51 protein-coding genes, 1 tRNA gene and 2 pseudogenes (2 of these 54 only partly in view) are annotated in these 55582 nt (G+C 70.7%); 29 read left to right on the top strand and 25 right to left on the bottom strand.

Going from position 1 to position 55582, the window contains the following annotated elements:
• Both ACIQU6_RS08905 and ACIQU6_RS08900 read right to left on the bottom strand, forming a co-directional pair.
• Nucleotides 1-536: part of a peptidoglycan-binding protein coding region (locus ACIQU6_RS08905; RefSeq protein WP_403480946.1), annotated on the bottom strand (this coding region is incomplete at its 3' end). 610 nt of the annotated region lie to the left of the window's left edge; the window shows 536 of its 1146 annotated nt.
• Between the two features lie 427 nt (nucleotides 537-963).
• Complete coding sequence (locus tag ACIQU6_RS08900) at nucleotides 964-1554, bottom strand: TetR/AcrR family transcriptional regulator (RefSeq protein ID WP_403480945.1); 591 nt, start codon at nucleotides 1552-1554, stop codon at nucleotides 964-966.
• Between the two features lie 85 nt (nucleotides 1555-1639).
• Here ACIQU6_RS08900 and ACIQU6_RS08895 point away from each other — a divergent pair, with 85 nt between their 5' ends.
• A complete protein-coding gene (locus ACIQU6_RS08895; protein ID WP_403480944.1) occupies nucleotides 1640-2395 on the top strand; it encodes a class I SAM-dependent methyltransferase in 756 nt (251 codons plus the stop codon).
• A 489-nt stretch (nucleotides 2396-2884) separates the two neighbouring features.
• On the opposite strand, the gene pip is transcribed toward ACIQU6_RS08895, so the two are convergent.
• Nucleotides 2885-3856, bottom strand: a complete 972-nt coding sequence (pip, locus tag ACIQU6_RS08890) for a prolyl aminopeptidase (RefSeq protein WP_403480943.1) — start codon at nucleotides 3854-3856, stop codon at nucleotides 2885-2887.
• 395 nt (nucleotides 3857-4251) lie between these two features.
• On the opposite strand from pip, the gene ACIQU6_RS08885 reads away from it, so the two are divergent.
• Nucleotides 4252-4830, top strand: coding sequence for a methyltransferase family protein (locus tag ACIQU6_RS08885; protein WP_403480942.1), 579 nt, complete (start codon nucleotides 4252-4254; stop codon nucleotides 4828-4830).
• Between the two features lie 71 nt (nucleotides 4831-4901).
• On the opposite strand, the gene ACIQU6_RS08880 is transcribed toward ACIQU6_RS08885, so the two are convergent.
• From ACIQU6_RS08880 to ACIQU6_RS08870, 3 genes are all read right to left on the bottom strand, one after another.
• Nucleotides 4902-5720, bottom strand: a complete 819-nt coding sequence (locus ACIQU6_RS08880; protein ID WP_403480941.1) for an SAM-dependent methyltransferase — start codon at nucleotides 5718-5720, stop codon at nucleotides 4902-4904.
• 155 nt (nucleotides 5721-5875) lie between these two features.
• Nucleotides 5876-6274 carry a GNAT family N-acetyltransferase gene (locus ACIQU6_RS08875; RefSeq protein ID WP_403480940.1) on the bottom strand — a complete coding sequence of 133 codons (399 nt, stop codon included), beginning with the start codon at nucleotides 6272-6274 and terminating at the stop codon, nucleotides 5876-5878.
• Between the two features lie 143 nt (nucleotides 6275-6417).
• Nucleotides 6418-7281, bottom strand: coding sequence for an LLM class flavin-dependent oxidoreductase (locus ACIQU6_RS08870; RefSeq protein WP_403480953.1), 864 nt, complete (start codon nucleotides 7279-7281; stop codon nucleotides 6418-6420).
• Between the two features lie 463 nt (nucleotides 7282-7744).
• On the opposite strand from ACIQU6_RS08870, the gene ACIQU6_RS08865 reads away from it, so the two are divergent.
• From ACIQU6_RS08865 to ACIQU6_RS08855, 3 genes are all read left to right on the top strand, one after another.
• Nucleotides 7745-8113: a hypothetical protein gene (locus tag ACIQU6_RS08865; RefSeq protein WP_403480939.1), complete on the top strand. Its 369-nt coding sequence runs from the start codon at nucleotides 7745-7747 to the stop codon at nucleotides 8111-8113.
• Nucleotides 8114-8450: 337 nt separating this feature from the next.
• Nucleotides 8451-9224: a maleylpyruvate isomerase N-terminal domain-containing protein gene (locus tag ACIQU6_RS08860; protein ID WP_403480938.1), complete on the top strand. Its 774-nt coding sequence runs from the start codon at nucleotides 8451-8453 to the stop codon at nucleotides 9222-9224.
• Nucleotides 9225-9442: 218 nt separating this feature from the next.
• The gene (locus tag ACIQU6_RS08855; RefSeq protein WP_403480937.1) at nucleotides 9443-9913 is read left to right on the top strand and encodes an SRPBCC family protein; all 471 of its coding nucleotides are present in this window, start codon (nucleotides 9443-9445) and stop codon (nucleotides 9911-9913) included.
• A gap of 78 nt (nucleotides 9914-9991) precedes the next feature.
• Here ACIQU6_RS08855 and ACIQU6_RS08850 read toward each other — a convergent pair whose 3' ends face one another.
• Nucleotides 9992-11329 (bottom strand): aspartate aminotransferase family protein, encoded by a 1338-nt coding sequence (locus tag ACIQU6_RS08850; RefSeq protein WP_403480936.1) that lies wholly within the window; start codon nucleotides 11327-11329, stop codon nucleotides 9992-9994.
• Between the two features lie 624 nt (nucleotides 11330-11953).
• Here ACIQU6_RS08850 and ACIQU6_RS08845 point away from each other — a divergent pair.
• The 8 genes from ACIQU6_RS08845 (at nucleotide 11954) to ACIQU6_RS08810 (ending at nucleotide 20402) form a co-directional block, all read left to right on the top strand.
• Nucleotides 11954-12871, top strand: coding sequence for a class I SAM-dependent methyltransferase (locus ACIQU6_RS08845; protein WP_403480935.1), 918 nt, complete (start codon nucleotides 11954-11956; stop codon nucleotides 12869-12871).
• Nucleotides 12872-12974: 103 nt separating this feature from the next.
• Nucleotides 12975-13904 carry an alpha/beta hydrolase gene (locus ACIQU6_RS08840; protein ID WP_403480934.1) on the top strand — a complete coding sequence of 310 codons (930 nt, stop codon included), beginning with the start codon at nucleotides 12975-12977 and terminating at the stop codon, nucleotides 13902-13904.
• A gap of 19 nt (nucleotides 13905-13923) precedes the next feature.
• The gene (locus ACIQU6_RS08835) at nucleotides 13924-14709 is read left to right on the top strand and encodes a class I SAM-dependent DNA methyltransferase (protein WP_403480933.1); all 786 of its coding nucleotides are present in this window, start codon (nucleotides 13924-13926) and stop codon (nucleotides 14707-14709) included.
• A 17-nt stretch (nucleotides 14710-14726) separates the two neighbouring features.
• A complete protein-coding gene (locus ACIQU6_RS08830; protein WP_403480932.1) occupies nucleotides 14727-15527 on the top strand; it encodes a class I SAM-dependent DNA methyltransferase in 801 nt (266 codons plus the stop codon).
• A gap of 4 nt (nucleotides 15528-15531) precedes the next feature.
• Entirely contained in the window at nucleotides 15532-17199 is a 1668-nt protein-coding gene (locus tag ACIQU6_RS08825; protein ID WP_403480931.1) for a carbamoyltransferase N-terminal domain-containing protein, read from the top strand.
• Entirely contained in the window at nucleotides 17196-17765 is a 570-nt protein-coding gene (locus ACIQU6_RS08820; protein ID WP_403480930.1) for a GNAT family N-acetyltransferase, read from the top strand. Before ACIQU6_RS08825 ends, ACIQU6_RS08820 begins: the two co-directional genes overlap by 4 nt.
• A complete protein-coding gene (locus ACIQU6_RS08815) occupies nucleotides 17728-18933 on the top strand; it encodes a hypothetical protein (protein WP_403480929.1) in 1206 nt (401 codons plus the stop codon). Before ACIQU6_RS08820 ends, ACIQU6_RS08815 begins: the two co-directional genes overlap by 38 nt.
• A complete protein-coding gene (locus ACIQU6_RS08810; protein WP_403480928.1) occupies nucleotides 18930-20402 on the top strand; it encodes a pyridoxal phosphate-dependent decarboxylase family protein in 1473 nt (490 codons plus the stop codon). The genes ACIQU6_RS08815 and ACIQU6_RS08810 overlap by 4 nt, the downstream gene beginning before the upstream one ends.
• A 284-nt stretch (nucleotides 20403-20686) precedes the next feature.
• Here the strand turns inward: ACIQU6_RS08810 and ACIQU6_RS08805 are convergent, their stop codons facing one another.
• The gene (locus ACIQU6_RS08805) at nucleotides 20687-21397 is read right to left on the bottom strand and encodes an alpha/beta fold hydrolase (RefSeq protein ID WP_403480927.1); all 711 of its coding nucleotides are present in this window, start codon (nucleotides 21395-21397) and stop codon (nucleotides 20687-20689) included.
• 411 nt (nucleotides 21398-21808) lie between these two features.
• Here ACIQU6_RS08805 and ACIQU6_RS08800 point away from each other — a divergent pair, with 411 nt between their 5' ends.
• Nucleotides 21809-22864 (top strand): chitinase, encoded by a 1056-nt coding sequence (locus ACIQU6_RS08800; protein ID WP_403480926.1) that lies wholly within the window; start codon nucleotides 21809-21811, stop codon nucleotides 22862-22864.
• 69 nt (nucleotides 22865-22933) lie between these two features.
• Here the strand turns inward: ACIQU6_RS08800 and ACIQU6_RS08795 are convergent, their stop codons facing one another.
• On the bottom strand, nucleotides 22934-23863 hold the full coding sequence (locus tag ACIQU6_RS08795; RefSeq protein WP_403480925.1) for a D-alanyl-D-alanine carboxypeptidase family protein: 930 nt from the start codon (nucleotides 23861-23863) through the stop codon (nucleotides 22934-22936).
• Between the two features lie 116 nt (nucleotides 23864-23979).
• On the bottom strand, nucleotides 23980-24348 hold the full coding sequence (locus ACIQU6_RS08790) for a VOC family protein (protein ID WP_403480924.1): 369 nt from the start codon (nucleotides 24346-24348) through the stop codon (nucleotides 23980-23982).
• A gap of 949 nt (nucleotides 24349-25297) precedes the next feature.
• On the opposite strand from ACIQU6_RS08790, the gene ACIQU6_RS08785 reads away from it, so the two are divergent.
• On the top strand, nucleotides 25298-28069 hold the full coding sequence (locus ACIQU6_RS08785) for an AAA family ATPase (protein ID WP_403480923.1): 2772 nt from the start codon (nucleotides 25298-25300) through the stop codon (nucleotides 28067-28069).
• A 709-nt stretch (nucleotides 28070-28778) separates the two neighbouring features.
• On the opposite strand, the gene ACIQU6_RS08780 is transcribed toward ACIQU6_RS08785, so the two are convergent.
• The 5 genes from ACIQU6_RS08780 to ACIQU6_RS08760 form a co-directional block, all read right to left on the bottom strand.
• Nucleotides 28779-29510, bottom strand: a complete 732-nt coding sequence (locus ACIQU6_RS08780) for a dienelactone hydrolase family protein (protein ID WP_403480922.1) — start codon at nucleotides 29508-29510, stop codon at nucleotides 28779-28781.
• Between the two features lie 220 nt (nucleotides 29511-29730).
• On the bottom strand, nucleotides 29731-31353 hold the full coding sequence (locus ACIQU6_RS08775) for a DEAD/DEAH box helicase (RefSeq protein ID WP_403480921.1): 1623 nt from the start codon (nucleotides 31351-31353) through the stop codon (nucleotides 29731-29733).
• A gap of 86 nt (nucleotides 31354-31439) precedes the next feature.
• Complete coding sequence (locus tag ACIQU6_RS08770) at nucleotides 31440-31643, bottom strand: cold-shock protein (RefSeq protein ID WP_403480920.1); 204 nt, start codon at nucleotides 31641-31643, stop codon at nucleotides 31440-31442.
• 417 nt (nucleotides 31644-32060) lie between these two features.
• Nucleotides 32061-32134: transfer RNA gene (locus ACIQU6_RS08765), tRNA-Met, on the bottom strand.
• Between the two features lie 15 nt (nucleotides 32135-32149).
• Nucleotides 32150-33022: a LysR family transcriptional regulator gene (locus tag ACIQU6_RS08760; RefSeq protein WP_403480919.1), complete on the bottom strand. Its 873-nt coding sequence runs from the start codon at nucleotides 33020-33022 to the stop codon at nucleotides 32150-32152.
• A gap of 67 nt (nucleotides 33023-33089) precedes the next feature.
• On the opposite strand from ACIQU6_RS08760, the gene ACIQU6_RS08755 reads away from it, so the two are divergent.
• The 4 genes from ACIQU6_RS08755 to ACIQU6_RS08740 all read left to right on the top strand — a co-directional run bounded on the left by ACIQU6_RS08755 (nucleotide 33090) and on the right by ACIQU6_RS08740 (nucleotide 36036).
• The gene (locus ACIQU6_RS08755; protein ID WP_403480918.1) at nucleotides 33090-33986 is read left to right on the top strand and encodes an NAD(P)H-binding protein; all 897 of its coding nucleotides are present in this window, start codon (nucleotides 33090-33092) and stop codon (nucleotides 33984-33986) included.
• Complete coding sequence (locus tag ACIQU6_RS08750) at nucleotides 33983-34672, top strand: SDR family NAD(P)-dependent oxidoreductase (protein ID WP_403480917.1); 690 nt, start codon at nucleotides 33983-33985, stop codon at nucleotides 34670-34672. The genes ACIQU6_RS08755 and ACIQU6_RS08750 overlap by 4 nt, the downstream gene beginning before the upstream one ends.
• 61 nt (nucleotides 34673-34733) lie before the next feature.
• Nucleotides 34734-35687 carry an alcohol dehydrogenase catalytic domain-containing protein gene (locus ACIQU6_RS08745; protein WP_403480916.1) on the top strand — a complete coding sequence of 318 codons (954 nt, stop codon included), beginning with the start codon at nucleotides 34734-34736 and terminating at the stop codon, nucleotides 35685-35687.
• A gap of 124 nt (nucleotides 35688-35811) precedes the next feature.
• Nucleotides 35812-36036, top strand: coding sequence for a hypothetical protein (locus ACIQU6_RS08740; protein WP_403480915.1), 225 nt, complete (start codon nucleotides 35812-35814; stop codon nucleotides 36034-36036).
• Nucleotides 36037-36111: 75 nt separating this feature from the next.
• Here ACIQU6_RS08740 and ACIQU6_RS08735 read toward each other — a convergent pair whose 3' ends face one another.
• On the bottom strand, nucleotides 36112-36798 hold the full coding sequence (locus ACIQU6_RS08735; RefSeq protein WP_403480914.1) for a hypothetical protein: 687 nt from the start codon (nucleotides 36796-36798) through the stop codon (nucleotides 36112-36114).
• Between the two features lie 399 nt (nucleotides 36799-37197).
• Between ACIQU6_RS08735 and ACIQU6_RS08730 the strand changes: the two genes are divergently transcribed.
• Nucleotides 37198-38571 carry a sporulation protein gene (locus tag ACIQU6_RS08730; RefSeq protein ID WP_403480913.1) on the top strand — a complete coding sequence of 458 codons (1374 nt, stop codon included), beginning with the start codon at nucleotides 37198-37200 and terminating at the stop codon, nucleotides 38569-38571.
• Between the two features lie 20 nt (nucleotides 38572-38591).
• Here the strand turns inward: ACIQU6_RS08730 and ACIQU6_RS08725 are convergent, their stop codons facing one another.
• The gene (locus ACIQU6_RS08725) at nucleotides 38592-39512 is read right to left on the bottom strand and encodes an aminoglycoside phosphotransferase family protein (protein ID WP_403480912.1); all 921 of its coding nucleotides are present in this window, start codon (nucleotides 39510-39512) and stop codon (nucleotides 38592-38594) included.
• Nucleotides 39513-39836: 324 nt separating this feature from the next.
• Here ACIQU6_RS08725 and ACIQU6_RS08720 point away from each other — a divergent pair, with 324 nt between their 5' ends.
• Nucleotides 39837-40934 (top strand): hypothetical protein, encoded by a 1098-nt coding sequence (locus ACIQU6_RS08720; RefSeq protein WP_403480911.1) that lies wholly within the window; start codon nucleotides 39837-39839, stop codon nucleotides 40932-40934.
• Between the two features lie 129 nt (nucleotides 40935-41063).
• On the opposite strand, the gene ACIQU6_RS08715 is transcribed toward ACIQU6_RS08720, so the two are convergent.
• Complete coding sequence (locus ACIQU6_RS08715) at nucleotides 41064-41435, bottom strand: VOC family protein (RefSeq protein ID WP_403480910.1); 372 nt, start codon at nucleotides 41433-41435, stop codon at nucleotides 41064-41066.
• A gap of 96 nt (nucleotides 41436-41531) precedes the next feature.
• On the opposite strand from ACIQU6_RS08715, the gene ACIQU6_RS08710 reads away from it, so the two are divergent.
• On the top strand, nucleotides 41532-41993 hold the full coding sequence (locus ACIQU6_RS08710; protein ID WP_403480909.1) for a MarR family winged helix-turn-helix transcriptional regulator: 462 nt from the start codon (nucleotides 41532-41534) through the stop codon (nucleotides 41991-41993).
• A 47-nt stretch (nucleotides 41994-42040) separates the two neighbouring features.
• A pseudogene (locus ACIQU6_RS08705) lies at nucleotides 42041-42401 on the top strand (hypothetical protein).
• A gap of 40 nt (nucleotides 42402-42441) precedes the next feature.
• Here the strand turns inward: ACIQU6_RS08705 and ACIQU6_RS08700 are convergent.
• On the bottom strand, nucleotides 42442-42735 hold the full coding sequence (locus ACIQU6_RS08700; protein ID WP_403480908.1) for a hypothetical protein: 294 nt from the start codon (nucleotides 42733-42735) through the stop codon (nucleotides 42442-42444).
• 10 nt (nucleotides 42736-42745) lie between these two features.
• Here ACIQU6_RS08700 and ACIQU6_RS08695 point away from each other — a divergent pair.
• A pseudogene (locus ACIQU6_RS08695) lies at nucleotides 42746-43096 on the top strand (helix-turn-helix transcriptional regulator); the annotation flags it as partial.
• A 50-nt stretch (nucleotides 43097-43146) separates the two neighbouring features.
• Here ACIQU6_RS08695 and ACIQU6_RS08690 read toward each other — a convergent pair.
• From ACIQU6_RS08690 to ACIQU6_RS08680, 3 genes are all read right to left on the bottom strand, one after another.
• Nucleotides 43147-43461: a hypothetical protein gene (locus ACIQU6_RS08690; protein ID WP_403480952.1), complete on the bottom strand. Its 315-nt coding sequence runs from the start codon at nucleotides 43459-43461 to the stop codon at nucleotides 43147-43149.
• Nucleotides 43462-43627: 166 nt separating this feature from the next.
• The gene (locus tag ACIQU6_RS08685; protein ID WP_403480907.1) at nucleotides 43628-46531 is read right to left on the bottom strand and encodes an FAD-binding and (Fe-S)-binding domain-containing protein; all 2904 of its coding nucleotides are present in this window, start codon (nucleotides 46529-46531) and stop codon (nucleotides 43628-43630) included.
• Nucleotides 46532-46604: 73 nt separating this feature from the next.
• On the bottom strand, nucleotides 46605-47798 hold the full coding sequence (locus tag ACIQU6_RS08680; RefSeq protein WP_403480906.1) for a pyridoxal-phosphate-dependent aminotransferase family protein: 1194 nt from the start codon (nucleotides 47796-47798) through the stop codon (nucleotides 46605-46607).
• A gap of 99 nt (nucleotides 47799-47897) precedes the next feature.
• Between ACIQU6_RS08680 and ACIQU6_RS08675 the strand changes: the two genes are divergently transcribed.
• From ACIQU6_RS08675 to ACIQU6_RS08665, 3 genes are all read left to right on the top strand, one after another.
• Complete coding sequence (locus tag ACIQU6_RS08675) at nucleotides 47898-48683, top strand: IclR family transcriptional regulator (RefSeq protein ID WP_403480905.1); 786 nt, start codon at nucleotides 47898-47900, stop codon at nucleotides 48681-48683.
• Between the two features lie 145 nt (nucleotides 48684-48828).
• A complete protein-coding gene (locus ACIQU6_RS08670) occupies nucleotides 48829-50433 on the top strand; it encodes an L-lactate permease (RefSeq protein WP_403480904.1) in 1605 nt (534 codons plus the stop codon).
• 109 nt (nucleotides 50434-50542) lie between these two features.
• Nucleotides 50543-51232 (top strand): HdeD family acid-resistance protein, encoded by a 690-nt coding sequence (locus tag ACIQU6_RS08665; protein WP_403480903.1) that lies wholly within the window; start codon nucleotides 50543-50545, stop codon nucleotides 51230-51232.
• A gap of 124 nt (nucleotides 51233-51356) precedes the next feature.
• Here ACIQU6_RS08665 and ACIQU6_RS08660 read toward each other — a convergent pair whose 3' ends face one another.
• A complete protein-coding gene (locus tag ACIQU6_RS08660; protein WP_403480902.1) occupies nucleotides 51357-52118 on the bottom strand; it encodes a pirin family protein in 762 nt (253 codons plus the stop codon).
• Nucleotides 52119-52304: 186 nt separating this feature from the next.
• Between ACIQU6_RS08660 and ACIQU6_RS08655 the strand changes: the two genes are divergently transcribed.
• Nucleotides 52305-53285, top strand: coding sequence for a pirin family protein (locus tag ACIQU6_RS08655; RefSeq protein WP_403480901.1), 981 nt, complete (start codon nucleotides 52305-52307; stop codon nucleotides 53283-53285).
• 590 nt (nucleotides 53286-53875) lie between these two features.
• Here ACIQU6_RS08655 and ACIQU6_RS08650 read toward each other — a convergent pair.
• Nucleotides 53876-54073 (bottom strand): hypothetical protein, encoded by a 198-nt coding sequence (locus tag ACIQU6_RS08650; protein ID WP_403480900.1) that lies wholly within the window; start codon nucleotides 54071-54073, stop codon nucleotides 53876-53878.
• Nucleotides 54074-54741: 668 nt separating this feature from the next.
• Here ACIQU6_RS08650 and ACIQU6_RS08645 point away from each other — a divergent pair.
• A complete protein-coding gene (locus ACIQU6_RS08645) occupies nucleotides 54742-55479 on the top strand; it encodes a flavodoxin family protein (protein ID WP_403480899.1) in 738 nt (245 codons plus the stop codon).
• Here ACIQU6_RS08645 and ACIQU6_RS08640 read toward each other — a convergent pair.
• On the bottom strand, nucleotides 55455-55582 hold the 3' end of the coding sequence (locus ACIQU6_RS08640) for a hypothetical protein (protein WP_403480898.1). The gene runs 355 nt beyond the window's last position; the window shows 128 of its 483 coding nt (coding positions 356-483); its start codon lies off the right edge, out of view; the stop codon is at nucleotides 55455-55457. The genes ACIQU6_RS08645 and ACIQU6_RS08640 overlap by 25 nt on opposite strands.

The raw sequence follows: 55582 nt of genomic DNA, 5'->3' as shown, positions 1-55582 counted from the left end.
CATGCCTGGGTGGTGGGGCGCTCCACCACCACCTCGTCGCCGACGTTCAGCCCGGTGGTGTTGCCGAGGGTGAGGGTGGTGGAGCCGACAGGCACGTACTCGTCGGTGACATTGTGCACGGTTCCGACCGTGGTGTAGCGGGACTTGTTCCCGAAGGTCACCAGCGTTCGTACTGACGGCCGGTCGGCCACCAGCGCCGTGGAGCCGGTGCCTGCGCCGCGCAGGACCACGCCGCTTGCAGGGATGCGTAGTTGCCCCGCGATGTGGTACCTGCCGGCCGCGAGCTGGACCGCGCCCCGGATCCCGGTGCCGTCCTGCGGCAGGGCCGCGACCTTGTCGATCGCCGCCTGTACCGCTGCGGTCTCGTCTGCCTGGCCCGGTGCCGGGACCGTCGCCTTCACAGGCGCCTTCGGCAAGGCCACCCCGCCGCCTCCGTAGCCCGCGGCGGAATAGTCAGGGATCCGATTGCCCTGCGCGTCCTGGCCGTAGGCCAGCCGTCCACCCTTCATGCTCAGCCAGTCGACGTGTGAGGACACGACAGGGGAGGCGGCGGATCCGACCGAGCCATGCGAGGTCCCCTGGGTGCAGAGCTGCGTTGCGGTCAACGCTGCCGCGGCACATACGGCGGCCGTCACTGCGTACGCCCTCCGGCGCTTCCGTATCCGACTTCCGACCGGTATCACGGGCATCTTCCCCTCTTTCCGTGGGCCCCGCGGTGGCACGGTGCCGCCGCGAGCGGAGCCCGTCTGACGTCTTACTCACGCATTCAACCGGGGCGATGGTTGCCAAAAGGTGGACGGAACTCGGTGAGAGCGTGTCCGGGGGCAGGGCTGATCTCCATGCCGAGCGGCGGGTGGAGGGCCGCGGACGGCGAGCGAGGGGCTCGGTCCCGGTGCGGTGACTCGTCGCCAGGCGTCCGCGCTGGCTGGCGATTTCGTGTCGGCGCGTATCGGGCTTCCGCGCCTACGGCGTGGACGTGGTCGTCCCCTGAAGCACGGTGTCGAGGATGAGGTCGATCTCCTGTGGGCCGGGTGGCTGACCGGTGAGCAGGTATGTCTGCAGTATCAGCGCGGGGCCGGTGCGGGCGGCCAGTGGGTGCAGGGCGTCGGGGGCGAACTCGCCGCCCTGCACGCCCTCGTGCAGGATCGCTTCGATGTGTTCGAGGCGCGGAGCGACGATCCGGTCGGCGAACAGGGCGCGCAGTTCCGGCTCGCGCAGCACGTCGACGATGAACTCGATGCCTGGTATGAGAGTCCGGCCTGCCAGTACGTCGCTGAAGGCGTTGAGGGCCTTGGCGAGGTTTTCCCGGGTCGAGCGCTCCGGGTCTGGTTCGGGGAGCGGGGGCAGGGCGTAGCGCAGGGTGTCCAGAACCAGAGGCTGTTTGCCTGGCCAGCGCCGGTAGAGCGCGGCCTTGCCGGTGCCGGCGCGGGTGGCGATGCCCTCCATGCTGAGTCCGCCGTAGCCGTTCGCGGCCAGCTCGTCCAGCGTAGCGACGTAGATCGCGTGCTCCAGTTCCGTACCTCGGCGACGGCCGGGGTTCGCGCTCTCTGCCATGGGGCCAACAGTAGACGCTGGCGTTCCTTCCTGCCTACACTCTTCTTAAGGAACGACCCCGTCTACTAGAAGAGGTGAGGGTTGGATGGCCGATCTGCATGACGTGCGCGACCAGCAAGGCGGCCGGGATCCGGTGTTGGACTTCGAAGCGGCGTACCAAGGGCGTGAGATCGCCTATGTGACGGACGCCCGCCAGTCGGACCTCATTCCGTGGCAACTGGACGCGCCTCAGCCGTTGATCATGGAGCTGGAGGCGGCCGGCGAAATCACCGGCCCGGTGTTGGAATGCGGCTGCGGGCTCGGGGACAACGCCCTGTTCCTGGCCGACCGCGGCTATGACGTGATCGCTTTCGACGCCGCGCCCTCCGCGATCGAGCGCAGCCGGGCCAAGGCCAGCGCCACCGGAAGCCCGGCGACCTTCACGGTCGCCGACGCGACGGACCTGCACGGCATCGCGACCCCCGGCGGCTTCCGCACGGTTGTCGACAGCGCCATGCTGCACTGTCTGGACGCCGATCAACGACGGGCGTATCTGGCCGGACTGCGTCGCGTGTGCGCGCCTGGTGCGAGGCTTCATGTCCTCTGCTTCCGCGGCGAGTTGGCCGAGCATCTGAAGATGCCGGCCAAGACGGACGAGCACAGCCTGCGCGAGGCTCTCCGTGACGACTGGACGATCCGGCGCATGGAGCCCCGCCGCTACACCACCGGCTTGACCTGGCAGGAATGGCAGAGCCTGGTGCCCGCCGTATCGGAGGCCGCGGAGTCGGACGATGCCGTGTCTGTTGACCAACACGGCAAGGTTCTCCTGCCGTTCTGGCAGATCACCGCTGAGCTGAGCTGAGCTGACCTGATCGGGAGCGGCCGATCAGTGGGGATTCCCTCGGCATGTCTGTCGGCCTGTCCGAGGGCTCCCCGATGTCGGTACGCGATCCACCGGCACACGATCCAGTCGTGCGCTTCGTGCGCTTCGTGCGCAGGGCCTGGCGACGCGGGGCGCCGCGCGCGTCCGGAGCGTTCAGACGGCGATGGACTGCGACGGCGACCGCGTCAACGCCCTCGTCGTGGCGGTACGCCCCAGGCAGTCAGCATGACGGTGGATGCCTGGACGCCTGGTTGCTTGAACACCTGGGGCTACCGTTCCGGTCAGCCACGCTGCGGCACCGATTGTCGGCATCCAACGAGCCTCATGGCTTTACGGAATGCCTCCAGAGCGGGTCGTTGCGGGTCGAAGTTTTGGGCGTGGCGCTGGAGGTCGAGAGCCGCTGGCGGGAGAGGGGAGGGCGGAGTGGGGTGAAGTGCAAGGAATTTGGCTGGAGTCGGGGCGAGCAGATTACCGGTGCTTGAACTCCTCGATGGCTGCCCGGCTTGTCCGCTGCATTGCCTCGCTTCCGGCGTGGCCGGAGTCCTCGACGATGTGGAGCCGCGCGTCCGGCCACACCTTTGCCAACTCCCACACCGTCTGGACCGGGCACCCCATGTCCTGCCGGCCGTGCACCAGCACTCCCGGAATTCCGGCCAGCTTGTGGGCGTTGCGCAGGAGTTGGTCCTCCTCCAGCCAGGCTCCGTTGCTGAAGAAGTGCGCACAGATGCGGACGAACGCGATCCGCGCATCGACCTCTCGGTTGCTGTACATGTTGGGCACGCCGTTGGGCTCGTTCGAGATGACGGCGTCCTCCCAGGCGAGCCAGTCGGCGGCGGCCATTTCCCGAATCGCCCGGTCAGGGTTGTCCATGAGCCGCGCGTAGGCTGCCAGCAGGTCACCGTCCCGCTCGTCCTCGGGTACGCCGTCACGGAACCGGTCCCACGCCTCGGGGTAGAAGCGTCCGGCGCCCCGGTAGAGCCAGTCGATCTCGCTGCGGCTCGCGGTCGTCACCGCCGCGAGGGAGATCTCAGTGACCCGCTCGGGATGCTGTTGCGCATAGGCCAGGATGAGCGTCGATCCCCAGGAGCCGCCGGCCAGCAACCACCGTTCGATACCGAGGTGTTCGCGCAGTCGCTCCATGTCGTCGATCAGATGCTGTGTGGTGTTCAGGGTCATGTCCGCCGTCGGATCGCTGGCGTGCGGGGTGCTGCGGCCGCAGTTGCGCTGGTCGAAACGGATGAGACGGTAGCGCTCGGGGTCCCAGGCACGTACCGGCCGCTGTGGCGCGCCCGACCCCGGGCCGCCATGGACACTCAGTGCGGGTTTCCCCTGGGGATTGCCGAGCTGTTCGTAGTAGATGCGGTTGCCGTCTCCGGTGTCGAGAAAGCCCTCGTCGTAGGGGTCGGTCGGAGGGTACAGATCAACCGAGTTCTCAACCATGTTTCCGACCGTGCTCCCGACTGTCTTTTTGACCATGGTCGTCGATCTTACGGAAGATCGTGGTTTGGGCGGGTGGATTTTTTCTCAACCAGGTGTGCTGATCGGGGTGTTGGATCAGACGGGGCTTGGGACGTGGGCCGGGTGCGGTGTCGGCGTCGGTGTCGAGATCGGAGAGGGGGGCTCGGTTGACGGAAGCGGGGTTCGGCTGGCCGTGCACGAGCTCGTGGGGATGCACAGGGAGCCCACGGTTGAGGTATGGGTGGGGCGGCGTGGCTCGATTCTCCACCCTGGCTCCACCCTTGAGTTGAGCCGCTCCACCTGGGTTGGGTGCGATGGTGACGTCGTGCGAATTCCTGGCAGGGTAAGGGAACTTGGGAAGGTCGGGGGGTGCTGCGATGTACCACGCTGTGAACACCGCACTCATCATCACCATCTGGCTCTGGGCGGCGGCCGAGGCCCTGCTCCAAATTCGGCAACGCGTCCGCAGTGAACGAACCGAGCGAACCGAGTGGATCAGCCTTCTGCTCTTCGCGGTCCTGATCGGCGGCGGGGTCGTGTTGGCGGCGCCGATCCGGCACGCGTTGCCCAGCATGTCGTACTCAACGCACGCTGTGGGTGTACATACGGCGGTGCTGCTCGTGGCGTGGGCCGCGTTGGGGTTCCGGTTGTGGGCCATCGTCACGCTGGGGCGTTTCTTCCGCGGCACCGTGCACATCCAGCAGGGCCATCAGGTCGTCACCGCGGGCCCGTACCGATGGGTGCGGCACCCCGCCTATACCGGGATCCTGATCGCCGGCCTGGACCTCGCGCTTCTGACGGACAACGCGGCGTCCGCGCTGGTGATCGTCGCGTGTTGTCTGCTCGCACTCGGATACCGGATACGCGTCGAGGAACGGATGCTGCTCGACGCGCTGGGCGAGGAGTACGGGGCATACGCCGCCCGGACCCGCAGACTGGTGCCCGGTGTGTGGTGAGGCCGCCGAATGGGTTCGGCGGTGGCATGGCCGACGCGGCGGCGGGCTTCTGCCGGGGCGGGCTGCCGCACCTACGGCTTGCGGGCCAGGCCCCCTACGATGAGCCGTTCCCAGACCGTCAGGTCGCGCTCGGCCGGCCCGATGCGGGTGAGTCCCTCCGTCGTGTCCGGCCGCCACAGGGAGCTGGGGACGATCCCCGGTTCCAGGACCTCCAGGTCGCCGAAGAGGTCGCGGATCTCCTGGTCGGTGCGCCACCGGCCGCGGCCGAAGGTGGCCTGCAGCACCGCCTCGGCCTCGGCGGTCTCCGGGTTGCCGCCGCTGCGGAAGTGGGAGATGAAGAAGTAGCTGTCGGACGGGACTTGCCGCTGCCAGTAGTCGACGATGGAGCGGGGGTCCTCGTCGTCGTTGATGTGGTGCAGGATGGCGCTGTGGATGACGGCCACGGGCCGGTCGAAGTCGATCAGGTCGATGGTGTCCGGGTGTTGACGGATGCTGTGCGGGTCGCGGACGTCGGCCTGGATGACGCGGGTGTGGGGGTTGTCCTCCAGAAGGGCGCGGCCGTGTGCCAGGACGATGGGATCGTTGTCGATGTAGACCACGCGGGCGTCGGGGATATGGCGTTGGGCGACCTGATGGACGTTGTCCGCCGTCGGCAGCCCGCTGCCCATGTCGATGAACTGCTCGATGCCCGCCAACGCGAGCTCCCGCACGGCGCGTACGAGGTTCTGCCGGTTGGCGTGCGCGATGGCCACCGAACCGGGCAGGTCGCGGGTGAACTTGTCTCCTATGACGCGGTCCACGTCGTAGTTGTCCTTGCCGCCGAGGAGATAGTCGTAGACCCGGGCGATGCTCGGCTTCGACTGGTCCACGCCGGAAAAGCCCTCGGCCATGACAACTACCTTCCTGCCAGCGGAGATTCTGGCCAACATCGTAGGGGAGGGAGAGCATCTTGGGCGATTCGTGTGGATGCCGGCGCCTCTCCGGGCTCCGCTCAGCCCTACGTCGTGGTGATCCTGCCGACGCTGGGAAGCGCCGGGCAATTCGTTCAGCGCAGGGCGATGAGTCCCGCGTTGGTTGGTGTGAAGCCGCAGGCGTCGACGTAGAAGGGGCGTAGGTGCTGCTCGAAGTCGACGTGGAGCCATTCGCAGTCCGCCGCGCGGGCGTTGCGGGCCGCGGTCGCCACGAGCTCGGTTCCGACGCGGGTCCTGCGCAGGCCCCTGGCGACCATGGTGTCGAGGACGAAGGCATGGGCGCCGCCGTCCCAGGCGACGTTGACGAATCCCACGAGCCTGCCGTCTTCTCGGGCGCAGACCCAACCGAGGCTGTGGCGACGCAGTTGTGTCTGCCAGTCGATCGGTATCGGGGCGTGGCTGAACGCCTCCCCATGGAGCGTGTTGACGGCCTCGTTGTCGAAATCGCCTCGCCATGCGTACGTGAGCGCCATGGCCGCATCGTAGGTCAGGTGGGGGTGCGCCAGCGGTTGCCCTCGCGCAGCTCGCCCGGTTCGTCCGACCTGCCCAAGCTGTCCGACCGTGCAACTCGCCCAGGAGGGAATGAACTTCGGATCGCCGGGAGGCGAACGACGCTTCAGAGCGCAGGCGGCCCCGCCTCGATACGGCGCAGCACTGGGGGCAGGCGGTCCAGGTCGGGGCCGGTTTGGATCTGGCGCTCGTCCCACCAGGTGGCGCCGGCGTCGCGCAGTGGACCGATCACGTCCCTGGCCTTGGCCGCGTCCGGGGGTGTGGCGCCGCCGAGCACGAACTCGAAGGGGCGCCCGGCCGCGACCGGGCGGAACGTGTGCACGTAGTCGACCAGTTCACGTACCTCCGCCACGTCGGGCGCGTGCCCATGCCGGGCCGTCTCGAACAGCGGCACCGCGCCGTCCCACCGTGCCGCACGCCGCATGGGTGCGCGCCGCGGCCAGAAACCGCCGATCCACACGGGGGGACCGGGCTGCTGCACGGTCGCAGGCAGCAGCGTCACGTTGCGGACCTCGTAGTGTCGACCGCGGTGGTTCACCGGATCGCCGGACCAGAAGCTCCGCAGTAGTTCCAGGCCCTCGTCCAACCGCTCGGCGAGGAGGCGCGGGTCGGCGGTGTCGCCGAAGCTGCGGTATTCGTCGTCGAGCGGACCGCCCAGGCCGGCGGCGAAGATCGCCCGGCCGCGGCTGAGGTGGTCCAACGTGGCTACCTGACGGGCGAGTTGCTGTGGGTGGTAGCGGGGGACGGGCGTCAGCAGTGTGCCGAGCCGGATCCGGGAGGTCGCCAGCGCGGCCGCGGTCAGCAGCATCCAGGGATCTCCGAAAGGGCGCCCTTGGTGCTGCCGGTGCAGCACGTGGTCCCAGACGAAGAGTCCGTCCCAGCCGGCTTGTTCGGCGGCGGCCGCAACGGTCGCGACGTTGCGGGGGTCGGCGAAGTCGCCGAAGTTGGGGATGTTGATGGAGAAGCGCATGCCAGCAAGGATGCGCATATGGTCGGGTAAGGGCAATGGGGCGCGGCTGCCGTCGGTTTGAGGGTGGTTGAAGGGGAACGGCGTGACCATGACCCCGCCAACGGCACGATCGTCCACGGGTGCCTCGGAATTCGGGGCGATGGGCTCAGGGGAGTAGCGGTAGGCGGGCAGGCAGGCGTGGTGGTTGGGGCGGTCGCGTGCGCGGATGGGCTGGTGGTCGCGCCGGGTGGCCCAAGCCCAGAGCACGGCAAGCCCGCCGAGGAGTCGCGCTGCCGCGGTGGTCATGGTGCATAGGGCACTACATCGGGCATGCCGGGAAGTGCCAGAAGTCTCGCCAGAAGGCCAGACTTGCGGCAGTAATGTCTGATTCCGCACTGGGGGAGGGGAGGCCGTTCGACGATGCTGAGGAGCCAGCCGGCCGGGCGATCGATGCTCAGCCGGCGCCACCAGGGAGGGGACCTTCATGCCAACCATGCTTCGTCGCGCCGCTGCCCTCGCGGCCGGCACCGCCGCGGCGGCTGTGCTCACGGTCGGTGTCGCCAGTGCCGCACCCGCCAGTACCTGGGCCGGATGCCCGGACGGCGCGGTCTGCGTCTACCCGCAGGACCAGGACCCGGCTGCCGCGCCGAGTCTGACCTTCTGGAGTTACGGCGCGCACAACCTCAGCAACCAGTACGGAAACCACTGGGTCCTCAACAACCAGTACGGCGGCGCCCACGCCAAGCTGTGCACGGGCTACAACGGCACCGGCAACTGCTACGGCGACATGGCCCCGCAGAACGGTTGGTGGGCCGACCTCACCCCGGTCAACTCGATCGTGCTGTACCAGTGAGCCACCCCTCTTCCCGGGCCCGCGCGGGCCCGGGAAGAGGCATGCCCGGGTGCTCGTGAGAGCGGGCCGCCGACGTGAGTGCGCTGGGTGCTACCCCGACTGCCGAGCCGGAACCGGAACCCCTTGCCCCGAACGTCGTACGCGTCATGGACAACCGCATTCGGGTGCGCGAGGCAACGGCAGAGGATGCGGCACTGCTGACGGGCATACACACCAGGCCCGCAGCGCCTCCTGCGCCGCGGGTGGGTTGGCCGTGGTGGAAGCATGCCTCGGCCGCCCGGCCCCTGTCGGAGGGGCGCTGGTTTGGTTGTTGCCCGGGGCGGGATACCCATGGCGCATGATTCCCTCTCACGTCGATGACGTACTGCCGGAGCTGGCGCCCTTCGTCCATGCCGTGCAGGCACGACGGCCCGACGACGGCACGTGGTGCGAGGCATGGACGGTGCGCGACATCCTGGCCCACCAGGCAGGCACCGCCGAGGAGATGGCCCGGGTGCTCCAGGCGTTCCTGGACGGAGCACCGGTGGAGACCAGGGGCTTCGGGCGGGAGGCTCCCTACCGGCGGATGCCCGACTCCGAGCTGTGGACGGCGTTCCTGGCCCGCTGTGAGCAGCTCACCGAGGTCGCCGCGGCCGCCGCGCGGGACCTGTCGCCGGACACGGAGGTGAGGTGGACCGGTCGGTCCGTGAAGGCTCCCTTCTTCGCGGAACACATGCGTGAGGAGCTGATCCTGCACCGTTGGGACCTGACGGGCGATGACCGGACGGCCGTGCAGGCGCTCAACGAGCCGTGGATGACGGAGCACAGCGTGGTGTCGGTCGGCCTGCCGTTGCTGGCCCGGGGGCGCGCCGGCTTGGACCTGGGCCCGGAGGGGCGTGTGGAGGGCCGGCTGCGCACCCCGGGCATGGACGACGTCGTGGTGGTCGCCGAGGCGGACGGCAACAGCGGCATGTACCTCGCCGCTCCCGAGGGGCCGGCCACGATCGAGAGCGATGCGGCCGTGCGCGTACTGCTGCTGTGGGGACGCCGTCCCGCGGACCCCTCACGCTGGCACAGCGCCGTCGGCCCACAGGCCCTGCGCAGGGTACGAACTCTGCTGAGTGGTTACTGAGGGCTGGCCGCTGCTCCGAGCCGCTGCCGTGACCGGGCGCCACAATGCGCCCGGCCCACCGGGAAGTTGGGGGACGGTGGCGTGCGTCACAGTCGCCCGGGGTGGTGTCACGGTTCCGGGGGCTGCGGCGTCTGCTTGGCGAACACGGGCGTACCGCCGGTGATCCGGGCGCGGTCGTTGTTCCGCGCCGGCCGGCCACGAGGAGGGACGGGAACGGCATGGAGACCTTGACCGTGCGACGGGTTGTCGCGGCGCCGATCGCAGAGGTGTTCAGTTGGTGCGCCACGACGACCAACTACGCGCGCACACCGTTCGTCCTCACCGCGAGGTTGGCGCGGCCGGGCCGGGGTGCCCCCTACGGGGTGGGCGCGGTACGGCTGCACACGTGGTTGATCGGTTGGTTCCGCGAGCGGATCACCGTCTACAACCCGCCGTACGACTTCGACTACGTCGTCGAACGCAGCTTTCCGCCGGCCCGGCACGAGCTGGGCCGGATGACCTTCACCGAAGTGCCCGGCGGCACCCTCGTCGTGTGGACCACCGCCTTTCAGGTCCCACTGCCCGTCGTCGGCGCCGCGCTGACCCGCACACTGGCCAAGCCGGTCGTCGCTCATGTCTTCGGCAGGATCCTCGATGCCGCGGACGCGGAGCTGGCGGCCGCTGCGGCCCCTGGCGTCAATGGTCGCTAGTGGTGGGGAAGTTGAGTCGAGACCTGATTGCTGAGTGAGGTATGCCTGAGCGGGGCGGAGCGCAGGGCGTCGAGGTGGTCACAGGGCGGCGCAGGCGTCGCCGAGTGCCTGGTTCAGGATGTTCAGGCCGAGCGACAGCTCCTCCTCGGTGGCGGTCAGCGGCGGTGCGATCCGGAAGACCCCGCCCATGCCCGGCAGTTGAACGATGTTCATGTGCAGGCCGAGTTCGAGGCAGCGCCGAGTGACCTGTGCACCCAGTTCGTCCCAGCTCTGCTTCGTCTCCCGGTCCACGACGAGTTCGATGCCGGCCAGCAGGCCCCGGCCGCGGATGTCGCCGACGACGGTGTGTCGGTCGGCGATGTCGGTGAGCCCCTGGCGGAGGAACGTGCCGAGCGACCGCGCCCGTTCGTCGAGTCCGTCGTCGATCAGGACGTCGAGGACGGCGTTGCCGACCGCTGCCACCAGCGGGTCGGCGACGTGCGTGGTGAAGAACAGGAACCCGCGGTCATGTGCCTCCTGTTCGATCTCGGCGCTGGTGATCACGGCGGCGAGGGGAAGGCCGGCGCCGAGCGTCTTGGACACCGTGAGGATGTCGGGGACGACGCCGTCACGCTCGAACGCGTACCAGGTGCCGGTGCGGCACAGGCCGGTCTGGGCCTCGTCGAAGATCAACAGCATGCCGCGTTGCCGGCACTTCTCCTTCAGCGCCGCGAAGTACCCTTCCGGTGGCTCGATGATCCCGCCCGAGCTGAGGATCGGTTCGACCAGGCACGCGGCCAGGCTGCCGGTCGACTGCGCGTCTATCAGGTCGAAGGCGAAGTCCAGTTGGCGGCGCCAGTCCAGGGCGCCGTCGGGCGTGGTGAAGTCGGGGCGGTACGCGTTGGGCACCGGGATGGCGAAGTTGCCGGGCGCGGTCGGGCCGTAGCCCTTGCGGCCCGTGCTGTAGGTGGCGGACGCGGCGGCCTGCGTCATGCCGTGCCAGGACCGTGCGAACGAGACGATCTCGTGTCGGCCGGTGACCAGCTTGGCCATCCGGAGGGCGGCCTCGTTGGACTCGGCGCCGGTCGTCAGCAGCAGTGCCTTGTCCAACGGGGCCGGCAGCGTGGCGGTCAGTCGGCGGGCGAGGTCGACCACCGGGCGGCTGAGCATGCCGCTGTAGAGGTGGTCGAGGGTGGCGATCTGACGCTGGACGGTCTCGACGATCTTCGGGTGCGAGTGGCCGAGGATCGCGCTCATCTGGCCGGAGGTGAAGTCGAGGATCTTCCGGCCGTCCGCGGTGTAGAGGAAACTCCCGGCGGCGCGGTCGATGATCTCGCGGGTGAACGCGCTGCCGTAGCGCACCAGATGACGGTCGGCATCGGCCCAGAAGGAATCGGCGGTTGCGGTGGACGCGGAGGCGGGGGTCGAAGTAGCCATGCCGCCGACGGTAAGCCGCGCCGGAGTGATACGTCACGCCTGTCTCACGCATCGTTTTGCGCATCGGGCGTGGTCGGTCGGCGATGAACCGGCGGGCATGCGGTGTCCCGCCAGCACGGTGCCCCGCCGTCACGGTGTGGTGCACCCGCGGGAGCGGAGGGGCGCCCGTGGGGCGGGGCTTCGACGGTCGGGTGGGCGGTTCGAGCGTGCCCGCCTGGTGGGTTGCCTGTCCCGCGCGTGCGGGAAGAGGTGACTTCGGCCAGTTCTGCGGATTCTCCCGTCTGCGACCGCAACGACTTCACGCCACGTCGCGCCGCTGTCGGAGGAATATGAGTCCCTGTCAACTGTCAGTCCGTGGAAGGGGGTTGCCTAGCTGGCTGAGAGTTTCGCCGTTCTTTGGCGTGGCGGCAAAAAGCCCCGTGCGGGCACGTAAAAGAAGCCAACGGCCCTCGGGACCGCATGGCGTCCCGTGGGACGGGAGAAGCATGCTGTTGCCCCTCGGGCCCGCCGAATGTGGCATCGGACTTTCATGGAAGGGACGGCATGGCCGCCAGTGCAACGCGTCGCCTTTATGAGACTTTCCCCTTTCCCTCGCCAGGGGTTGAGAGGCCGCTGATCGATGTCGTGGGGAGCGAGCTTCCCCTGGTCATCGAGGGTGGCCTGGCCGACGGCTGGTCGGTGCTAGACGCGGGATGCGGCACCGGGCACACCCTGATCGGGCTGGCGCGCGCATATCCCAACGTGCGCTTTGTGGGGCTCGAACCGTGCGATGCCTCACGCGAAATCGCGCAACGGCTGGCCCGGCGACATGGGGTCGGCAATGTGGAATTCATCGACGGCGCGATATCGGGCGCCGCGCTGGACGACCGTTTTGAATTCATCTACAGCTACGGCGTCGTCCATCACCTTCCGGACCCCCGGGCCGGGCTCCAGTGGCTCGGCGACCACCTGGCCGACGACGGGTTACTGCACGTATGGCTGTACAACGCCATCGGCGAGGCGCAACGCATGCGCGACCGCGAACTGGTCCGCCTGATGGGCGCCCACGAGGACGCCGCGGGACTCGACGTCGTCCGGGCGCTGGGGCTCTCCCTCTCGCTCGACGCCTACGGCATGCCCGGTGCCTGGGCCGGCACCGCGCTGGACCAGGCGGAGCAGGACGTCTTCGACGCGGACGCCTACCTCAATCCCGTGGTGCACACCCTGCGGTTCGGTGATCTGCCGCGACTGTTGGACGGAGCGGCCGACTGGGTGGCGGCCGATCGCATCTACGGGCCGCACGGCGCTCCCTACCTGGACCTGGCCGGCGCGGGCGGATTCCCGGCCCAAGGGCCCGAACTGCTGCGTCCCGAGGGCCTCTTCCGCGACCCCGAGCTGCGGGCCCGGATCGGTGAGCTCGACAACCTCGACCGGCTGCGGGCGGTGGAACTGCTCCAACAGCCCACCGGATTCCGCGCGTTGGCCGGCCGGGGTGACGCCCTGGAGCGCTGCACCCGGCGCATCGCCGGCAACCTCCTGACCCGCACCACACATCGGGACTAGCCCCAACTCGCCCGCCCAGCACCGCAGTTATGGGCGCATCCGGCCGACTCGACGTCGAAGCCGAGGGTGTCCGCTGCCGCTCACGAGAAAGGGCCCGCTCCCCGTGCTCGACCCCCGCATCAAAGAGCGCTTCCTCGACGTGCTCAACGCGACTCCGCTGCCGGAGCCGATAACCCCCGATGCCCTGCGCGCCGCGGTCGAGGGCATGGTCGCCTTCTGCGCCCCGCCGCCCGCCGTCGCCCGGGTGACCGACGGCACGGCCGCGCACGGCACGAGTGAGGTGCCGTACCGGCTCTACCACCCGCGGCCAGGCACCGCACTCCCGCTCGTCGTGTACTTCCACGGCGGCGGTTGGACGGCCGGCAGCATCGCCTCCACGGATCCGCCGCTGCGGGCCCTGGCGGTGGAGGCCGGGGTGGCGGTGCTCAACGTCGACTACCGGCTCGCGCCCGAACACCCCTTCCCGGCCGGCCTGGACGACGCCCGGGCCGTCACCGCCTGGGCCCACGAGAACGCCGCCGCGCTCGGGTGCGACCCCGCCCGGTTGGCGGTCGCCGGGGACAGCGCGGGCGGGGCCCTCGCCGCCGCCGTCGCCCTCGAAGCCCGCGGCTCGGCGGCGTCCCCCGCCCACCAGCTCCTGATCAATCCGGCGCTGGACCCCCGACGGAACGCCCCGTCGTACCGGGAGTTCGCCACCGGCTACCAGAACACCGCGGCGATGATGGAGGCGTGCTGGCGCACGTACCTGGGGCGGCCCGAAGGCCCGCTGGACGACGCGCCGTGGCGGGCCGCCCCCGCCCTCGCCCCGGACCTCGCCGGCCTGCCGCCGGCCACCGTCATCACCGTCGAGTACGACCCGCTGCGCGACGAGGGCGAGGCGTACGCGGCGCGGATGGCCGCCGCCGGCGTGCCGACCACCCTCGTGCGCTGCCCGGGGCTCGTCCACTGCGCACTCCACCTGGACGGCGTGGCCCCCCGCGCCGCCGCCCTACGACAGCACGCGGTACGGGCGTTGACCGCCGCGTTCGCCTGACCCACAGCAAAGGACCCGCATGGCAACCGATGCGCACGCCCCGATGTACCGGGCCATCGCCGAAATCTACGACCGACTGGACGACTGGATCATCGCGAACTGGCACGAGAAGCCGGTCCCCGAACGGGTCGCGTTCCTGCGCGAGCAGTGGGCGCGGCGCGACGGCGACGTACGGGACGTGTTGGACCTGTGCTGCGGCACCGGCAGCGTGCTGCACCACCTCGCCCGGGCCGGCTACACGGTCACCGGACTCGACCAGTCCCCGCAGATGCTCGCCCTCGCCCGACGGCGCCTCGGCAAGCACATCCCGCTCATCCAGGCGCAGTTGCCCCACCTCCCGCTGCCCGAGGCGTCCGTCGACGCGGTGAGTTCCACCGGTTCGGGGCTGAGCTACACCGCCGGCGAGGACGCGCTGACCAAGGTCTTCCGGGCCGTGCACCGCGTGCTGCGCCCCGGCGGCGTCTTCGTCTTCGACGTGCTGTCCCGCCACATGGTCACCGCACACGCGGGTCATCGCGTATGGGCCGCGGACCAGGGCGACTTCGCCTTCATCTGGGAGTTCACCAACTCCGACGAGCGCTACAGCGACGCCTTCTACACCCAGTTCCTGCGCCGCGGTGAGGGCGCGGGTGCCACCTACGCGCGGACGAGCGAGAAGCACCGCCTGTACGTCCTGGACCACCCGCTGGTGCGGCGCAGCGCCGAGCGGGCCGGTTTCGCCCGCGCCGAGGTGTTCGACAACTACACCCACGCCCCCGCCCACGAGACCACGCTCTACGACACCTGGGCTCTCACCCGCAACTGACGGAAGGACAGCCGCACATGATGCAGGGACAGCCACACCAGGACGCCGGCACGCCCGAGCCCTATGCCGCGACCGCCGACGTGTACGACCGGCTCGTCGACTACGCGATAGCCCAGTGGGGAGAGTCGCCCCGTACGCAGATGGCGGATTTCATCGAACGCCTCTGGGCCGCCCGCGGGCAGCGCGTGCGCCGGGTGCTGGAACTGTGCTGCGGCACCGGGCTGATGACCGAACAACTGGTCGGCCGCGGTTACGAGGTCACCGCCCTGGACCGCTCCGAGACCATGCTGGCACTGGCGAAGAACCGGGTCGGCCGGGCCGCCGACTTCCGGCAGTTGGAACTCCCCGCACGGCTGCCGACCGCCGCCGACGCCGTGGTGTGCACCGCGGCCGCCCTCAACTACCAGCCGGACGCATGGTCGTTGGGCGAGACCCTGCGCTCCGTGGCCGAGATACTGCCGCCCGGCGCGACGTTCGTCTTCGACATCGAGACCGCCGCACTGCTCAAGGGGCACTGGGGCAACCGCAGGTGGGCCGCCGACCAGGACGACCTGGCCTTCATCTGGAACTTCACCAGCGAACCGGGCACCTCCTACTGCGATCTGCACTACACCCAGTTCACCCGCCGCGGTGCGGCGGACACCTACGTCGGCACCCGCGAGGTGCACCGGCTGTACGCGTTCGACCACGACACCGTCCGCGCCCAGGCACGCGCCGCAGGCTTCGCCGGGGCGGAGGTGTTCGACAACTACACCGAGCGTCCCACCACCGACACCACCCACTACGAGACCTGGGTCCTGACCCGGGGCGAAGGCTAGGGACATGCTGATCTGCGGACTGAAACTCACCCACGACGGCGGACTGGCCCTCGTCGAAGACGGCAGGCTCCGCTTCTCCGTGGAGATGGAGAAGTTGGACAACAGCCGGCGGTTCCAACCGCTGGACCGACTGGAGCGGGCCGAGCACGTCCTCGCCAGGGAAGGGGTCGCCCTCGGCGACATCGACCGGTTCGTGGTGGACGGGTGGTTCGCCCCGCAGGGCCAGGACCAGCGGCGGCCGCTGCTGCACGTCTCCCACCAAGGGCGCCCCGTGGTCCTGCCGGTGGCCGCCTACCAGGACCTGCCCGGCGCCGACGTACTGGCCCGGCACGACTTCATCGGGCTCCCGCTCGGCTCCGCCAGGCACGCCTACAGCGGCTACCACCACAGCACCCAGCACCTGATGGGTTCCTACACCACCAGCCCCTTCGCCCGGCGCGGACAGGACGCCCTGGTCCTGGTGTGGGACGGCGGCATGCCCCCCGTCCTGTACCGCGTCGAACCCCAACCCCTCCGCGTCACGCGCCTGGGGGAGCTGTTCCCCTTGTACGGAAGCATCTTCGCGGACTTCTGTGCCGCCCTCCCACCGTTCCGCGGCTCCCACCAACCCACCGTGGGCGACCCGCAGTTGATGCCCCGCAACCTCGACGTGGCCGGCAAGGCCATGGCGTACGCCGCCCTCGGCACGGACGACCCGGGCCTCGACACCGTCCTCACCGAGCAACTCGACGCCATGGAACCGTCGTTCACGATGGGGGACGACCTCGCCCGCACGCTCAAGGACGGCGCCGGATCCGCCTGGCCCGACGCCACGGACGCGGACCTCATCGCCACCTTCCAGGGCTATGTGGGCCGCCGACTGCACGCCGCCCTCGCCGCCGCCGTGCGCGGCCGCGACCTGCCACCCCGCCTGTGCCTGGCCGGTGGCTGCGCACTGAACATCAAGTGGAACAACCTGCTGCGTTCCTCCGGCCTGTTCGAGGAGGTGTGGGTGCCGCCGTTCCCCAACGACTCCGGAGCCGCCCTGGGGGCCGCCGCCACGGAGTGGGCGCGGATCAGCGGCCGACCCGTGCTCGACTGGTCGGTCTACCAGGGCCCCCGCCTGCGGCCGGCGCTGGACGACCCGCCGGGTTGGACCTCGACCGCCTGCGACGTCAACGGACTTGCCCGCGAACTCCACGACACCGGCGCGCCCGTCGTCGTACTCACCGGCCGGGCCGAACTGGGCCCGCGCGCCCTGGGGCACCGCAGCATCTTCGCCCCGGCCACCGACGCCGGCATGAAGGAACACCTCAACCGCGTCAAGGACCGCGAGGACTACCGGCCGGTCGCCCCGGTATGCCTGGAACACCGGGCGCCGGAACTGTTCGCCCCCGGCACGCCCGACCCTCACATGCTCTTCGACCACGACACCCGGGTCGGCTGGGAGGCCAAGGTCCCCGCCGTCGTACACCTCGACGGCACCGCCCGCCTCCAGACCGTCAACGCGCGCCAATCGCCTTTCGTGCACGAGTTGTTGACCGCCTACGAGAAGCTCTCGGGCATCCCGCTGCTCTGCAACACCAGCGCCAACCACAAGGGCCGCGGCTTCTTCCCCGACGTCGCCTCGGCCGCGGCGTGGGGGCGCGTACCCGCCATCTGGTCCGAGGGCCGTCTCTACCGCCGCACATGACCGCCTTCCGGCCCGCCACGGTCCGCGACCTCCCCGATGTCGCCGCCACCCTCGCCGAGGCGTTCGCCGCCGACCCGCCGACCCAGTGGGTCTTCCCGGACGGACCGGCGGCCCTCACCCGCTTCTTCTCGGGCGTCGCCGGCCGCGTCCACGCGGCCGGCGGGATCGTCGAACTGTCCCCGGGCAGCGCCGCGATGCTCGCGCTGCCCCCGCACGCCCAACTCCCCGACGACCCCGCCCACGGCCGGGAGGGTGAGATGCGCAACCGGCTGGACGAACACCATCCGCACGCCCCGCACTACTACCTGCTGTTCTACGGCGTGCGCCGCGCCCACCAGGACTCCGGCCTGGGCGGACGGATGCTCTCCCGCCTCACCGCGCTGGCCGACCGCGACCGCGTCGGCACCTACGCCGAGGCCAGTACCTGGCGCGGTGCACGGCTGATGCTCCGTCACGGATTCCGCAACACCCGAACGCTGCACCTCCCCGACGGACCACCCATGTTCCCCGTATGGAGAAAGCCCATCGATGACGACCCCGACCGACCACGCGGAACGGGCAGTTGACGCCTGGCTCCAGCGCATCCGCAAGGGCCCACCCGGACCGTTCCCGCACCGCCCGGTCACCCGCGTCATACGGGCCCACGGCACCACGGCGCTGCCCGACGGACTGCAGTCGCGGCTCCTCGACGCCTGGGACTGGGCCCGCAGCCGCCCCCTCGAACCAGGCACCTTGGAATGGGCCACCGCGGCCTGGCTGACCTGCCTGACCAGCTCCCTGCGCAAGGCACCCTCCTACGGTGCGTACACCATGACCGCGCTGTTCGGCCAGTGGTCCCGCCTGGGCGACTTCCCCCGACGCGCCGCCCGACTGTCCGCACTGCTCACCGCGGACCTGGTCCGGCACGAACTGCGACGGGCCGCCCGCGAGGAACGCCTCGGCGAACGCCGCTTCCGCTCCACCGCAGCCACCCACCTCGCGCGCCACCTGGACGCCCACCACGGCTGGGCCGACGCCGACACCAGGCCCCGGCACACCGGCATCGCACAGGCCATGCACCGCTGCAACCGACTGCTGTCCGCGGGCGGCACCGGACTCCCGGCACCGCTGGAACTGCTGGTGGAGTCATCCCTCCCGGTGGCGACGGCACAGCCGGACGAGCCCCTGTTCCTGCGCAGCGTGCAGATCATGGAACTCCTCGCCGAGCAGGCCGCGTTCCACACCGCCGAGGCCCACCGACAGGCCCTGGCCACCACCCCCGACACCGCTGCCCTGACCGCATCGCTGCGCGCCACCACCGCCAACCTCGCCCGCGCCCAGCACGTCTTCCGCCTGGTCGCCATCATCGACCCCGCCCAGTTCGCCGCGATCCGCGCGGCCACCACGGGCACCGGCGCACTCCAGTCACCCGGCTTCGCGCGCCTGGAGCGACGCTGCCGCGGCGAGGCAGCCCTCCGCCCCGAACCCCTCGCCGCGGTCGACCTGGAGATCGCCCCGCCGCACGCCCCCGCTCTTTCCACCGCACTCGCCCGCGCCCTCGACCGCCTGGAGACGCACGACCAGGCCGCGGCCGAGGACGTACGCCTGGCCGTCGACGCGGTCAACGACCAGTGGGCGCGGTGGAAGCGCACCCACCTCGGCGTCGCGAAGAAGACCATCGGCGATGTGCCCGGCACCGGCGGCACCGACGGCATCCGCTACCTCGCCCGCCACCTGAAGGAGCCGCTGCTGTGAAGCCCACCGACGCGCAGTCCCCCCACACCCCCCACATGGACCACGACACCTTCCGTGCCCTGGGTCACCAGACCATCGACTGGATCGCCGACTACTGGCAACACCTGGAGGACCTCCCGGTCGCCCCACCCGTCGAACCAGGCAGCATCCGCGCCCAACTCCCGGCGACCCCGCCCGAGCACGGCGAGGACTTCCCGGCACTCCTCGCCGACCTCGAACGGATCGTGCTCCCGGGCCTGATGCACTGGCAACACCCCCGATTCTTCGGCTACTTCCCCGCCAACGCCTCCGGCCCCGCCGTCCTGGCCGAACTGCTCTCCGCCGGCCTGGGCGTCCAAGGCATGAACTGGAGCACCAGCCCCGCCTGCACCGAGGTCGAACAGCAGATGCTGGACTGGTTCGTGCACCTGCTCGGACTGCCCGACGGCTTCCGCGGCAAGGGCGTCATCCAGGACACCGCCTCCAGCGCCGTACTGGTCGCACTGGTCACCGCCCTGCACCGCGCCAGTGCGGGCCGCACCCGCGACAACGGCACCGGCGAACGCCGCTACCGCATCTACCTGACCCGCCAGACACACTCCGCGGCCGCCAAGGCTGCCGTCATCGCCGGGCTGGGGCTGCGCGCCGTCTGCGAGGTGGCCACCGACGCCAACGGCGCCATGGACCACGTCGACCTCGAATCCCGCATCCGGTCCGACCTGGTCGCCGGCCTCACCCCGCTCATGGTGGTCGCCACCCGCGGCACCACCTCCCACCTCTCCTTCGACCCCCTGACGGACATCGGCCCGATCTGCCGCGGCTACGGGGTCTGGCTCCACGTCGACGCCGCCTACGCCGGCGTGGCCGCGGTCTGCGACGAACTGCGCTGGGTCAACGACGGTGCGCACTACGCCGATTCGTACTGCACCAACCCGCACAAGTGGCTGCTGACCAACTTCGACTGCGACCTGCTGTGGGTGGCCGACCCCGACGCCCTCGTCGGCGCCCTGAGCGTGCTCCCCGAATACCTCCGCAACGCCGCCTCGGAATCGGGCCGGGTGACCGACTACCGACACTGGCAGATCCCCCTGGGCCGCCGCTTCCGCGCGCTGAAACTCTGGTCGGTGGTCCGCTGGTACGGAGTCGAAGGACTGCGCAGCCACATCCGCACCGGCGTACGCCACGCCCGACTCTTCGCCGAACTGCTCCGCACCGACGACCGCTTCACCCTGCTCACCCCACCCACCCTGGGCCTGGTGACCTTCCGTCTCAACGGCTCCGAAGCCGACAACCGCAACCTCCTCCACGCCGTCAACGCCAACGGCACCACCTTCCTCACCCACTCCGAACACAACGGCGTCTTCTTCCTCCGCCTCGCCACCGGAGGCACCCGCACCCAAGACCACCACATACACGAGGCGTGGCAAGCCGTCCGCCATGCGGTCCCACAACACCTCGCCGCGGAAGCCGCTGAGGCAGAGGCAAGTTGACGGGGAGTTGAGTCGGGCTCGGTTGAGATGAGGTGAGATCGCCTGGCCGAGGGTGGGGCCTTTTCCCTCAGCCCCAACGGAAGCCGCCGGGGCCCGGTCACGAACGGCCGTACGCCGCCTGACGAATCCCCACGCGACCAACCCGTCGGCCAGGCACATCACCACCACGTCCGCAAGTACGCGCAGTCCGCGTCATACGACGGGCCGCGGTAGTCCCGGTTCGTTCGAGCGAGCGCCCCGGGCCGGGGCCGGTTCTGGTCAAGCCCCGGCCCCCGGGCCCGAGTTCATCGCTCGCAATCGCCCATCGGCGAGGCGTTGTCCGCGGGCAGCAGCTGTGTGATGGCGGTGGCTACTGCCTCGTGGTGGCTGAGGGGGGAGAGGTGGCTGGTGGGGAGTTCGGTGAGGGTGGCTTGGGCGCGGGTGGCGAACCAGTGCTGGAGGCCGGGGTCGAGCATGCGGTCGTTGGTGGAGAGCACGTAGCCACAGGGGAGGGTGTGCCAGGCTGCCGGGGGCGCCGGGGTCGTCAGGCAGGCTCCGTGGGTTGGCTTCTGGACGGCGGCGAGGGCGCGGGCCAGGCGGGGCGGCAGATCGTGCGCGAGGGCGTTGCCGAACTGCGCGGGGTTGAGGGTTGACCAGCCGTCCGGGCCGAAGTCGATGGCCGTCCGGCCGGGCATCTTGGTGCCCCTGTCGCTGAGCACCGGGATGGTCTCGCCCTCGTCGGGCGCGTAGCCGGCCACGAAGACCAACGAACTGATCCGGGGATCGTGGTACGCCGCGCCGGAGATGACGGTGCCGCCGTAGGAGTGGCCGACCAGCGTGACCGGGCCGGTCAGTGCGTCGATGTGCCTGCGGGTCCAGGCGATGTCGTCCGCGAGCGAGGTCATCGGCAGTTGGACGGCCAGCACTTGGTGTCCCCGGTCGTGCAGGTCGCCGACGACCTCCCGCCAGATCGAGCCGTCGCTCCACGCTCCGTGGACCAGCACCACGTTGCCCATGCTCGTTTCCTTCCTTCGTTCGGCGTGACTGCCTCGGTGGGGCGTTCTCGGCGCAGCAGGGGGCCGCTGAGTTCCGCGAGTTCCGTTGAGTTCCTCGGCATGAGATCAGGGCGTGGTGCCGTCGCCCAGGTGGCGGGTGGGTCTCGCAGGTTCTCGACATACGGCGGGTGTTCGTGGCGGAATTCGACGGGGGCGTTGCGACGTGTGGCCTGAGGGGGCGTGTTCGGCGAGATGTCCGGTGGGCCGGCCGGCCGTCTGGATGGCAAGGCGGGCTTCAGGAGTGGCCCAAGAAGGTTCAAAGACGGGGTGGTTGGGGACCTCGGGACTCTTGACGGCGGCCTTGGTCTAGTCCAAATGTTGTCGGTGAACGGTCATGCTCTTCCCCTCCCCCCACGGAAGGACCGGACACTGATGAGGAAGTCGACCCGCATCGCCCTGGCCGCGGCCGCCGCCGGAGCCCTGTCCGCGGTAGGAATCACCGGCGCCAGCGCGAGCACCGCGCACCCGCAGGCGCTCCGACCGGTGACCCGCCTCGACGCGGCGGGGCAGTTGGCCCCGTACGTGGACATGAGCAACTCCGGCGTAGGCAAGCTCGACGCGGCCATCACGGACCACGGCGTGAAGACCTACACCGCCGCGTTCACCATCGGCACCGGTTGCGACAACATCTGGGGCGACACGCTCCCCGTCGGGAGCGATCCGAACGTCGACCCGGTGATCGCCAAGGCCAAGAGCGAGGGTGCCAGCGTGATCATTTCCTCCGGGGGAGCGGGTGGTGAGCCGCTGGCGTTCACCTGCACCGACCAGGGAAAGATCGACGAGGGCTACCAGAAGGAGATCACCGCCTACGGCGCCGACTCCCTGGACTTCGACATCGAGGGTGCGGCCGTCGCGGACACCGCGGGTGTGGCCCGGCAGATGACCGCCATCAAGGACCTGAAGGCGCAGAACTCCGGGCTGACCGTCTCGGTGACGCTGCCGGTGTTGCCCAACGGGCTGACGGACGACGGCGTCAACGTGCTGAAGGCCGCCAACGCGGCCGGCGTGAAGCTGGACAACGTCAACGTCATGACGATGGATTACGGGCAGGGCACCGGCGCGGACATGGGTGCGGCCGCGATCAGTGCGGGTCAGGCCACTCTGGCGCAGATGCAGTCCGTGGACTCCAGCTACACCTACGCCAACCTCGGCATCACGCCGATGATCGGTGTGAACGACGACGGCTCCACCTTCAGCCTGGCCAACGCCGCGTCCGTGGCGAGTTGGGCGGCGAGCAACGGGGTCGGGCGGATGTCCTACTGGTCCGTCAGCCGCGACCAGGCATGTACCGCGGCCGCGAGGACGCCGGACGCGTCGGTCACGGCGGGCATGGCGGCCGCGCGGAGCATGAAGCCGGCCTCCTCGCCGGTGTGCAGTGGTGTCGCGCAGTCGCCGTATGCGTTCACCGACGCGCTCGGCAAGGGCTGAGGCGCGGGCCGACTCGGGGCGTGCGGCCCTCGTGGTGGTGGCCGCACGCCCCGCGGCGTCGGGGCCGGATCAGTCGCGCTGGGCGCTCGCCGGGAGGGCGCGCGGTGTGCTCTTCGCGGAGCTCGCGCCGAACCCGTAGTCCAGCAGCTTCGTCGCGTCGGCGTACCGGTCGGGGCTGTTCAGCACGGTGCCGACGAGGGTCTTGCCGCCGCGGGTGGCCGCGAAGACCAGGCAGTCGCCTGCCGGGGTGGTGGTACCGGTCTTGATGCCGATGGCGCCGTCGTAGGAGTCGAGGAGCCGGTTGGTGTTGGTCCAGGTGTAGTAGCGGGTGCGGCCGTTGGCAGCGGGGGCTTCGCCCTTGTACTGCTTGGTCTTGACGACGGTGCGGAAGGTGTCGTTCTTCATGGCGTGCTGGGCCAACTCGGCCAGCTCGGTGGGGGTGCCGGCGTCGGAGCCGCCTCCGTCGAAGGAGGTGAACTTCGTGTGGGGCAGGTGGAGTTCATCGGCCTTCGTGTTCATCTTCGCGATGAACGACGTGGTGCGCTCGGCACTGGTGGCGCCGGAGCCGAAGGTGTCGGCGAGCGCGTAGGCGGCGTCGGCGCCCGAGGGGAGGAGGGTCGCGTACAGCAGTTGACGCACGGTCACCTTGTCGCCGGTCTGCAGGTCCGCGGTGCTGGAGCCGTGCTCGGTGACGTAGTCCCGGTACTCCTGCTTCACGGTGACCTGGCGGTCGAGGTCGGCGCCCGCGGTGTCGAGCACCAGGGATGCGGCCATGATCTTGGCCGTGCTGGCTATCGGGCGGACCGTGTCCGCGTCCTTGCCGACGAGCGTGTTGCCGCTGGCGTCGTCCACCAGCGTCGCGCCCTTGGCGGCGAGGGCCGGCTGCGGTTCGGACTGGGCGGGGGCGGGTGTCGCGGCCTGCGCGGTGAGGGGGGAGAGCGCGAGCAGGGTGCCACCCGCGAGGGCAACCGCGCGCTGGGTGAGGGTTCCGACAGTCAACGAAAATGCTCCATATCTGTACTGCTTCTGCCGGAATAGTATGCCTAAGGAGGGCAGCTGAATGGAGGTGCTCTCCGCTCCGTTGGTCGAGGCGTTGTGCACCGGGGCCGGGCCGGTTATGACCGTCGGTTGTGGGTGAGCTGCTCGAACAGCAACTCGTAGCCGTCGTGGTCCAGGCCCATGAAGATGCGGCCCCACGGGGCGTCCTCCGGTTCCAGGGTCACCGGGAGCCCTTCAACGCGCCAGAGGGTGTGGAGGGCTTGGAGTGCCCGGGTGGGCACGGTCAGGACGAAGCCGTTGCCGAGCGGGCCCGTTCTGGCCGCCTGCTCGCGAACGGCGTTGTGGCGGCCGTGGTCGAACATGCCGGACAGGATCAACCAGGTGTGGCCGAAGGTCAGGTAGCGGATGCCTGGGTAGGTGGTGTTGGGGATCTGCTTGAAGCCGAGCTTCCGGTACAGCGTGCAGGACGCGTCCAGGTCCCGCACGCGCAATCCCACCTTGAGTCGCCGCGTTCCACGCATGCCGTCCGATGCTAGGGGCCCCGCGGCGCCGTGGTCACGTGGCGGGGTGCAGGCTCGGGGTGCGAGTGGATCGTCCGAACGGCTGGAGGCCCGGCGGGCGTTGGCGGGAGCGTGGCGGGTCGTCCGGGCGGTCGTCCTCCAGTTCGCCGGCGAGTGCCGGTGGTGGGGGATTGACGTTCGGCCGGTGGGTGCGGAGCGGCGGCGGGGAACCGGGCCGCCGCGCGCTCCGGGGCTCGGTCCGGGCGGACCGGCACCGCATGCGGTGGTCACCGTGCGGCACGCGGTGGCGGTTGCCCGCGGTGCGGTACGTCGCGGGCCACCCTCACCGCCCGGCCAATCCACCGCGCACCCGACGTTTCCTTCGGATGACGCAACTGCAAAGCGACCCCATCTCACCCGCATCGTTGCCCACGTGTGACACGCCTTTCTCGGCAGTTGGCCCCTTTGTAACGTGCGCGTTTCCGCCGCCCGACGACCGCTTTTTCGAAACGGGTTGTGGGCACCTGATCAATGCGAGAACCTTAGTCAAGTAGCGGGCCGAAAAGCACTGTTGAGTGGCTTGATAGCGGCCGTGAAGTGGGACATCGCCATCGCAGTGCGTGACTAGTTCCGCAGGTAGTCCGTGACTGTAGCAATGACTGTAGGGGTGACTGAAGGGGCGACTAGTGTCGCCCGGTATCCCCTGATCGATCTTGAGTCAATCGGGCGGACTGTGGTCGGATGGCGTAATGAGTTGCTCGGTCCCGAACGGAAGTCGCCCGAGCAAGAGCGTTGCACCTGCACACGCCGAGACCCGCGGCGGGTCGAAGAGTTCGGGTTCTGACGACAAGGTGGTCCCCCCCCGGATGCGACTTCCGCACGGAGCACGTTCGAGCCGTACGGGAACTGGGCCATGCCCAACGCAGGAGGCGGAATGTACTTAGTCGAACGGGACGCGCAGTTGAGCGAGGTTGCTGACCGCATGGGGGCGAACTCGGCACGGCGAGGAGAGTACTTCGCCGTCAGCGCTCCGGTCGGCTGCGGCAAGTCAGCCCTGCTCGAAGCGGCCTCGGCGCACGCCCGGACACAGGGCATACGGGTGCTGTCCGTTGGCGGCCCCGACCCCGAAGGGCCGGCCGCGGTCGACGTGGTGGGCGCCGTGCGGGACGCGCTGCGCGACACCACGGCCACCGAGCCGCCGACCGCCCCCACCGCCCTCGCCGACCACCTCCTCGCCCTGGCCTCCGCCGAACCACTGCTGCTCGTCGTGGACGACGCCCAACTCGCCGGCCCGGACTCCACGAAGCTCCTGCGCGAACTGGCCCGCCACCTCGACTCCGCGCCGCTGCACGTGCTGGTCTCCGACTTCCGACGGGCCGCCGACTCCCCCGACTCCCGGCACGGCGTCGCCCTCTTCCCCCGCTCCCGCCGGCGCGCGTTCACCCTCGGCCCGCTGACCCGCGGGGGCGTGGTCACACTGCTCCGCCACCGGCTCGACCGCGAACCCCCGGTCGTCCTGGTCGACGAGCTGCTGGCCGTGACGGGCGGAAACCCGCTGCTCCTCCAGGCCCTGCTGGACGACGCCGTGGCCGCGGGCGAGGAGGACCGGGACGAACCGGTCTACGGCCCCTCCTTTGCGGGCACCGTCCTGACCCGCCTGCGCCCCGCCGACTGCCCGACCACCGCCGACGTCGTGGAAGCGGTCGCGGTCCTGGGCCCGTTCTGCAACCAGGAACGACTCGCCCGCGTCGTCGAGTTGGCGCCCCGCGAACTGCGCCGCGCACTGGACGGACTGACCGCCAGCGGCGTGCTGTCACCGGGGCTGGTGCTGCACCCCCGCGTCCGCGAGGTGCTGACCGGCGCCATGGACCACGAGGCGGCGCGCCGGTTGCGACTGCGCACCGCGGAGGTGCTCTACGAGGACGGCGCACCGGCCGAGCACATCGCGCAACACCTGCTCGCCGCCGGCGCCGCACCGCAGCCCTGGGCGGTGGGCATCCTGTGCGAGGCCGCGGACCAGGCGACTCGGCGCTACGGCTACCAGCACGCCATCGCCCTGCTCAAACTCGCCTCCGACGGCTGCGCCGACAACCTCACCCGGGTCGAGGTCCACGCCAAACTGCTGGACATCACCTGGTGGGTGGACCCGGACCTGGTCTCCCGACGCCTGAACTCCCTGGTGGCCAGCGCCCGCGAGGGCAGCCTGTCCGGGCGGTGGCTCTCCCGGCTGTCCCGGCGCCTGGCCTGGCAAGGCCGCGCCGACGAGGCCGACGAGGTGTTCGCGATGGCCAGGGCCGGCCGCCCGAGCGACCCCGAGACCCACATCGAGTTCGCCATCACCGACTTCTGGCTCCGCCATGTCTTCCCCGGCATGCCGCACGCCGAGTGCTGCGACGGATGCGAGCTGAGCCCGGAGATGATCATCGGCGGGTTCCCGTGGCTGCGCAGCGCCAGCGAACTGCCCGCACTACTCACCGGCGGCGAACAGGAGCCCGTGACGCGTCGCGCCGAGGAGATCCTGCAACGCGCCCGACCCGACCACACCGACCTCGAAGCGGCGCAGGTCGCCCTGTTCTCGCTGTTGGCCGCGGAACAACTGGACGCCGACGGACTCCGGTCCGTCCAGGCCGCGGTGGAGGCCGGCGGTGCACCGGTGCCGGCGCTCTGGACCGCGATGCTGTCGGTGGCGAAGGGCGTCGTCGACCTGTGGCGCGGCGACCCCGCCGGCACGGTGCGCTCGGTGGAGTCCGCGCTGGAACTGCTCGACGCCCCGAAGTGGGGCATCCTGCTCGGACTCCCGCGCGGCCTGAAACTCCTGGCCATGACCGAGCAGGGTCGGCACCAGGAGGTCGAGGAGGAACTGTCCCGCCCCATGCCGGCGTTCTTCGCGCGGAGCCCCTACGGACTGGTCCACCTGCGCGCCAGGGGCCGGCACCACCTGGCCACCGGTGGCCTGCGGGCCGCCCTCGACGACTTCCGCAGCTGCGGGGACATCCTGCAGTCCTGGAAGACCGAACTGCCGGGCCTGGTGCCGTGGCGCCTGGACCTCGCCGAGACCCTGCTGCGCCTCGGAGAACGCGAGGAGGCGCGGGTCCGGATCGACGAACACCTCGACCTCTTCCCGGCCGCCAACGCCCGCACCCGCGGCATCGCGCTCCGCCTGCGGGCCATGGCCTCCCCGATGGGGCGGCGCGCGGCGGGACTCCGGGAGTCCGCCGTCGTGCTCGAACGGTGCGGCGACCCGCTCGAACTGGCCCGTACGCTCGGGGCGTTGACACAGACCTACCAGCTCACCGGCGACCTCAACTACGGCCGCAGAACGCTGCGCCGGGCCGAACGGCTCGCCCGGGAGTGCGGCGGTGTCCGCGCCCTGGAGGAGATCCGGACCCCCGCCACCCGGCAGGCCCCGGCCCCCTCGCCCGCCCCCACCATCCGCCCGCCGGCCCCCGGGCACCCCGCGCCCCGGACCCCCGTGACGCAGGACAAGAGCGCCGCCGCCCAAGCCTCCTGGACCGCCGGGGGACCGGCGCTGACGCTCGCCGAGGGAAAGGTCGCCAGCCTGGCGGCCGAGGGGTACACCAACCGGGAGATCGCCGACGCGCTGTACGTCACCGCGAGCACCGTCGAACAACACCTCACCCGCATCTACCGCAAGCTCAAGATCCGCCGCCGTTCCGAACTGGGAGCGCGGGTGAACGTCCGCTGACGCACGGCTCGGCCGCCAGCCCCTGATACCGAGGGGTGGCGGCCGCTGCTACGGCGTGCGCGGTGGCCTCCCTACCGCTCCGGCTACGCCGGGCACCTGCCGCTTCCGGCACGGCCCGCTCGCGTCAGCACGCCTCCACTGCCGTCCGCCCATGACCACGCGACACAGCCGGCGGTGCCGCGATGGTGCGCGAACGGTACGACCGGCCCGCCGGACGCGGAGCCGGGCGCCGCAGCAGCGGTCTGTGGTGCGGCAGCGGCAGGCGGGGCCGCGACCGCTTCCGGCGCGCACATGCCGGTGGTGACCATGGCCGCGAAGGCCGCTCCGGTCAGAATCCTGCGCGTGGGAATTACTGGTTCCTCCTGCGTGCACCGAGTCGGGGCCGCCGCCATTGCCGACGGCGGTCGATGCGGCCGGGCCACCGGCGGAGGGATCGCCCCCGGTGCCTGGCCACTGCCTGACTCACGCGTCGGGGAGTTGTCCGAAAGCCCGGTTCACGAAGGACAGACAAGCGGACGACGCCGTCCGAAGCCGTGGTGGATCGCCGCTCGCTCCGGGGCGCGGGCGGAGCGTCGGGGTCGGGCTGTCGGCCGCGGAGAGGTGGGCGGTTCTGGCGCGGCGGGTGGTGGTCTGCGCCCCTGCCGCCTCAACTCACGTGCAGGTTCGTCATTTGCCGTGTGAGCAAAGGGTGTTGGGCGACCAGGTCGGTTCACTCCGTGACGGCCACGGGCAGGCACTCGTCGAGCAGCGCGACGACGTCGTGCCAGGCTCGCTGCGCGTGCCGCGGGTGGTGGCCGACGCCGGGGAGCACGGTCTGGTCGACCGGCGGGTGGTGGAAGGCGTGCAGCGCGCCGCCGTAGACCACGAGGCGCCAGTCGACGCCCGCGGCCTGCAACTCGGCGGTGAACGCGTCCCGTTGTGCGGGCGGCATGATCGGGTCCTCGGAGCCGACCCCGGCCCACACCGGGCAGCGAATGCGCGCCGCCTCGCCCGGTCTGCCGGTGGTCGTGGCGTTGATCGTCGCGATCGCGCGGAAGTCGACGCCGTCGCGCCCGAGTTCCAGCGCGATCGCGCCCCCGGTGCCGTAGCCGACGGCGGCGATCCGGTCGGCGTCGACCCGCGGCTCGGCGCGCAACACGTCGAGCGCCGCGTGGCCGATGCCCCGCATCCGGTCGGGGTCGGCGAGCAAGGGGGTGGTGTGCGCCAGCATCTCCTGGGGGTCGGTGAACCAGCGCCCGCCGTTGATGTCGAAGGCCAGCGCCACGTAACCGAGTTCGGCGAGGGCGTCGGCCCGGTGGCGCTGGAAGTCGTTCAGCCCCGTCCCCTCGGGCCCGACCAGGACAGCGGGCCGGCGGCCGGCACCTGCCGGGAGCGCGAGGTGCCCGATCATCGTGAGGCCGTCGGCCGGGTACTCGACCGTGCGCGTGGTAACCGTCGTCATGCGACCGAACTGTAGTGATCGTCAAGTCCGGTCGGGCAGGCGTTCACCGCGGGCGGAACCGCGCGGCCGCGTGCGCCCCCGGAACGCGGCGCCGCCCCGTCGCGACCCGACCCGGGCGTAGGCGAACAACAACGTGGGGATCGCCTACGCCCCTACCCACACTTCCTGGCCCGACCGGATCGAGGCGACCAGGGTCACAGGGCCAACGCCGCCCGGCGGCTCAGGTGGCGGAGGTGCGGCGGCCGCCTCGGCGGTCGGAGCCGCGTGCGCCCGTCCTGGCGGCGCCGCCCTTGGCTCCGCCGGACCCGGCCCGTCCGCCGGATCCCGCTCGGCGGCCGGAACCGCTGCCACCGTTTGCGGACGCGCCACCGGCCGCCGTCGCCCCGGTCGCGGATCGGCGGTCGGAACCCCGGCCCCCGGTCCTGGGGGCAGCGCCCGCCGCCGACTTGGCCCCGCCGCCGCCTCGGCGTCGGCGGCCGGACCGCCCGCCGGGCTTGTCCCCGGCCTTGCGGTCCGGGCGGGACGCCGCCGGCGTCGCCGGCTGGGGGACCTCGATGGTGACGGCCACACCGGACGGCTCGCGGGCGCCGGTGATGGTGGCCAGCTCCGCGTCGCTCGACTTGATACGGGCCGTCCGGGGGCGGATGCCCGCGTCCGACATGAGCCGGTTGACGTCCCGCTTCTGGTCGGGCAGGACCAGCGTGACCACGCTGCCGGAGCCGCCGGCCCGGGCCGTGCGGCCGCCCCGGTGGAGGTAGTCCTTGTGGTCGGCGGGGGGATCGACGTTCACCACGAGGTCGAGGTCGTCGATGTGTATGCCCCGGGCCGCGACGTTCGTCGCCACCAACGCGGTGACCTGGCCGTTCTTGAACTGTTCCAAGGTGCGGTTGCGCTGCGGCTGGGAGCGACCGCCGTGCAGTGCCGCCGCGCGGACACCGACGGACAGCAGCCGCTTGGCGAGCCGGTCGGCGGACCTCTTGGTGTCGAGGAAGAGGATGACCCGGCCGTCACGAGCCGCGATGCGCGTGGTGACGGCCTTCTTGTCGGTCTCGTCCTGCATGTGGAGCACGTGGTGCTCCATGGTGGTCACCGCTCCCGCGGACGGGTCCACGGAGTGCACCACGGGGTCGACCAGGAACCGCTGCACCAGGCGGTCGATGTTGCGGTCCAGGGTGGCCGAGAACAGCAGGCGCTGCCCGTCGGGCCGCACCTGCTCGATCAGCTTGGTGATCTGCGGCAGGAAGCCCATGTCGGTCATCTGGTCGGCTTCGTCCAGCACCGTGATGCGCACGTCGCTGAGCACGCAGTCCCCGCGCTCCACGAGGTCGTTGAGCCTGCCGGGGCTCGCCACGACCACCTCGGCGCCGCGCCGGAGCGCGTTGGCCTGCTTGGTGATCGACAGCCCGCCGACCACGGTCGTCAGGCGGAGGTTCACCGCGGTCGCGTAGGGAGTCAGCGCGTCCGTCACCTGCTGGGCGAGTTCGCGGGTGGGCACCAACACGAGGGCCAGCGGCTTCTTGGGCTCGGAACGCTGCCCGGCCGTGCGGGCCAGCAGCGCCAACCCGAACGCGAGGGTCTTACCGGAGCCGGTGCGTCCACGCCCCAACAGGTCCCGGCCGGCAAGCGAGTTGGGCAGCGTGGCGGCCTGAATGGGGAAGGGAGTGGTCACACCCTGCGCGGTGAGGGTCTTCAGCAGCCCAGCGGGCATGTCCAGACCGGCGAAGTCCTCGACGGCGGGAAGTGCGGGCGTCGTGCTTTCCGGCAACCGGAATTCCCTCGGAGGCGGCGCGGACGACGGGGTCGACGAGGCGCGTCGGTTCGACTTCTGGGGCCTGCGGGGCATGCAGTTATCTGCCTTTCTGGAACAGCGCAAACCGGGGTCCGCACCATGGCGGTGCGGACCCCGGTAAGCGGATACGCGTCCGGCGATCAGGCGGGGATGATGTTCTCCGCCTGCGGGCCCTTCTGGCCCTGCGTGACGTCGAAGGACACCCGCTGGCCCTCCTGGAGCTCACGGAAGCCCTGGGACTGGATGTTCGAGTAGTGGGCGAAGACGTCGGGGCCGCCGCCGTCCTGCTCAATGAAGCCGAAACCCTTTTCGGCGTTGAACCACTTCACAGTTCCCTGTGCCATGACAATTCTCCTTCTGTAGGCAGAGGCCCCATCCGGAGATGCCGGAAAACAAATAATGCGCCCGATGGATAAACATTCCCGTCAGGCGCACATTGGTTCATGGGTACCACAACTGCAACGCCTAGACCTTAGCACAGCTCGGCGCCCGTGATGGATCATCGAAGCCGACGCCTGGACCTGCGGAGTCGTTGGGGATCGCAGTGTTCATCTGACCGCCACCTTCGCTGGGCGCCTGGCCCTTGAGAACCCACGGCGGCGCGCGCCAACGAGTAACCAAGGGTGGCCGCTTGGCTACTGAAGGTCGTGAAGGGTGTGGTGGGCGCCGGTCGTCCGGTTGTCTGCGGCGGTGCGCGGCGCGGACCTGCCCGGTCCCGCAAACGGCGAAGGCCCGGTGGATACCGGGCCTTCGCTTTCGAGTAGCGGGGACAGGATTTGAACCTGCGACCTCTGGGTTATGAGCCCAGCGAGCTACCGAGCTGCTCCACCCCACGTCGACGAGATGAACTCTACGTGACCGATCCGGATTCTCCGAATCGGTGCCCTGCCCGGAGGGCGGACGGTCCGGATGCTCCGCTGTGCCGCAGTGTCGCGGTGGCGATCTCCAGGAAGTCGCGCACCAGCTTCTCGCGCCGGTCCGCGGCAACGGCCAGACAGGTCTCGAACGCCGGGGCGTCCGTCACGGGGACGTGGGCGAGGTCAGGGCGGGAGTAGGGCCGCGCGATGCTCTGCGGGATGAGGGCGATGCCGTGCCCGGTGGCGATGAGCTCGAACTTCTCCTCAAGCGACGACGTCCGTCGCCGTGGGACGTCGAGCATCCGCTCACCGTCGAGGTCTGCGCAGGTGAGCTCCCGCCGACCCGCCAGGGGGTGCGTCGTGGGCATGCAGGCGACCCTGGGGTCGTGGCCGAGGGGAACGACGCGCAGGCCCGACTCATCGAACGACCGCCGCAGGTAAGCGACTTGGGCGCGACCGTCCCGGATCGGCCGGTCCGGCTCCCACCAGCGGGTCGGGATGACGTCGGTCTCGACGTCCGCGTGGCGCGACGTGAACGCCCGGATCGCGTCCGACACGGGCAGCCCGGGGGAGAAGGCGACCGTGAGCCGTTGGACGCCCTGCTCGGTGTCGTGGACGCGCTGCACCGCCGCGGCGACCGACGGGAGGAGTTGCTGCGCCTCCTCGTAGAGCCGTTCGCCGGCGGGGGTGAGGTCGACGCTGCGGGTGGTGCGCAGCAGCAGAGTGCACCCCAACTCCTGCTCGAAGGAACGGATTTGGCGGCTGAGGACCGGTTGGGCGATGTAGAGGTGTTCCGCCGCTCGGCCGAAGTGCCGGTGCTCGGCCACCGCGACGAAGTAGCGGAGTTTGCGTAAGTCCAGATCCATGCCGTGAAGGTATCAATCGCCGGAAAGGGTATTGGACGCCGCGGACGGCCGCCCCGAGACTCGATGCATGATCGTCATCACCGCTCCAACCGGCCAGATCGGCAGCCGGCTGCTGGAGATTCTCCTGGCCGATACCCGCACGGGCGGCGAAGAACTGCGCGTCGTCGTGCGTGACCCCGGGAAGCTCCCCGACGCGGTCCGCGCCCGTGTCGACGTGGTCACCGGCTCGCACGGCGACGCCGAGGTCGTCGACCGGGCGTTCGCCGGCGCGGACGCCGTCTTCTGGCTGGTTCCCTCCAACTCGCAGGCGCCGAGCCTGCATTCCCTGTACTCCGGGTTCACCGGCGCCGCCGCGAAGGCGTTCACGACCCATGGCGTCGGACACGTCGTCGGCGTCTCGGCGCTCGGCCGGGGCACCCCCGTCGCCGGCCGCGCCGGGCACGTGACGGCGTCGCTGGCCATGGACGACCTCATCGCGGGTACGGGCGTGGCCTATCGGGCGCTCGCCAACCCGACGTTCTTCGACAACCTGCTGTGGCAGGCGGCCTCGATCCGCGACCACGGCGTGTTCACCGAGACCGTCACCGCCGACCGCAAGGCACCGAGGGCCGCTACTCGGGACATCGCCGCGGCCGCGGCCGACCTGCTGCTCGACCGCTCCTGGACGGGTACGGGCGAGGTCCCGGTGCTGGGCCCGGAGGACCTCTCGCCGAACGACCTGGCGCGCATCATGTCCGACGTGCTCGGTCGCCCGATCCGCTACGAGCGGCAGCCGCTCGACGCCTTCGGCACCGCGCTCGTCGGCCGCGGCCTCGGTGACGCGCTCACCCAGGGCTACCTCGACATGATGCGCGCCAAGGACGACGGCCTCGACGACGGGGTGCCGCGCACCCCGCGGACCGCGAGTCCGACGAGCTTCCGTGACTGGTGCGAGCAGGTCCTCAAGCCGGCGGTGCAGGCATGAGCGCCGGTACCGCCCTCATCGTGGGTGCGTCCCGGGCCCTCGGGCTCGCCCTGGCCGCCGAATACGCGCACCGCGGTTGGGACGTCATCGGGACCGTCCGAGGCGATCAGCGCACCGGTCTGCACGACCTGGCCGACGCGTCCGAGGGTCGCGTCACCGTCGAGTCACTGGACATGACCGACCCGGAGCAGATCATCGCGCTCCGCGAACGCCTGGCGGGGCGCACCCTCGACCTGCTGTTCGTCAACGCGGCCATCGCGCGGGGCGACATCCCGGTCGGCGAGGTCCCGACGGAGATGTTCGTCGAGGTCATGGTCACCAACGCGCTCAGCCCGATGCGCGTGGTCGAGACCTTCCGCTCGCTGGTCGCGCCGACCGGCACCATCGGCGTCATGTCCTCGCGCCAAGGCAGCCTCAGTCAGAACACCAACGGCGGTCAGGACGTCTACCGCGCCAGCAAGTCCGCCCTGAACCAACTGATGCGCAGCTACGCCGCCCGGTACGCGGACGCCGCGCACACGCTGCTGCTGATGTGCCCCGGCCATGTCCGCACCGAACTGGGCGGCCCCAACGCACCGTTGACGATCGATCAGTCCATCCCGGGCGTGGTGGACACCATCGAACGCCACGGCGGCGAACCGGGCCTGCAGTACCTCAACTACCAGGGCCAGACCGTGCCTTGGTGAGGCGGGCCGGCGGCCCGGGCCCCTCGCTCGCCGTACGGGAGGCCGGGCATACATTGCCCCCATGCAAACCGTAGTGATCGATCCTCGGGGGACCTTCCAGCTGGTGCAGCGCCCGGAGCCGGTCGCGGGGCCCGGGGCCGTGGTGCTCCGGGTGCGGGCCGCCGGACTCAACGCCGCTGACCTGCAGCAGGCGCGCGGGGACTACCCGGCGCCGCCGGGCTGGCCGGCCGACGTGCCGGGCCTGGAGGTCGCGGGCGAGGTCGAGCAGGTCGGCCCCGGCGTCACGGGGGTTGAGCCCGGGGACCGGGTGATGGCACTGGTCGGCGGGGGTGGTCACGCCGAGCGGATCACGGTCCCCGCCGATCTTCTGCTGCCGGTGCCGGACGGTCTGCCGTGGGCGGAGGCGGCCGGTTTCCCCGAGGCGTTCAGTACCGCCTGGGACGCCCTGGTCGACCAGGCCGGGGTCCGCGCCGGTGACCGGGTGTTGGTCAGTGGCGCCGCGGGCGGGGTGGGCACGGCCATGGCGCAGGTCGCCGCGGTCTCCGGGGCGCACGCCGTGGCCAGCGTACGTCGGCCCGAACTCCACAGCCGGGTCAGGGCACTTGGCCCGGACGGGCGGGTGGAGGTCGTTACTCCCGACCGGGAATCCGCGCACGCGCCGTACGACGTGATCGTGGAGCTGGTCGGCGGCGAGGACTGTCTGCGGAGGGTCGCCCTGCTCCGCAGCCGGGGCAGGGTCCTGGTCGTGGGAGTCCAGGCCGGCACCACCGCGTCGCTGCGGATGTTCGACCTCATGCTCGCGCGCGCCCAGTTGATCGGCACCACCATCCGCGGGCGCTCGCACGCCGAGAAGGCGCTGCTGGCCGCCACCATGCGGACGTCCGTGGTGCCCCTGCTGGCGCAGGGGCGGCTGCGGGTACCCGTCGACGCGACCTTCCCGCTCGACCGGTTCGCCGACGCCTACGCCCGCCTGGCCGGCCCGGGCAAGTTCGGCAAGGTCATCCTGCTGCCCTGACGGTTCGGGGCCCGGTCACCCAAGGGTCCGCTCTCTCGGGGTGAGCGGACCGACGGCGAGTGGTGGGGCCGCAACGGCCGCTGCCGGTCCACGCCATCGTGATCTTGCTAATAGCATCGGACGCATGGATGAGCAGAACAGCAAGGGCGATGGCGGGCGAGACCGTGGTGCGGCCGGACGTAGTGCGCTCGCCGTCATCAGCGCGCTGGCGGTCGCGGGCCTGCTCTGCGCGATGGGATGGAAACTGGGGTGGGTGGGTACTGAGCCCGGCATGCTGTCGCCGAAGGTGTTGGCCATGGCGGGCGTCGGGATCGTTTCCCTCGTTGTCTGGGCCGTGAAACGGCGTTGACTCGGGCGTGCGCGGTGGATCACGCGACGTGACGCACCGCGTGGTTCGCCGCGCACGCCCAACGCGTAGCGGAGCTCAGCTCGGAGCCTCTCCGCCGGGCCTCCCGTCACGACAGACTGCGCTGCGCCGCGACTTCCCGTCGCCGTCCACGTCGGCTTCCGCGTCACTGTCCGCGCCGACGCCCCCGGACAGTCGTCCGCCCCTGCTCTCACTGGCCCGTAGAGCGTCGCGCAGCGATTCGCACAACCGGTGCCCGGCGCAACGGAGTTCGCAGACGCTCACCCTCGCCTCGCCGAGCAGCTCGACGGCGAGGCGGAGCACCGTCTCCGCCGTGCTGAGCTGTGCCTCCTCCATCTGGTCGGCCAGCAGCGACACATGACTGTTGCCGTCGTCAGACACCAGGTAGGACGGCTGCCCGCCCGGGCCCGGCCAGGGCAGCAGGCGGCGTCGAGTACCAGACGCCGCGTTGGTCCCGCCCGGACCGCACGTCAACCGGGCGCCCCTGCTTTCGGCGATGCGCAGGGTGTCGCGTAGCGCTTCGCTCAGGCGGCGGCCCGCGCAACGGAGTTCGTAGCTGCTGGCGTCCTCGTCACCCAGCATGTCGGTGGCGTGGCGCAGCACGGCGTCGGCCGCACTCAACTGGACCTCCTCCATCTCGTCGGCCAGGAGGGAGAGGTAGCTGTTGGTGTCGTCGGTCACCAGATAGGACGGTTGCCCGTCCGGGCCCGGCCACGGCAGCAGACGGGGGTGGGTGCCGCTCATGGCGTCACCGCCGTTCCGCGCCGCGCCCGGTCGGTGGGACGCGCTGCCGAACCGTGCCGTCCCCCGACGACAGAGCCGGGTAGGGCGCGATGTTCGCCGCGGGCGGGGAGCGACGGACGCGGCACCCGCTCGAAGAGGTTCTCGCTAGAGTTCCTCATTGTTGACCTGCTTTCACCAGGTTGGCCACGCCCCGGGGTGCCCTCACGCACCGCCGGGGTCTCTTGTCTCGTCAGTCAACGACGGGGGTTGGCCACACGGCAGCGGTCCCGGGGGAGTTCATGTGCACACCGGGGTTCACGAACACCCGGTCGGGGGGTTCACGATGAACCCCCCTGAGGGGCAACCCTGTGTCACCATGGGCCACGGGATGTGACGTAACGTCAGGGGTGGCAGCAGAGCGTGAGCAAGGATCCGAACCATCGGTTGGCCGTCGTCATGGCCGAGGCCGGAGTCTCCAACAAGGGGCTGGCGAAGCGAGTTCGCGACGTGGCGCAGCGACACGGAGAATGCCTCGGCACCACACACGTCGCCGTGCAGCGGTGGTTGAACGGCGGCGGCATCCAACGCCAGACCGCGGCCTTCATGGCCCAGGCGCTCAGCGAGAAGTTGGGGCGGAGGGTCACGTCGAACGACCTCGGTTTTCCGGGCGCGCCGACCACTGCCCCCACCAACATCGGCACGGGCTACGCCCGTTCGCTGAACGAGGCACTGGCCACGCTCGACAGCCTCAGCCACCAGCGCCCGGAGGACGAGCCGACGGACCCGTCCCCGTTGTCCGACAGCGAGGTGCATTCCGCCGCGCTCTCCTGGCTGGTCTCCCGCCCCGACGGTCTGCCCACGGAGGCCCCCGCCAGGCGGCCGGTCGGCATGCGGGACGTCGCGGCGGTCCGGACCGCCGCCGGGTTCTTCATGCAGCTTGATTTCCAGTTCGGCGGGGGGCACGCGCACAAGGCGTTCCGCCACTACTTCCGGGAGGACGTGCTTCCGCTGCTGAGCGCGAGCTACAGCTCCAGGGTCGGGGACGCGCTCTTCCAGGCCGCGTCGGAGATGTCGCAACTGCTGGCGTGGAGCGCCTACGACGGCGGCAACCACGTTCTGTCCAGCCGCTACATGCTGTCCACGCTGCGCCTCGCCCAGGCCGCGGGCGACCGCATGATGGGCGCGCGCATCCTCACCAACATGAGCCACCAGGCGAACTACCTGCGCCAAGTGCCCCGCGCCATCATGCTGGCCCGCGCATCGGTCGAAGGCGGCAGGGGGCATGCCACGCCGCGCGCGATGGCCCTCTTCTCCTTACACGAGGCGCGCGCGCTCTCCGCGGCCGGGGATCGCAAGGGCGCCGGCCACGCCATGAACGAGGCGGAGGCGTTCTTCGAACGGGCCGACACCGGCGACGACCCGGGGTGGCTTTCCTACATGGACGAGGCCGAACTCGTCGGCGAGTTCTGCCACTGCTTCCGCGACCTCGACCAGGGCCCCGAAGCGGTCCGCTTCGCCGAGCGTGCCATCGCCCTCACCGATCCGAAGTACGCCCGCACACTGGGCTTCTGCCGCATGGTCCTCGCCCAGAGCCATCTGCTCAACGGCGACCTGGAAGCCGCCCTTGCGGTCGCGACCCTCGCGGTCGAAGAGAGCGACGCCTTGCAGTCCGCGCGCTTCCAACGGTACGTGGGCGATTTCCAGGCCGCGCTCTCCGCCCACGCGCGGAACCCCGCCGTTCGACGTTTCAACGAACGCGTGCGGGACGCCGTGACCCAACTCGACGACGAGTAGCGGGAGTCGGCCGTCGGCTGTCAGCCGATGGTCCAGTGGCGTGGCGCGGTCTCGTCCCGGAGCGAGGCGATGCGGCGTGCGTACTCCGCGGCGGTCTCGGGGCTCTCGGACACGTTCTGCATCAGCCACGTCGTCATGTTGAACTCCTGGACCGCCCGCAGGGTGGGGAACCCGTCCCAGGCATGGAGATCGCGACCGTACGAGTCGACGAAGGCCCCGTACTCCTCCGCGGTCTGCCAGCCCAAGCTGTGGTGCTCGGTCGCCGTCACCATGAGGTCCCACTCGGGGAAGTCGTAGCTGAACCGCTCCAAGTCGATGAGGATCACCCGACCCCGCCGGTCCACCATGAGGTTCTGCACGTGGGCGTCCCCGTGCACGGGACCGGGCTGCGAGGCGAAGTCCAGAGCGGCGATGCGTTCCCGCAGCTCATGCGCGCGCTCCCGTAGGAACGCACGGTCGGCCTCGGGTATGCCCGCCGCCGCATCGACGCGCCGGTCGGTGCGGTCGAGGACCGGATAGCGCGGCAACTCCAGGGAGTCCGGCACCGCGAGGGAGTGCAGGTCACGGAGGACCGCGCCCAACTCGCCGTAGGTGGCCTTCCGTTCCCCCTCCACGATCAGGTGCCAGAACGTCACCGGGCGCCCCGCCACGACCAGGGGCTGTTCCAGGTCGTCGATGATCCGTGTGGCGGGGAAACCCTCGCCCGTCAGCCAACGCGATACCTGCACTTCGCCGCGTACCGAGGGCAGGTACTCGATCGATCGCGCGATCCGCACCACCACCGGATGCGCCGCCAGCCGGAAGAGCGCGTTCTCCCCGAAGCGGATCAGGTGCGCGCCATCACCGTCGAGGCCGGCGCGCCGGCATGCCGTCACCATGACGCGAGTGGCGACCTCGGATGTGAACTCCTCGGCTGTGCTCCGTGCGCCGTCCTGCGGCATGTCCCGACTCACTCCCTAGGTCTGGGGGACCGTGCAGCGCGAACCGTCAGGACAGTCAACGGCACGCACCGGACATCAAGGCGACGCTACCCACGGGGAGTACGGCGAGGCGACATCGGGGAGGGGAGGCCGGTCGCTCCACCCGATCGCAACGTCGACAATGCCCGTACGTAGCATGAGCGTTCAGGACCGCGGGTGGCTGCGAGAGCGTAGCTTTCCCATCAAAATGCGCCATTTCAGAGCTTGCGGGAACCTGGTACGGCAGAGTCGACTCCTCTCTCGCAGAGATGCACAGCGGTGCGTCCGGTATGAAGTGGGGGCAATATGGCACGTATAGCGCAACAGTCCGCGACTGGCCGGAAGGCGACCGCCGGTTCCGCGGCGGCGGTGGCCGCCGGGCTGGCCTTGGTGATGGGCGCGGCGGCTCCCGGGCAGGCGGCCTCCGTGCAGCGGGCTACGGGGGCGCGGGCCGTCCCGAACTGCGGTGCCGCGGTGGCGGGACCCATGAGCGCGGCGACGCGGGCGCACGCCGCGGCGGGGAAGGAAGGCGCGGCGGGACGGGGAAGCGTCCCGGCCACGGTCGTCACCGGTAACGCGACGCAGAAGCTCTCCTACGGTCTCGCTCCCGAGGCGCCCATCGGCCTCTGGTCGTCCTCGAACGTCACCCTGCGCACCCCGGTCTCCAAGGGCACGGTCCGCCTGGACGTCACCACGCAGGGTTTCATCGCCGACTCTCTCCTGATGCAGCGATATGACACCAGGAGTCACCGCTGGGTCGACCTGGACCACCAACCGTCCAGTGACACACGGCCGGAGAAGGGGACGTTCTCCTTCTCCGTCTCGGAGCCGGCGAGCGCCGGTCGCCCCGCCACGGTGGCCCTCCGGGTCCAGGCAATCGACCGCCCCGGCCGCCTGACCGTGACCGCTTCGGTCAATGACGGTCACGGCCACACCTACCGCGCACCGGCGCGGAGCACCGTCGTCGACCGGCCCACGACCACGGTCACCGGTTGGTCGCGCGGTGCCAGTCTGGTGCGTGGCGGTGCGGCGAAGGAGTTCGCTCTCACCGTCAAGAACACCACCAAGCGGGCCTACCCGGCGCTCAGCGCCGGGTACTTCGCCTACGGGCAGGCCGGCAACCGTGCCGTGGCGCCCAAGGACCTGGTGGTCCAGCAGTACGTGGCCGGCCGCGGGTGGCAGCGCGTGGAGCTGGTGCCCAGCGGGTGTGACCCGGGGATGAGTGCCGGGCTGACCCCGACGGCCAAGTCGCCGCTGGCGCCCGGGGCCAGTGCCGTCTACCGGCTGCGCGTGGCGGTCGCGGGAGGCGCTCCCTTGGCCGACGTCGATGCGGGTGTGTCCGTGGGGACCGGCGACACGTCGATCTACTACGGCACGTTGCCGTTCAAGATTCGCGGCAAGTAGGGCCGACGAGCACCTCGGTCACGCCCGGGGAGTCGGGAGGAGGGGAGGCCGGCTGCCTTCCCGCTCCCGACTCCCCGTTGCTGTGTGGCGTCGATGTCGGCTGTCTGCCCACCGGAGCGGCGGACGCGGTCAGCCTCCGTGTGCGGTGAGTGCGTAGCCCTCCGGGCCCTCGAAGGAGAACATCGGCCCGAAGGGGCTGTCCGTCGGCGGGGTGAGGATCCGGATTCCGGCGGCGGCGAGTCGGTCGTGGAGCCGGCGCGCGTCGGAAGTCCGGAACCAGAGCGCCACGCCGAGGCCGGGGCGTGCGGTCTCGCTGAGGTCGACGCCCGGGAGGGGCTCGCGGATGGCGAACGGGATCGGCTGGGTGTCGAACACGACCGCGTGCGGCGGTGAGACCGCGGCGCGCCGCAGGCCCAGGTGCCGCTCGCAGAAGGCCGCCGCCGCGTCCACATCGCGAACTTGCAGGGCGACGAAGCTGGGGCCGTCGATGCTTACAGACATGGGTGCTTCCTCCATCTGCAGGTCAGAACCCTGCATGTCAGAACTTTGACATAGGCGAGGTTAGGAGGGTCCGCATCGCTATGTCAAAATGCTGACATGAAGGAGAGCAAGTCTGCCGAGCCGCCCCATCCCGCGACGGACGTCACCCAACACGTGGGCTACCTGATCAAGCGGGCCCAGGCCGCGCTGCGCGGCGCCATGGACAAGGTCCTGCGCGCGCACGGGCTCACCGTCCCGCAGTACGCCACCCTCGAACTCCTGGCCGTGCGCCCGGGGTTGTCCAACGCCGAGCTCGCCCGCGCCACCTTCGTCACCCGGCAGTCCGCCAACGTCGTCCTGCGCGGCTTGCAGGAAGCGGGGCTGATCACCCGCCCCACCACCGCCGACCACGGCCGCGCCCGCCCCACCCATCTCACGGAGGAGGGCCACGACCGCCTGGCCGCGGTCCAGGCAGCCGTCTACGCCATCGAACAACGCATGGTCGAGGCCGTCCCACCCCAACGCCTTCCGGCACTCCTCACCGACCTCGACCGCCTGGCGACGGCGCTGGAGGAGTGACCAGCAATGCGGTTGAGACGGACGGGTTCGCCAGGCACACTCGCCCGATGAGCCACAGCACGCCACCGGGCAGTTGGGACGGGCCCTGGTACCGCGTCCAGACCGAGCAGTTCGACGCCGCGTTCCTGCCGGACGCCGGCGAGGACCCGGAGGCCGTGGACAACGTCGACGTCTTCGTGGACCTCAAGGACGGCTCACGGTGGAGCGCAACCGTCATCACCCTCGCCCAGGTCGACGTTCTCATGAAGAGCTGGGCCGCCAGTGGGGAAGCCCTCGGAGGCCGGTACTTCTGGATGTTCGGACGGTCTCATCGTCCGTGACGCCGGTATCAGCAACATGGTTGCGGTGCTCGCCGGACTGATCGAGACCGGCGAGTTCACGCGGGTTCTGCAGCGTCTCGACGGCTGACAGTCGACGGGGGCTTCGAATCCCTTACGAGGGCGGTCGGTCAGCGACCGGCAATTCGTGTGCCGGGTAGGGGAGTTGCGCTCGGCGCGCCATGCTCCTGGTCGTCGCGGGGCCGCCGTCTCGTGGTGACCAGCGCGACGGCGGCGACGGCCAGGCCGTCGAGGCAGAGGAACGCCCAGGGCAGGTGCGTGGCGTTGCTGAGGAGGTGGGGGTCGGTCGACGGGCCGAGTCTGGTGGTCAGGAGGCCGCCGAGGATGGCCACGCCCAGGGCGCTGCCGAACTGGCGCGCGGTGGCGGCCACCGCGGAGGCGACGCCGGCCTGGCTTGCCGGCATGCTGTTGACGGCGGAGCAGCCCCTCCATCTGCCCGAGCCGCAAGACGACCGCTTGCGAGCCCTGGCCCGGCTGCTCCACGACGATCCCGCCAACACCGCCCCACTCGCCGCGCTCGGCCAGGCCGTGGGCGCCAGCGAACGCACCCTCAGCCGACTGTTCCACAACGAACTGGGCATGAGCTTCCACCAGTGGCGCACCCAACTACGCCTGCATCACGCCCTGATCCTGCTCTCGGACGGACACTCCGTCACCACCACGGCACACGCCTGCGGTTGGTCCAACCCCAGCACCTTCATCCACGCCTTCACCGCGGCCATCGGCGACACCCCGGGGCGTTACCAACAGGACCTGCGGCGGTAGCGGGTTGGCAGGGGCAGTACCAGTCACCCCGGATGCCGTGGTCCGTGGCGCTAGCCGTTCGGCTCGTCGAGGAAGCGCAGTAGTACGGCGGTCTGCGCGCGGAGGCGTGCGGCGCGCTCGGCGTGGGCGGCGGTCAACTGCTCGGCGGCCGCGAGCCGTTCGTCGGCCTCGGCGCGCACGATGTCGACCACATGACGGTCGGTCAGCTTGCGTCGGGTGGCCTCGGTGGTCCCGACACCGGCCGGGGAGTGTTCCAGGGCGGTGCCGCGCAGCTCGGCCTCGGCCACGGGGATCGCCTCGGCGTTGTCCAGCGCGGAGAGCGTGGCGCGCAGCGCACTGACCGCGGCCCGGTCCCGGGCCCGCATCGCTTCCGGCAGTGCTTGGCGCATGCGAAGACGCAGAGACATGCGGCGACTTTATGAGGGTGGTTCAGGGGGACGCAATGCGTTATTGGTACGGCGGTGGCCGGCTCCTTTTTGGTGGGGGGCTGAGCAGCGACGGGGGTTGCCCGGGGCGACGGTCCGCCCGCGCTCATGGCCCGTCCGCGAGGGCGTCCCGGACGAGCTGGAGCGGATGGTGGGCGGGGCGGTGGGTGGTGTGGGTGATCTGTTGGCGGCAGGAGACGCCGGTGGCGGCGATGACGGTGGTTTCGGGTTCGGTGGTGAGGGCGGGGACCAGACGGTCGCGGGCGATGCGGAGCGACAGGTCGTAGTGCTCGGCCTCGAAGCCGAAGGAGCCGGCCATGCCGCAGCAGCCGGCGTCGACTTCGACGACGTCGGCGCCCGGGATGCGGCGCAGCAGGTCCAATGTGGCGGCGGTGCCGACCTCCGCCTTCTGGTGGCAGTGTCCGTGGTAGACGATGCGGCGCCCGGCGTAGGGGTTGTCCGGGCGCAGGCGGAGGCGTCCGGCGTCGATCGCCTCGGTGAGGAGTTCCTCGGTTTGGCGGACGCGTTCGGCGGCCTTGCGGACGTCCGGGTCGTCGGGGTGCAGGCGGAGGTGTTCGTCGCGGAGGGTGAACAGGCAGGAGGGTTCGCAGCCGGTGACCGGGCCGTCGGTGGTGGCCAGTCGGCGGGCGAGGGCGAGGGAGGTGGCGGCGGCGCGGTCGAGGAGGCCCTTGGAGTAGGCGGCGCGGCCGCAGCAGCCGCGACTCTCCAACTGGACCTGCCAGCCGGCGAGTTCGAGGAGTTCGATGGCGGCGCGACCGAGGCTCGGCTCGGTGTGGGTGGTGAAGGAGTCGGCCAGGAAGGTGACGGTGCCCAGCGGTGTGGGGCGCCGGGGCGGGGTGTGTCGACGGTGCCAGCGGACGAGGTTGGCGCGGAGGGGGGTGGGGAGCGGGCGGGCGGTGGCGATGCCGAGCAGGCGGGAGAGCAGGTGACGGGTGCCGGGGGCGTGTTGGAGCAGGTTCGGGAGGGGAGCGAGGGCGGAGCCGAGGCGGTTGAGGGTTCGGATGGCGGCGAAGAGGCGGGTGCGGAGTGGGACGCCGTGGGCGTCGTGGTGGTGGGAGAGGGTCTCGGCCTTGAGGGCGGCCACGTCGACGCCCAGGGGGCATTCGCTCTGGCATGCCTTGCACATCAGGCACAGGTCGAGGATCTCGTGCAGGCGGTCGTCCCCGAGGGCCGCCTTGGGGTCGGGCTCGGACAGGGCCTTGACGAGGGCCCCGGCGCGGCCCCGGGTGGCGTGCTGTTCGTCGCGGGTGGCCATGTAGGAGGGGCACATGGTGCCGTGGGCGTCCTTGCGGCACAGTCCGATGTTCATGCACCGGTCGGCGGCGCCGCGCATGCCGCCGGTGTCTGCGAAGTCCAGGCGGGTGCGCAGGCCGGGGGCCGGCGGCAGGGCGGGGTCGCGCAGGTGGTCGGTCATCGGGCCGGCGTCGACGATCTTGCCAGGGTTGAGGCGGGCGTCGGGGTCGAAGAGGCGTTTCACGGCGCGCATCGCCTCGTAGAGCTCGTCCCCGAACAGTCGTCGGTTGAACTCGCTGCGGGCCAGGCCGTCGCCGTGTTCGCTGGAGTTGGCGCCGCCGTACTCCGCGGCGAGGTCGCGGACCTCCTCGGCGACCGCGCGCATGGCGGCGACCCGAGCGGGGTCAGTGAGATCGACGAACGGGCGGATGTGCAGACAGCCGACGGAGGCGTGGCCGTAGAAGCCGGCGGTCATGTCGTGCCGGTCGAGGATCGCCTTGAAGCGGCGGGTGTAGTCGGGCAGGTGGGCGGGGTCGACGGCGGTGTCCTCGACGAACGCCAGGGGGCGGTCGGTGCCCGAACCGGCGGCCATGAGCAGGCCGAGGGAGGACTTGCGGACCTTCAGCAGGGCGGCCTGTTCGACGGGGGTGTCGGCGATCAGGGTGTGGTAGCCGTGGCCGTGGCGGCGCCATCGGCCCGCCAAGTCGGCCAGTCTGCCGCGGAGTTCGCCCGGGTCGTCGCCGGTGAGGGTGACGAAGAGGAGGGCTTCGGGGGCGCCGTGCAGGAGGTCGCCGAGCGAGGCGTACTCGATCTTGCGGCGGGCGAGGTCGAGGATGGTGCGGTCCATCAGCTCGACCGCCGCCGGGTCGCAGGCCAGGGCGTCGCCGGTGGCCTCGACGGCGGCGGTGACGGAGGTGAAGTGGCCGACGGCGATGACGGTGTGGGAGGGCTGGGGAACGAGGCGGACCTCGGCCGCGGTGACGACGGCGAGGGTGCCCTCGGAGCCGACCAGGAAGCGGGCGGGGTCGAAGGGGCGTCCGGCGGCGGCGTCCGCGGCCAGGCGGTCGAGGCGGTAGCCGCCGGCGCGGCGCCAGTGGGCGGGGTAGCCGGTGGCGATCGCGTCGGCGTGCGCGGTGGTGAGGGCGGGGAGTTCGCGGTGGATGCGGCCGTCCAGGGTGGCGCGGGCGGCGCGGCGGGCGCGTTCGGGCTCGGTCACCGGGGCGAGGCGGGCGGTGGTGCCGTCGGAGAGGACCACGTCCAGCGCCAGGACGTGATCGATCGTCATGCCGTGGCGCAGTGAGCCGCTGCCCGCGGAGTTGTTGCCGATCATGCCGCCGAGGGTGGCGCGGTTGCTGGTGGAGGTGTCGGGGCCGAAGGCGAGGCCGCGCGCGGCGGCGGCGCGGTTGAGCTGGTCCTGGACGACGCCGGGCTGGACGCGGGCGGTGCGGGCGACGGGGTCGAGGTCGGTGATGCGGTCGAGGTGGCGGGAGAGGTCCAGGACCAGGCCCGCGCCGACGGTCTGACCGGCGAGGCTGGTGCCGGCGCCGCGGGCGGTGACGGTGGTGCCGTGTTCGGCGGCCGCGCGGACGGCCGCGGCGACGTCGTCGGCGTGCCGGGGGAAGGCCACGCCGAGCGGGGTGATGGCGTACATGCTGGCGTCGCGGGAGTACAGATGGCGGGTGTAGTCGTCGAAGGTGACCTCCCCGTCGAGGTCGCGGATCAGGCGGCGGCGCAGCGCTTCGCCGGCGGCGCTCATGCCGGAAACTCCTCTCGCTCGGCCCTGCCTGTGCCAGGCGTGCGCGTCTCGGCGAGGGGCCGGCTCGGCCGGCTCATGCGGCGGCCAGGACGTCGAGGGCGGCGGTCAGGCCGGCCGGGTCGGAGGGGAAGTCGTGGGCGGCCAGGCCCATTTGGACGCCGGCCAGGGCCCCGGCCAGTTGCAGATCGCTGAGTTGCCCGAGGTGGCCGATGCGGAAGACCCGGCCGGCGAGCCGGCCGAGGCCGCTGCCGAGGGACATGTCGTAACGGTCGAGGACGGTGGCGCGCAGCGCGTCGGCGTCCTGGCCGTGGGGCATCAGCACGGCGGTGAGGGTCGGGGAGTGCTCGCGGGCGTCGGCGCAGAGCACGGTCAGGCCCCAGCCCCGGACTGCGGCGCGGGTGGCGGCGGCGTGCCTGGCGTGCCTGGCGAAGACCGCGGGCAGCCCCTCCTCCGCCAGCAGGTCGAGGGCGACGTCGAGGCCGTAGAGCAGGTTGGTGGCGGGGGTGTAGGGGAAGCGGCCGTGCTCGGCGACGTCGAGCAGGGGGTCCCAGTCCCAGTAGGCGCGGGGCAGCCGGGCGGTGCGGTGGGCTTCGAGGGCGCGGGGGCCGACGGCGTTGAAGCCGAGGCCGGGCGGGAGCATCAGGCCCTTCTGGGAGCCGGTGACGGTGACGTCGACGCCCCACTCGTCGTGCCGGAAGTCGGTGGAGCCGAGCGAGGAGACGGTGTCGACCAGGAACAACGCCGGGTGTGATGCCTCGTCAAGAGCTCGGCGCAGAGCGGGAATTCGGCTGGTGACGCCGGTGGACGTCTCGTTGTGGACGACGCAGACGGCCTTGATGCGGTGTTGCGGATCGCGGGCGAGGCGGTCGGCGAGCGTGTCGGGGTCGGCGCCGTGGCGCCAGTCGCCGGGCACGAGCTCGACGTCGAGGCCGAGCCGCTCGGCCAACTCCCGCCAGAGCACGGCGAAGTGGCCGGTCTCGAAGAACAGCACGCGGTCGCCGGGGCTCAGGGTGTTGACCAGGGCGGCCTCCCAGGCACCGGTGCCGGAGCCGGGGTAGAGGGCGATGGGGCCGGCGGTGCCGAAGACCGGGCGGAGCCTGGCCAGCACGCTCCGGGCCAACTCGGCGAAGGCGGGCCCGCGGTGGTCGACGGTGGGCGCGGCGAGGGCGCGCAGGACCGGATCGGGGATGTTGGTGGGGCCGGGGATCTGGAGGAAGTGGCGACCGGGGCGACGGGCCGAACGGGCTTGTGGTGGGGGCGAGTTCACGTGAGCGATCCCTTCCCTGGAGGGTTGTGCCGTGTGTCGGCACGCTGTACCGTCTCAAGGCACAGAGAGCGTAGGACCGTTGAGCGAAGGGAGTCAACGGTGCAGAACGTGCGGAACGCGCTGCGCGCACTGGAAGAGGTGGCGGAGCGCCAGCCGATCGGCGTCGCCGACCTGGCGCGGGCGATGGGACTGCCGAAGAGCTCGGTGCAGCGCACGCTCGTCACGCTGCACGAGGCGGGCTGGATCCGCCCCGCCGAGGGGCGTCCGACGCGCTGGCGGGTGACGGCCAAGGCGCTGCAGGTGGGCCGGCACGCCACCGGCGAGCTGCGACTGCGGGACGCCGCGGTGCCGGTGATGGAGGAGCTGCGGGCGCGTACGGACGAGACGGTCCACCTGGCGGTGCCGGAGGGCGAACGGGTCGTCCTCGTCGAGCGGTTGGAGACCACGCAGCCGGTGCGGATCATCCTGCCGCTGGGGCAGATCCTGCCGGTGCACGCGTCGGCGAACGGCAAGGCGGTGCTGGCGGCCCGGTCGGACGCCGAGGTGGCGGCGTATCTGGCCGACGGGCTCGCCCGGTTCACGGAGACGACAGCGACGGACCCGGCGGCGCTGCGCGCGGAGGTCGACGAGATCCGGGCGCGCGGTTGGGCGACGAACCGGGGGGAGTGGCGCGCGGACGTGTCGGCGGTGGCGGCGGCGGTGCTGGGCGAGTCGGGGCGTCCGGTGGCGAGCGTCAGCGTGAACGTGCCGACCTCGCGGATGACCGATCCGCTGCGGGAGCGGTTCGGGGAGCTGGTGGCGGAGGCGGCGGAACGACTGAGTGAGCGGTTGGGCGGGGCGTCGGGGTGCCAGGCATGGAGAGGGCCGCGGCGGCCGACCCCTTGACGGCGCCCCCGCGGGCACCCATGCTCTCCGGCTGACGGAAATTGATATTCAAATTACAGAATTCCGTTGTGCCGTTCGTGCACCCGCGGACGGATCGAGCGCTCCCGAGACCCGGCCCGCTCGGCCGGAGAGAGCGAGTCTCGCCGTGTACCGTCAAGTCACCGACCCGCTGGGCCACTTGGGGCTCACCGCGCTGCTGGCCGCCACCCCGCTCCTGGTGCTCCTGGTGCTGCTCGGCGTGGTGCGGATGGCCTCGCACCGGGCCGCCTTATGGAGCCTGGCCAGCGCCGTCGCCATCGCCCTCACCGCCTACCGGATGCCGTTCGGCCAGATCGCCGACGGCGCGGTGGAGGGCGCGGCGTTCGGCCTCTTCCCGATCGTCTGGATCATCCTCAACGCGGTGTGGATCAACAAACTCCAGCGCGCCTCCGGCCACTTCGACCTCATCGGACGGACCTTCACCTCGCTGTCCCCGGACCCCCGCGTCCAGGCACTCGTCATCGCCTACTGCTTCGGCGCCATGATCGAGTCACTGTCGGGATTCGGCACCCCCATCGCCATCACCTCGATCATCCTGCTGGGCCTCGGCCTGACGCCGCTCCGCGCCGCCGCGGTGGCCGCCTTCGCCAACACCGCGCCCGCCGCCTTCGGTTCGGTCGGCAACCCCATCCAGGCACTCGCCAAGGCCACCGGCTACTCCGAGCACGACCTCGGCGCCATGGTCGGCCGCCAGTCATCCGTGATCGCCGTCCTGGTGCCGTTCTTCCTCCTGTTGATCCTGGACGGCCGCCGCGGACTGCGCGAGGTCTGGCCGGCGGCGCTGGCGGCCGGCGTCGGCTTCGGCGCGGGACAGTACCTCTGCGCCAACTTCCTCACCTACCAATTGACCGATGTCGTGGCCGGGATCGTCTCCGTGGTGGTGGTCGTGGTGCTGCTGCGGTTCTGGCAGCCGGGCGGGGTGCGGCCAGAGCCGAAACCCGAGGCGGAGCAAGGCAAGATGCCGCCCCTCCCACTCCTCCAGGCGTTCGCGCCCTACGTGTTGCTCATCGTCGCCTTCGCGCTGGTGTCCGTCGACGGACCCGTCGCCCGCTTCGTCGCCGCCCGGGGCGCCTCGTTCCGCTGGCCGGGACTCCACATACGCACCGCCGACGGGACGGTCCCCAAGGCAGCGGTGTACGACCTCAACTGGCTCGGCTCCGGCGGCACGGTGTTGCTGATCGTCGGTGTGCTCTCCGTGCTGATCCTGCGGGTCCGGCCGGGCCGCGCGCTGCGCGCGTACCGCGAGGCGTGCGCCCAGATCCGTTGGGCGGCACTCTCCATCGGCTGCGTGCTCGCGTTGTCGTACGTCATGAACCTCTCCGGGATGGCCGTCTCGCTGGGTGCCTGGTTGGCCGGGACGGGCGGGGTGTTCGCGCTGCTGTCGGGCTTCCTGGGCTGGTTCGGAGTGGCGTTGACCGGTTCGGACACCTCGTCCAACGCCCTGTTCGGCGCCATGCAGGTCGCCGCCGCGCACCGGGTGGGGATGGACGGCCTGCTGGCCGCCGCGACCAACAGCACCGGCGGCGTACAGGGCAAGGCGGAGGCCATGCAGAACCTCGCCATCGCGTCGAGCGCGGTCGGGTTGACGGGCCGGGAGGGCGAGATCCTACGGAAGGTGATCGGTTGGAGCCTGTGCGTTCTGGCGGCGCTCTGCCTCCTGGCCTGGCTGGAGTCGACGCCCGTGCTGGACTGGATGGTGGTGGGCCGGTGACGCGGGGGCGGGAGCCGGCGGGCGGTCTCCCCGAGCGGGACGGGGCCGTTGGGGTGACGATGGAGACGTCCGTATCTGACCATGCTGTTCCATAAGAGAGGTGGGCGGAATGGCAACCCCCTCCACACCTTCGGGCGACGGCCCGACACACGCTCAAGAAACCTCCCCGAGCGGTGCGGCCCTGGGCGCCCTGGCCAATCTCGGTTGGCAGAGCCTGTTCACCGTCGGCCTGGCGGCGATCGCCCTGGGCGTGGTCGTCCTGGCGTGGCCGGGCAAGACGCTGCACGTCGTCGGACTGGCCTTCGGCATCTACCTGTTGGTCAGCGGTGTCTTCCAACTCGCCGCGGCCTTCGGCGCGCACGTTCCCGGACACCTGCGGGCGCTGCACTTCATCACCGGCGCGATCAGCGTGCTCCTCGGACTGGTCTGCCTGAAGGGCACCCTGCAGTCGCTCCTGCTGCTCGCCCTGTGGATCGGATTCGGCTGGCTGCTGCGCGGCATCATGATGACGGCCGGCGCGGCCTCGGCCCCCCAGGCACCCGCCCGTGGTTGGCAGATCTTCCTGGGCGTCATCACGATGCTCGCGGGCATCGTGCTGATCGTCTCGCCGTTCAGCTCGATCGCCGTGCTCGCGTTGGTCGCCGGCATCATGGCCATCGTCCTGGGTGTCACAGAGGTGATCCACGCCATCCGCATGCGCATCGAGGTCGGCCGCCTCACCAAGGGCACAACGGGCACCGGCACCACCCCCAAGCACCGGCGGTCCCTGTTCCATCCACACCCGCATCCGCAGCACTGACCCCGGCGCAGCGCCCATCCGATGGCCGGCCGCGGGCCGGCCATCGGATGCGCGTGTTCGAAGTCGCCGCGGTCGGCCCGTCGTTCGCCGACCGCGGCGCCCGACGGTCGCGTGGGCCGGGCACTCACCCCATCGAGACGGTGGCGGTCATCTCCCACATCAGGACCTCCGCGCCCTCGGGTCCGGCGGTGACGCGCTGGCCTTCGGCGCGCGTGACGCGACCCGCGTCGCCCGTGGCCAGCGGCCCGGCGCCCTCCAACTCGACGCTGCCCCGCGCAACGAAGAGGTGCGCGAACGGGGCGGTGGCGATCTGCCGCGTCTCTCCGGGACGCATGCGGCTGACGTGCAGCGCGGCGTGCTTCTGACGGATGCCGATCGCCCGCTGGTCGGCGTGCTGGGACATGCCGGACGCCAGGGTCGTCCAACCCCCGCGAGCGAGTTCGTCGTTGATGTCGAGCTGCTCGTAGCCGGGCCGGATGCCGGCCTCGTCGGGGATCACCCACATCTGGAGGAAGTGCACCGGGTCCCGGTGCTCGGGCTGGCCGGTCAGCGTCCACGAGTCGTTCTTCTCGCTGTGCAGGATGCCGGTGCCGGCGCTCATCCGCTGCGCGAGCCCCGGGTAGATCACGCCGTTGTGCCCCTCGGAGTCCTGGTGGACGAGACTGCCGTCGAGCACCCACGTCACGATCTCCATGTCGCGGTGCGGATGGGTGTCGAAGCCGGTACCCGGAGCGACGACGTCGTCGTTGGAGACCAGCAGCAGCCCGAAGTGGGTGTTGTCGGGATTCCAGTGGCGGGAGAACGAGAACGAGTGGTGGGAGTCCAGCCACCCGGCCCGGGTGTGGAAGCGCTCGTCGGCGCGACGGATGTCGAGGGTCGAAGCCATGGTGCTGCTGTCCTTCCTGTCTGACTTCCAGTCCTTGCGGCCTGGCGCCCGGGCCCGTGGACCGAACCTCCGGCAGATGGTTGAATGATAAACAATGCGGGACTCGGAGGGTATTCCGCATCCCGTGCGAGGGCTCCGAAGGCCATTTCCCGAGGGGCTATCGTGTCGAGTGAAGGGTGGTGTGCGGTGAGTAATGTCGAGGTGAAGCCGGCCGAGGTGCGGTGCGGCGCGACGGTGGACGGTGCGCGTGACGCCGACGGGCCGCGGGTCGAGGTCCTCGCCTCGCGGGAGGTGCCCCTGGGCGGTCCGCGTGCGATGACCGTGCGGCGCACGCTGCCCCAGCGCGGCCGGACCCTGATCGGCGCGTGGTGCTTCGCCGACCACTACGGGCCGGACGACGTCTCCGTCACCGGTGGCATGGACGTCGCCCCGCATCCGCACACCGGGCTGCAGACGGTGAGTTGGCTGTTCAGCGGGGAGATCGAGCACCGGGACAGCCTCGGCAGTCACGCCTTCGTGCGCCCCGGCGAACTGAACCTGATGACGAGCGGGCACGGCATCGCCCACTCGGAGGTCTCCACCCCGCAGACAACCGTCCTCCACGGCGTGCAGCTGTGGGTGGCGCTGCCCGAACAACACCGCAACACCGACCGGGACTTCCAGCACTACGCGCCCGCCCCCGTGCGCCACCCCGGAGCCGAGGTCAGGGTCTTCCTCGGTTCGCTGGCCGGCGCCCGGTCACCGGTCCGGACCTTCACGCCCCTCCTCGGCGCCGAGATCGTCCTCGAACCGCACGCCTCCCTCACCCTCGACCTGGACCCCGCCTTCGAGCACGGCCTCCTCGTGGACTCCGGCTCGCTCCTCATGTCCGAAACCCCGCTGAAGCCGGCCGAGTTGGGCTACGCCCACCCTGGCATCGACGCGCTCACGCTGACCAACGCCGCGGACGAACCCGCCCGCGCGATCCTGCTGGGCGGTACGCCGTTCGACGAGGAGATCGTCATGTGGTGGAACTTCATCGGCCGCTCCCACGAGGACATCGTCCAGGCCCGCTCTGACTGGATGGACGACGTTCGCTTTGGCGAGGTGCGCGGTTACGACGGTGACCGGCTGCCAGCGCCTGAACTGCCCTCGGTGGCCTTGCGGCCGCGGGGGAGGGCTCGGTGACCTGCGGCTTCGTTGCATAGGCCGGAGGGCATTGGGCGCAGCGGCCGGGTCTGAGAGGTGGCGAGGCGGGTAGCGAACCGTGCGTTGCAATTGGCCGGCCCGGAGCGCGCCATGAGTCGAGTGTTTGGCTGTCTGTGGCGGGGTCTAGCTGGATCAATGCTGACCCAATGCTGACCCAATGCTGACTTTCCTGACGGTTAGTCAAGTCTAATGGGGTGTCCGCCGACGCCGAGGCCGCCCGTGGCGCCAGTTTCGCACCGTCGCTCACTGCGAAGCGAGGGACTGGCGATTGACGCCAGCCGTGGCCGGGCGCTACGCGGAATCAGGCGGGATTGGTCGCCGGCGAGGAGGCGTGGCGCCATGGGGCCTGAGGCAAGTGGCATACAAGGCCGAGTATGCGCCGTACCGGATCGTTGGTCCGACTCCGTCTCGGCTGTGTTTGTTGAACAGCAGTGAGTAGTTCAGTAGCGCAGGAAAGAGTTCAGTGGGTAGTTCAGCAGCGCAGCGAACTGTTCAGTGCGCGCGTTGTGCAGCCCTGTGGCTGTTGTCCGGTCACGTGCCCGCTGCGGACGTGCGGATGGGGCGTGGGGTCAGAGGAGAGAGTCGAGGTCTTTGCGTGCCTGTGGCGAGGCATGCGGCCGGGACGCAGGGAAGATATGCGAGGGATGGAACTGACGCGCCCATCGCCGGTAGGCCGCGACCGGACCGTCTCCTGCTGCCAGGCGTGGTCGAGCGATATGGGCGCGGGAGGCGAAGATCGGGATGTCACCAAGGCGCTCGGATTCCATGAAGACGCGGTGGATGCGTTGCGCGAGCGCCTCTCACCTGATCCGGGCGTTTGTCCCGGTGTCGGAGTGAGTGCTCGGATATGAGAACGGCCACCGGCTGATCTTCGAGAGGTCCTGGCTCGCCGGATACCGCCGCCCCCACTTTACGCGGACCAGGACCTGGTCGAACCTCTCCTTCAGCTTGCCCACCGCCCCTTGCCGATCGGGGAATTAGTCAGCTTCCAGGCCGTCCCGGAGTTGGCCCGGGCGGTGGTCTACCGCCTGATGTGGCACCACCAACTCACCTTCGACGTTGCCCGCCCTCTGAGTGACCACACTCGCGTGCAGAGCACGCACGTCCGGAGTCAGACATGGGCCATCGGGGCCCACTTTTCCCTGGGCAGGTCTGGGGCACCCGCGCTCCGCCGCACCGGCTCGGAACTCGGCCTCAACGTTGTCGACGAGTGGCACAGCAGCCACCGGAGTTTCCTCGCTCTCGGCCCGCAGGACTCTTCCCGACGGCGTCCCGGCTGACCACTCATCGACAGCAGACCGGCGTCGCCACGAAGGCTCCGCCGAGGCCATTCGGGGGCGTTGTGGTAGCGCCTGCCTCGGTCGGCCCGCACGCTGGAGCCGGATGTGGACGTGCCGCCACGCACCGTGCGGCTGCAGGGCTCTGGGAGGACCGTGTGACCGCTTCGTCGCCCGCCACCGACGCACCGCCGACCCGGTACGACGACCTGCGTGCTCTGGTGATCAACTGCACCCTCAAACGCTCGCCAGAGACGAGCAACACCCAGGGGCTGATCGACCGGAGCATCGCCATCATGGATGCGCAGGGAGTGCACGTCGACGTCGTACGGGCGGTGGACCACGACATCGCCACCGGTGTGTGGCCCGACATGACCGAGCATGGTTGGGAGACGGACGCCTGGCCGGACCTGTACCAGCAGGTCCTGGCGGCCGACATCCTCGTGCTCGCCGGCCCCATCTGGCTGGGCGACAACAGCTCCGTGATGAAGCAGGTGATCGAACGCCTCTACGCCTGCTCAAGCCTGCTCAACGAAGCCGGCCAGTACGCCTACTACGGTCGCGTCGGTGGCTGCCTGATCACCGGCAACGAGGACGGCGTCAAGCACTGCGCCATGAACGTCCTCTACAGCCTGCAGCACCTGGGGTACACCATCCCTCCCCAGGCGGATGCCGGATGGATCGGCGAGGCAGGTCCTGGCCCCTCCTACCTCGACCCCGGCTCGGGCGGCCCGCAGAACGACTTCACCAACCGCAACACCACCTTCATGACCTGGAACCTGCTGCACCTGGCCCGGGCGTTGAAGGATCTGGGTGGCATCCCGGCCTACGGCAACCGGCGAACCGCATGGGACGCCGGCTGCCGCCACGACTACGAGAACCCCGAGCACCGGTAGTGACACCAACGGCTGGGGCAGCTGTGTGGACCGGGTTCCTGGTCAGCCTCCGTCTCGGTCTGGCTGAGGACCTGGTGCAGCGGTCGCCGGGAAGCACCTGTGA

Source organism: Streptomyces sp. NPDC090442, from assembly GCF_044769405.1.
Lineage (GTDB): Bacteria > Actinomycetota > Actinomycetes > Streptomycetales > Streptomycetaceae > Streptomyces.
Note: the sequence above shows the minus strand (reverse complement) of the source record. Positions and strands in the feature narration are given on the sequence as shown.

What these genes read in the sequence shown, in the direction of transcription:
- ACIQU6_RS08900 (WP_403480945.1), bottom strand. Translation starts at nt 1,554, where the DNA reads ATGGCAGAGAGCGCGAACCCCGGCCGTCGCCGAGGTACGGAACTGGAG.
- ACIQU6_RS08895 (WP_403480944.1), top strand. Translation starts at nt 1,640, where the DNA reads ATGGCCGATCTGCATGACGTGCGCGACCAGCAAGGCGGCCGGGATCCG.
- pip (WP_403480943.1), bottom strand. Translation starts at nt 3,856, where the DNA reads ATGGTTGAGAACTCGGTTGATCTGTACCCTCCGACCGACCCCTACGAC.
- ACIQU6_RS08885 (WP_403480942.1), top strand. Translation starts at nt 4,252, where the DNA reads ATGTACCACGCTGTGAACACCGCACTCATCATCACCATCTGGCTCTGG.
- ACIQU6_RS08880 (WP_403480941.1), bottom strand. Translation starts at nt 5,720, where the DNA reads ATGGCCGAGGGCTTTTCCGGCGTGGACCAGTCGAAGCCGAGCATCGCC.
- ACIQU6_RS08875 (WP_403480940.1), bottom strand. Translation starts at nt 6,274, where the DNA reads ATGGCGCTCACGTACGCATGGCGAGGCGATTTCGACAACGAGGCCGTC.
- ACIQU6_RS08870 (WP_403480953.1), bottom strand. Translation starts at nt 7,281, where the DNA reads ATGCGCTTCTCCATCAACATCCCCAACTTCGGCGACTTCGCCGACCCC.
- ACIQU6_RS08865 (WP_403480939.1), top strand. Translation starts at nt 7,745, where the DNA reads ATGCCAACCATGCTTCGTCGCGCCGCTGCCCTCGCGGCCGGCACCGCC.
- ACIQU6_RS08860 (WP_403480938.1), top strand. Translation starts at nt 8,451, where the DNA reads ATGATTCCCTCTCACGTCGATGACGTACTGCCGGAGCTGGCGCCCTTC.
- ACIQU6_RS08855 (WP_403480937.1), top strand. Translation starts at nt 9,443, where the DNA reads ATGGAGACCTTGACCGTGCGACGGGTTGTCGCGGCGCCGATCGCAGAG.
- ACIQU6_RS08850 (WP_403480936.1), bottom strand. Translation starts at nt 11,329, where the DNA reads ATGGCTACTTCGACCCCCGCCTCCGCGTCCACCGCAACCGCCGATTCC.
- ACIQU6_RS08835 (WP_403480933.1), top strand. Translation starts at nt 13,924, where the DNA reads ATGGCAACCGATGCGCACGCCCCGATGTACCGGGCCATCGCCGAAATC.
- ACIQU6_RS08830 (WP_403480932.1), top strand. Translation starts at nt 14,727, where the DNA reads ATGATGCAGGGACAGCCACACCAGGACGCCGGCACGCCCGAGCCCTAT.
- ACIQU6_RS08825 (WP_403480931.1), top strand. Translation starts at nt 15,532, where the DNA reads ATGCTGATCTGCGGACTGAAACTCACCCACGACGGCGGACTGGCCCTC.
- ACIQU6_RS08820 (WP_403480930.1), top strand. Translation starts at nt 17,196, where the DNA reads ATGACCGCCTTCCGGCCCGCCACGGTCCGCGACCTCCCCGATGTCGCC.
- ACIQU6_RS08815 (WP_403480929.1), top strand. Translation starts at nt 17,728, where the DNA reads ATGACGACCCCGACCGACCACGCGGAACGGGCAGTTGACGCCTGGCTC.
- ACIQU6_RS08805 (WP_403480927.1), bottom strand. Translation starts at nt 21,397, where the DNA reads ATGGGCAACGTGGTGCTGGTCCACGGAGCGTGGAGCGACGGCTCGATC.
- ACIQU6_RS08800 (WP_403480926.1), top strand. Translation starts at nt 21,809, where the DNA reads ATGAGGAAGTCGACCCGCATCGCCCTGGCCGCGGCCGCCGCCGGAGCC.
- ACIQU6_RS08785 (WP_403480923.1), top strand. Translation starts at nt 25,298, where the DNA reads ATGTACTTAGTCGAACGGGACGCGCAGTTGAGCGAGGTTGCTGACCGC.
- ACIQU6_RS08780 (WP_403480922.1), bottom strand. Translation starts at nt 29,510, where the DNA reads ATGACGACGGTTACCACGCGCACGGTCGAGTACCCGGCCGACGGCCTC.
- ACIQU6_RS08775 (WP_403480921.1), bottom strand. Translation starts at nt 31,353, where the DNA reads ATGCCCCGCAGGCCCCAGAAGTCGAACCGACGCGCCTCGTCGACCCCG.
- ACIQU6_RS08770 (WP_403480920.1), bottom strand. Translation starts at nt 31,643, where the DNA reads ATGGCACAGGGAACTGTGAAGTGGTTCAACGCCGAAAAGGGTTTCGGC.
- ACIQU6_RS08760 (WP_403480919.1), bottom strand. Translation starts at nt 33,022, where the DNA reads ATGGATCTGGACTTACGCAAACTCCGCTACTTCGTCGCGGTGGCCGAG.
- ACIQU6_RS08755 (WP_403480918.1), top strand. Translation starts at nt 33,090, where the DNA reads ATGATCGTCATCACCGCTCCAACCGGCCAGATCGGCAGCCGGCTGCTG.
- ACIQU6_RS08750 (WP_403480917.1), top strand. Translation starts at nt 33,983, where the DNA reads ATGAGCGCCGGTACCGCCCTCATCGTGGGTGCGTCCCGGGCCCTCGGG.
- ACIQU6_RS08745 (WP_403480916.1), top strand. Translation starts at nt 34,734, where the DNA reads ATGCAAACCGTAGTGATCGATCCTCGGGGGACCTTCCAGCTGGTGCAG.
- ACIQU6_RS08740 (WP_403480915.1), top strand. Translation starts at nt 35,812, where the DNA reads ATGGATGAGCAGAACAGCAAGGGCGATGGCGGGCGAGACCGTGGTGCG.
- ACIQU6_RS08735 (WP_403480914.1), bottom strand. Translation starts at nt 36,798, where the DNA reads ATGAGCGGCACCCACCCCCGTCTGCTGCCGTGGCCGGGCCCGGACGGG.
- ACIQU6_RS08725 (WP_403480912.1), bottom strand. Translation starts at nt 39,512, where the DNA reads ATGCCGCAGGACGGCGCACGGAGCACAGCCGAGGAGTTCACATCCGAG.
- ACIQU6_RS08720 (WP_403480911.1), top strand. Translation starts at nt 39,837, where the DNA reads ATGGCACGTATAGCGCAACAGTCCGCGACTGGCCGGAAGGCGACCGCC.
- ACIQU6_RS08715 (WP_403480910.1), bottom strand. Translation starts at nt 41,435, where the DNA reads ATGTCTGTAAGCATCGACGGCCCCAGCTTCGTCGCCCTGCAAGTTCGC.
- ACIQU6_RS08710 (WP_403480909.1), top strand. Translation starts at nt 41,532, where the DNA reads ATGAAGGAGAGCAAGTCTGCCGAGCCGCCCCATCCCGCGACGGACGTC.
- ACIQU6_RS08700 (WP_403480908.1), bottom strand. Translation starts at nt 42,735, where the DNA reads ATGCCGGCAAGCCAGGCCGGCGTCGCCTCCGCGGTGGCCGCCACCGCG.
- ACIQU6_RS08690 (WP_403480952.1), bottom strand. Translation starts at nt 43,461, where the DNA reads ATGCGGGCCCGGGACCGGGCCGCGGTCAGTGCGCTGCGCGCCACGCTC.
- ACIQU6_RS08685 (WP_403480907.1), bottom strand. Translation starts at nt 46,531, where the DNA reads ATGAGCGCCGCCGGCGAAGCGCTGCGCCGCCGCCTGATCCGCGACCTC.
- ACIQU6_RS08665 (WP_403480903.1), top strand. Translation starts at nt 50,543, where the DNA reads ATGGCAACCCCCTCCACACCTTCGGGCGACGGCCCGACACACGCTCAA.
- ACIQU6_RS08660 (WP_403480902.1), bottom strand. Translation starts at nt 52,118, where the DNA reads ATGGCTTCGACCCTCGACATCCGTCGCGCCGACGAGCGCTTCCACACC.
- ACIQU6_RS08650 (WP_403480900.1), bottom strand. Translation starts at nt 54,073, where the DNA reads ATGGAATCCGAGCGCCTTGGTGACATCCCGATCTTCGCCTCCCGCGCC.